The 55,421-nt window shown below is 71.7% G+C and carries 55 protein-coding genes (1 of these 55 running past the window's edge); 31 read left to right on the forward strand and 24 right to left on the reverse strand.

Annotated elements, in window-relative coordinates; translation table 11 throughout:
* Positions 1-977 (reverse strand): alpha-amylase family glycosyl hydrolase (locus ACZ7CD_RS09475; RefSeq protein WP_360391438.1); only part of this gene is annotated, 977 nt, incomplete at its 3' end.
* Between the two features lie 48 nt (positions 978-1,025).
* On the reverse strand, positions 1,026-3,002 hold the full coding sequence (locus ACZ7CD_RS09480) for an alpha-1,4-glucan--maltose-1-phosphate maltosyltransferase (RefSeq protein ID WP_360391435.1): 1,977 nt from the start codon (positions 3,000-3,002) through the stop codon (positions 1,026-1,028).
* Between the two features lie 239 nt (positions 3,003-3,241).
* Here ACZ7CD_RS09480 and ACZ7CD_RS09485 point away from each other — a divergent pair, with 239 nt between their 5' ends.
* The 3 genes from ACZ7CD_RS09485 (at position 3,242) to ACZ7CD_RS09495 (ending at position 8,389) form a co-directional block, all read left to right on the forward strand.
* Positions 3,242-4,882: a serine/threonine-protein kinase gene (locus ACZ7CD_RS09485; RefSeq protein ID WP_470378729.1), complete on the forward strand. Its 1,641-nt coding sequence runs from the start codon at positions 3,242-3,244 to the stop codon at positions 4,880-4,882.
* A gap of 64 nt (positions 4,883-4,946) precedes the next feature.
* Positions 4,947-7,544: an alpha-glucan family phosphorylase gene (glgP, locus tag ACZ7CD_RS09490; protein WP_360391430.1), complete on the forward strand. Its 2,598-nt coding sequence runs from the start codon at positions 4,947-4,949 to the stop codon at positions 7,542-7,544.
* Positions 7,545-7,843: 299 nt separating this feature from the next.
* The gene (locus ACZ7CD_RS09495; protein WP_470378730.1) at positions 7,844-8,389 is read left to right on the forward strand and encodes a hypothetical protein; all 546 of its coding nucleotides are present in this window, start codon (positions 7,844-7,846) and stop codon (positions 8,387-8,389) included.
* A gap of 61 nt (positions 8,390-8,450) precedes the next feature.
* Here the strand turns inward: ACZ7CD_RS09495 and ACZ7CD_RS09500 are convergent, their stop codons facing one another.
* The 4 genes from ACZ7CD_RS09500 to glgX form a co-directional block, all read right to left on the reverse strand.
* The gene (locus tag ACZ7CD_RS09500) at positions 8,451-9,572 is read right to left on the reverse strand and encodes a hypothetical protein (RefSeq protein WP_360391425.1); all 1,122 of its coding nucleotides are present in this window, start codon (positions 9,570-9,572) and stop codon (positions 8,451-8,453) included.
* A 134-nt stretch (positions 9,573-9,706) separates the two neighbouring features.
* Entirely contained in the window at positions 9,707-10,096 is a 390-nt protein-coding gene (locus ACZ7CD_RS09505) for a rhodanese-like domain-containing protein (protein WP_458430531.1), read from the reverse strand.
* Positions 10,093-10,671, reverse strand: coding sequence for a cysteine dioxygenase (locus tag ACZ7CD_RS09510; RefSeq protein WP_360391420.1), 579 nt, complete (start codon positions 10,669-10,671; stop codon positions 10,093-10,095). Before ACZ7CD_RS09510 ends, ACZ7CD_RS09505 begins: the two co-directional genes overlap by 4 nt.
* 231 nt (positions 10,672-10,902) lie before the next feature.
* Positions 10,903-13,017, reverse strand: coding sequence for a glycogen debranching protein GlgX (gene glgX / locus ACZ7CD_RS09515; protein ID WP_470378731.1), 2,115 nt, complete (start codon positions 13,015-13,017; stop codon positions 10,903-10,905).
* Between the two features lie 89 nt (positions 13,018-13,106).
* On the opposite strand from glgX, the gene ACZ7CD_RS09520 reads away from it, so the two are divergent.
* From ACZ7CD_RS09520 to ACZ7CD_RS09535, 4 genes are all read left to right on the forward strand, one after another.
* A complete protein-coding gene (locus tag ACZ7CD_RS09520) occupies positions 13,107-13,949 on the forward strand; it encodes an ABC transporter ATP-binding protein (RefSeq protein ID WP_470378732.1) in 843 nt (280 codons plus the stop codon).
* A gap of 197 nt (positions 13,950-14,146) precedes the next feature.
* The gene (locus tag ACZ7CD_RS09525) at positions 14,147-14,926 is read left to right on the forward strand and encodes an enoyl-CoA hydratase/isomerase family protein (protein WP_360391414.1); all 780 of its coding nucleotides are present in this window, start codon (positions 14,147-14,149) and stop codon (positions 14,924-14,926) included.
* Positions 14,916-15,872, forward strand: a complete 957-nt coding sequence (locus tag ACZ7CD_RS09530) for a class I SAM-dependent methyltransferase (RefSeq protein WP_360391411.1) — start codon at positions 14,916-14,918, stop codon at positions 15,870-15,872. Before ACZ7CD_RS09525 ends, ACZ7CD_RS09530 begins: the two co-directional genes overlap by 11 nt.
* A 4-nt stretch (positions 15,873-15,876) precedes the next feature.
* A complete protein-coding gene (locus tag ACZ7CD_RS09535; RefSeq protein WP_470378733.1) occupies positions 15,877-17,037 on the forward strand; it encodes a THUMP-like domain-containing protein in 1,161 nt (386 codons plus the stop codon).
* A 7-nt stretch (positions 17,038-17,044) separates the two neighbouring features.
* On the opposite strand, the gene ACZ7CD_RS09540 is transcribed toward ACZ7CD_RS09535, so the two are convergent.
* On the reverse strand, positions 17,045-17,623 hold the full coding sequence (locus ACZ7CD_RS09540; RefSeq protein WP_470378734.1) for a TetR/AcrR family transcriptional regulator: 579 nt from the start codon (positions 17,621-17,623) through the stop codon (positions 17,045-17,047).
* 88 nt (positions 17,624-17,711) lie between these two features.
* Here ACZ7CD_RS09540 and ACZ7CD_RS09545 point away from each other — a divergent pair, with 88 nt between their 5' ends.
* Entirely contained in the window at positions 17,712-18,125 is a 414-nt protein-coding gene (locus ACZ7CD_RS09545) for a DUF4267 domain-containing protein (RefSeq protein ID WP_458430537.1), read from the forward strand.
* Here the strand turns inward: ACZ7CD_RS09545 and ACZ7CD_RS09550 are convergent.
* From ACZ7CD_RS09550 to ACZ7CD_RS09560, 3 genes are read right to left on the reverse strand one after another with little or no spacing between them, the layout of a single operon-like run.
* The gene (locus tag ACZ7CD_RS09550; protein WP_360391399.1) at positions 18,037-18,762 is read right to left on the reverse strand and encodes a nucleotidyltransferase domain-containing protein; all 726 of its coding nucleotides are present in this window, start codon (positions 18,760-18,762) and stop codon (positions 18,037-18,039) included. The genes ACZ7CD_RS09545 and ACZ7CD_RS09550 overlap by 89 nt on opposite strands.
* A 40-nt stretch (positions 18,763-18,802) precedes the next feature.
* Positions 18,803-22,060, reverse strand: a complete 3,258-nt coding sequence (locus tag ACZ7CD_RS09555; protein ID WP_470378735.1) for a GH92 family glycosyl hydrolase — start codon at positions 22,058-22,060, stop codon at positions 18,803-18,805.
* A gap of 58 nt (positions 22,061-22,118) precedes the next feature.
* The gene (locus tag ACZ7CD_RS09560) at positions 22,119-22,955 is read right to left on the reverse strand and encodes a nucleoside hydrolase (RefSeq protein ID WP_470378736.1); all 837 of its coding nucleotides are present in this window, start codon (positions 22,953-22,955) and stop codon (positions 22,119-22,121) included.
* A 63-nt stretch (positions 22,956-23,018) separates the two neighbouring features.
* Here ACZ7CD_RS09560 and ACZ7CD_RS09565 point away from each other — a divergent pair, with 63 nt between their 5' ends.
* Complete coding sequence (locus ACZ7CD_RS09565) at positions 23,019-23,774, forward strand: acyltransferase (protein WP_360391385.1); 756 nt, start codon at positions 23,019-23,021, stop codon at positions 23,772-23,774.
* On the opposite strand, the gene ACZ7CD_RS09570 is transcribed toward ACZ7CD_RS09565, so the two are convergent.
* The 5 genes from ACZ7CD_RS09570 to ACZ7CD_RS09590 all read right to left on the reverse strand — a co-directional run bounded on the left by ACZ7CD_RS09570 (position 23,743) and on the right by ACZ7CD_RS09590 (position 28,932).
* Complete coding sequence (locus tag ACZ7CD_RS09570) at positions 23,743-24,498, reverse strand: SGNH/GDSL hydrolase family protein (RefSeq protein ID WP_470378737.1); 756 nt, start codon at positions 24,496-24,498, stop codon at positions 23,743-23,745. The genes ACZ7CD_RS09565 and ACZ7CD_RS09570 overlap by 32 nt on opposite strands.
* 48 nt (positions 24,499-24,546) lie before the next feature.
* Positions 24,547-25,794, reverse strand: a complete 1,248-nt coding sequence (locus tag ACZ7CD_RS09575) for a glycosyltransferase family 4 protein (RefSeq protein ID WP_470370832.1) — start codon at positions 25,792-25,794, stop codon at positions 24,547-24,549.
* A gap of 4 nt (positions 25,795-25,798) precedes the next feature.
* On the reverse strand, positions 25,799-27,259 hold the full coding sequence (locus ACZ7CD_RS09580) for a 1,4-alpha-glucan branching protein domain-containing protein (protein ID WP_470378738.1): 1,461 nt from the start codon (positions 27,257-27,259) through the stop codon (positions 25,799-25,801).
* Complete coding sequence (locus ACZ7CD_RS09585) at positions 27,256-27,984, reverse strand: class I SAM-dependent methyltransferase (RefSeq protein ID WP_360391375.1); 729 nt, start codon at positions 27,982-27,984, stop codon at positions 27,256-27,258. The genes ACZ7CD_RS09580 and ACZ7CD_RS09585 overlap by 4 nt, the downstream gene beginning before the upstream one ends.
* A gap of 105 nt (positions 27,985-28,089) precedes the next feature.
* Complete coding sequence (locus ACZ7CD_RS09590) at positions 28,090-28,932, reverse strand: DegV family protein (protein ID WP_360391372.1); 843 nt, start codon at positions 28,930-28,932, stop codon at positions 28,090-28,092.
* A gap of 314 nt (positions 28,933-29,246) precedes the next feature.
* Between ACZ7CD_RS09590 and ACZ7CD_RS09595 the strand changes: the two genes are divergently transcribed.
* The 4 genes from ACZ7CD_RS09595 (at position 29,247) to ACZ7CD_RS09610 (ending at position 31,856) form a co-directional block, all read left to right on the forward strand.
* On the forward strand, positions 29,247-30,197 hold the full coding sequence (locus tag ACZ7CD_RS09595) for a coiled-coil domain-containing protein (protein ID WP_360391370.1): 951 nt from the start codon (positions 29,247-29,249) through the stop codon (positions 30,195-30,197).
* Positions 30,194-30,499 carry a hypothetical protein gene (locus ACZ7CD_RS09600; RefSeq protein ID WP_470370829.1) on the forward strand — a complete coding sequence of 102 codons (306 nt, stop codon included), beginning with the start codon at positions 30,194-30,196 and terminating at the stop codon, positions 30,497-30,499. The genes ACZ7CD_RS09595 and ACZ7CD_RS09600 overlap by 4 nt, the downstream gene beginning before the upstream one ends.
* Before the next feature lies 1 nt (position 30,500).
* Positions 30,501-30,959, forward strand: a complete 459-nt coding sequence (locus ACZ7CD_RS09605; RefSeq protein WP_470378739.1) for a hypothetical protein — start codon at positions 30,501-30,503, stop codon at positions 30,957-30,959.
* 96 nt (positions 30,960-31,055) lie between these two features.
* The gene (locus ACZ7CD_RS09610; RefSeq protein WP_458430545.1) at positions 31,056-31,856 is read left to right on the forward strand and encodes an isocitrate lyase/PEP mutase family protein; all 801 of its coding nucleotides are present in this window, start codon (positions 31,056-31,058) and stop codon (positions 31,854-31,856) included.
* Positions 31,857-31,871: 15 nt separating this feature from the next.
* Here ACZ7CD_RS09610 and ACZ7CD_RS09615 read toward each other — a convergent pair whose 3' ends face one another.
* Entirely contained in the window at positions 31,872-32,027 is a 156-nt protein-coding gene (locus ACZ7CD_RS09615; protein ID WP_360391359.1) for a hypothetical protein, read from the reverse strand.
* 65 nt (positions 32,028-32,092) lie between these two features.
* Positions 32,093-32,935, reverse strand: a complete 843-nt coding sequence (locus tag ACZ7CD_RS09620; protein WP_360391356.1) for a DegV family protein — start codon at positions 32,933-32,935, stop codon at positions 32,093-32,095.
* A 211-nt stretch (positions 32,936-33,146) separates the two neighbouring features.
* Between ACZ7CD_RS09620 and ACZ7CD_RS09625 the strand changes: the two genes are divergently transcribed.
* The 7 genes from ACZ7CD_RS09625 (at position 33,147) to mnmA (ending at position 40,237) form a co-directional block, all read left to right on the forward strand.
* Entirely contained in the window at positions 33,147-33,929 is a 783-nt protein-coding gene (locus ACZ7CD_RS09625) for an electron transfer flavoprotein subunit beta/FixA family protein (protein ID WP_360391353.1), read from the forward strand.
* Between the two features lie 13 nt (positions 33,930-33,942).
* The gene (locus ACZ7CD_RS09630) at positions 33,943-34,896 is read left to right on the forward strand and encodes an electron transfer flavoprotein subunit alpha/FixB family protein (RefSeq protein WP_458430546.1); all 954 of its coding nucleotides are present in this window, start codon (positions 33,943-33,945) and stop codon (positions 34,894-34,896) included.
* A 147-nt stretch (positions 34,897-35,043) separates the two neighbouring features.
* On the forward strand, positions 35,044-35,817 hold the full coding sequence (locus ACZ7CD_RS09635) for a GNAT family N-acetyltransferase (RefSeq protein ID WP_360391346.1): 774 nt from the start codon (positions 35,044-35,046) through the stop codon (positions 35,815-35,817).
* Positions 35,814-36,686 (forward strand): lysophospholipid acyltransferase family protein, encoded by an 873-nt coding sequence (locus ACZ7CD_RS09640; protein ID WP_470370827.1) that lies wholly within the window; start codon positions 35,814-35,816, stop codon positions 36,684-36,686. Before ACZ7CD_RS09635 ends, ACZ7CD_RS09640 begins: the two co-directional genes overlap by 4 nt.
* The gene (locus ACZ7CD_RS09645) at positions 36,643-37,986 is read left to right on the forward strand and encodes an MFS transporter (protein ID WP_458430548.1); all 1,344 of its coding nucleotides are present in this window, start codon (positions 36,643-36,645) and stop codon (positions 37,984-37,986) included. The genes ACZ7CD_RS09640 and ACZ7CD_RS09645 overlap by 44 nt, the downstream gene beginning before the upstream one ends.
* Positions 37,986-39,158 (forward strand): cysteine desulfurase family protein, encoded by a 1,173-nt coding sequence (locus ACZ7CD_RS09650; protein WP_470370826.1) that lies wholly within the window; start codon positions 37,986-37,988, stop codon positions 39,156-39,158. The genes ACZ7CD_RS09645 and ACZ7CD_RS09650 overlap by 1 nt, the downstream gene beginning before the upstream one ends.
* On the forward strand, positions 39,155-40,237 hold the full coding sequence (gene mnmA, locus ACZ7CD_RS09655; RefSeq protein WP_458430549.1) for a tRNA 2-thiouridine(34) synthase MnmA: 1,083 nt from the start codon (positions 39,155-39,157) through the stop codon (positions 40,235-40,237). The genes ACZ7CD_RS09650 and mnmA overlap by 4 nt, the downstream gene beginning before the upstream one ends.
* A 366-nt stretch (positions 40,238-40,603) precedes the next feature.
* Here mnmA and ACZ7CD_RS09660 read toward each other — a convergent pair whose 3' ends face one another.
* The gene (locus tag ACZ7CD_RS09660) at positions 40,604-41,458 is read right to left on the reverse strand and encodes a serine/threonine dehydratase (RefSeq protein WP_470370825.1); all 855 of its coding nucleotides are present in this window, start codon (positions 41,456-41,458) and stop codon (positions 40,604-40,606) included.
* Positions 41,455-41,958, reverse strand: a complete 504-nt coding sequence (locus tag ACZ7CD_RS09665) for a DUF6584 family protein (protein ID WP_360391330.1) — start codon at positions 41,956-41,958, stop codon at positions 41,455-41,457. The genes ACZ7CD_RS09660 and ACZ7CD_RS09665 overlap by 4 nt, the downstream gene beginning before the upstream one ends.
* A 36-nt stretch (positions 41,959-41,994) precedes the next feature.
* Here ACZ7CD_RS09665 and ACZ7CD_RS09670 point away from each other — a divergent pair, with 36 nt between their 5' ends.
* Positions 41,995-43,137: a hypothetical protein gene (locus ACZ7CD_RS09670; RefSeq protein ID WP_470375383.1), complete on the forward strand. Its 1,143-nt coding sequence runs from the start codon at positions 41,995-41,997 to the stop codon at positions 43,135-43,137.
* A gap of 38 nt (positions 43,138-43,175) precedes the next feature.
* On the forward strand, positions 43,176-43,574 hold the full coding sequence (locus ACZ7CD_RS09675) for a hypothetical protein (RefSeq protein WP_470378740.1): 399 nt from the start codon (positions 43,176-43,178) through the stop codon (positions 43,572-43,574).
* On the opposite strand, the gene paaI is transcribed toward ACZ7CD_RS09675, so the two are convergent.
* The gene (gene paaI / locus ACZ7CD_RS09680; RefSeq protein WP_470378741.1) at positions 43,504-43,899 is read right to left on the reverse strand and encodes a hydroxyphenylacetyl-CoA thioesterase PaaI; all 396 of its coding nucleotides are present in this window, start codon (positions 43,897-43,899) and stop codon (positions 43,504-43,506) included. The genes ACZ7CD_RS09675 and paaI overlap by 71 nt on opposite strands.
* 381 nt (positions 43,900-44,280) lie before the next feature.
* Here paaI and ACZ7CD_RS09685 point away from each other — a divergent pair, with 381 nt between their 5' ends.
* From ACZ7CD_RS09685 to ACZ7CD_RS09695, 3 genes are all read left to right on the forward strand, one after another.
* Entirely contained in the window at positions 44,281-45,288 is a 1,008-nt protein-coding gene (locus tag ACZ7CD_RS09685) for a methionine synthase (protein WP_458434322.1), read from the forward strand.
* Positions 45,289-45,378: 90 nt separating this feature from the next.
* On the forward strand, positions 45,379-47,232 hold the full coding sequence (locus ACZ7CD_RS09690; RefSeq protein WP_470378742.1) for a glycoside hydrolase family 9 protein: 1,854 nt from the start codon (positions 45,379-45,381) through the stop codon (positions 47,230-47,232).
* A gap of 51 nt (positions 47,233-47,283) precedes the next feature.
* A complete protein-coding gene (locus ACZ7CD_RS09695) occupies positions 47,284-48,417 on the forward strand; it encodes a PLL family lectin (protein ID WP_470378743.1) in 1,134 nt (377 codons plus the stop codon).
* Here ACZ7CD_RS09695 and ACZ7CD_RS09700 read toward each other — a convergent pair.
* Positions 48,404-48,883, reverse strand: a complete 480-nt coding sequence (locus tag ACZ7CD_RS09700; protein ID WP_360391309.1) for a GNAT family N-acetyltransferase — start codon at positions 48,881-48,883, stop codon at positions 48,404-48,406. The two genes, ACZ7CD_RS09695 and ACZ7CD_RS09700, sit on opposite strands and share 14 nt — an antisense overlap.
* A 78-nt stretch (positions 48,884-48,961) precedes the next feature.
* Between ACZ7CD_RS09700 and ACZ7CD_RS09705 the strand changes: the two genes are divergently transcribed.
* The 5 genes from ACZ7CD_RS09705 (at position 48,962) to ACZ7CD_RS09725 (ending at position 53,410) form a co-directional block, all read left to right on the forward strand.
* Positions 48,962-49,519, forward strand: coding sequence for a YdeI/OmpD-associated family protein (locus ACZ7CD_RS09705; RefSeq protein WP_360391306.1), 558 nt, complete (start codon positions 48,962-48,964; stop codon positions 49,517-49,519).
* A gap of 5 nt (positions 49,520-49,524) precedes the next feature.
* Entirely contained in the window at positions 49,525-50,178 is a 654-nt protein-coding gene (locus ACZ7CD_RS09710; RefSeq protein WP_360391303.1) for a hypothetical protein, read from the forward strand.
* 41 nt (positions 50,179-50,219) lie between these two features.
* Positions 50,220-52,322, forward strand: a complete 2,103-nt coding sequence (ligA, locus tag ACZ7CD_RS09715) for an NAD-dependent DNA ligase LigA (protein ID WP_470378744.1) — start codon at positions 50,220-50,222, stop codon at positions 52,320-52,322.
* Positions 52,322-52,819 carry a GNAT family N-acetyltransferase gene (locus ACZ7CD_RS09720; protein ID WP_470378745.1) on the forward strand — a complete coding sequence of 166 codons (498 nt, stop codon included), beginning with the start codon at positions 52,322-52,324 and terminating at the stop codon, positions 52,817-52,819. Before ligA ends, ACZ7CD_RS09720 begins: the two co-directional genes overlap by 1 nt.
* A 63-nt stretch (positions 52,820-52,882) precedes the next feature.
* Positions 52,883-53,410, forward strand: a complete 528-nt coding sequence (locus tag ACZ7CD_RS09725) for a hypothetical protein (protein ID WP_470378746.1) — start codon at positions 52,883-52,885, stop codon at positions 53,408-53,410.
* A gap of 16 nt (positions 53,411-53,426) precedes the next feature.
* Here ACZ7CD_RS09725 and ACZ7CD_RS09730 read toward each other — a convergent pair whose 3' ends face one another.
* A complete protein-coding gene (locus ACZ7CD_RS09730; RefSeq protein WP_360391294.1) occupies positions 53,427-53,879 on the reverse strand; it encodes an SWIM zinc finger family protein in 453 nt (150 codons plus the stop codon).
* A 155-nt stretch (positions 53,880-54,034) separates the two neighbouring features.
* On the reverse strand, positions 54,035-54,259 hold the full coding sequence (locus ACZ7CD_RS09735; protein WP_470378747.1) for a hypothetical protein: 225 nt from the start codon (positions 54,257-54,259) through the stop codon (positions 54,035-54,037).
* A gap of 142 nt (positions 54,260-54,401) precedes the next feature.
* Here ACZ7CD_RS09735 and ACZ7CD_RS09740 point away from each other — a divergent pair, with 142 nt between their 5' ends.
* Positions 54,402-55,091: a 3-keto-5-aminohexanoate cleavage protein gene (locus tag ACZ7CD_RS09740; protein WP_470378748.1), complete on the forward strand. Its 690-nt coding sequence runs from the start codon at positions 54,402-54,404 to the stop codon at positions 55,089-55,091.
* A gap of 4 nt (positions 55,092-55,095) precedes the next feature.
* On the opposite strand, the gene ACZ7CD_RS09745 is transcribed toward ACZ7CD_RS09740, so the two are convergent.
* A protein-coding gene (locus ACZ7CD_RS09745; protein ID WP_360391517.1) for an ACT domain-containing protein crosses the window boundary here: on the reverse strand, positions 55,096-55,421 show its end. It continues 328 nt past the right edge of the window; only the last 326 of its 654 coding nucleotides appear in the window; its start codon lies beyond the right edge, outside the window — the gene reads right to left on this strand; it ends in the stop codon at positions 55,096-55,098.

Below are 55,421 nucleotides of genomic sequence, written 5' to 3' on the forward strand. Positions count from 1 at the left end.
CGCCGCACCGCCATGAAGATCCGCGGCATCAACGGGAAGTGGAACGCCATGTGGCACTCGTCCCCGCCCACCGCCGGGTCACCGAAGTACTCCACCACGTCCGACGGCCACTGGTTCGCCTCCGCCAGCAGCACCCGGCCGGGGAACTCGTCGTCGACGACCTTGCGGCACTTCTTCAGGAACTCGTGCGTGCGCGGCAGGTTCTCGCAGATCGTGCCCTCCTCCTCGAAGAGGTAGGGCACGGCGTCGAGGCGGAACCCGTCGATGCCGAGGTCGAGCCAGAACCGCAGGATGTCGAGCATCGCCTCCTGCACTTCCGGGTTCTCGTAGTTGAGGTCCGGCTGGTGGCTGAAGAAGCGGTGCCAGAAGAACTGCCCGCGCACCGGGTCGTACGTCCAGTTGGACGACTCCGTGTCGACGAAGATGATCCGCGCGTCGGAGTAGCGCGAGTCGTCGTCGCTCCACACGTAGTAGTCGCCGTACGGGCCGTCCGGGTTCTGCCGCGACTCCTGGAACCACGGGTGCGCGTCACTGGTGTGGTTGAGCACCAGGTCCGTGATCACCCGGATGCCCCGCCGGTGCGCCTCCTCCAGCAGGTAGACGAAGTCCTCCACCGTGCCGAACTCCGGCAGCACCGCACGGAAGTCGCTGATGTCGTACCCGCCGTCACGCAACGGCGAGGCGTAGAACGGCGGCAACCACAGGCAGTCGACGCCCAGCCACTCCAGGTAGTCGAGCCGCGACGCGAGCCCGCGGAGGTCACCGGTCCCGTCGCCGTTGGAGTCGCTGAACGCCCGGACCAGGACCTCGTAGAAGACGGCGCCCTTGTACCAGTCCGGGTTCGGCTTCGCCTGCCGCGCGGACTTGAAGTCCTCGGCCTGCGGCTCGACCAGGAAACCGGCGTCGTCGATGGCTTCTCCGGTGTGCGGTGTTCCTTCCAGCCCGAGTGCAGCGTCGGGACGCGGGTCGTCGACCATGATGCCCACCTCGTCGGGGGTTGTGCGGTGGAGCGGCTTGCGCGCGCTCTAGGAAAAACGTCGTTGGAGGCTCACGACGTGCGCGGTCGCACGCCACGGCTCGAGGCGGACGTAGTTCGCCTGTCCCCAGTCCCAGGTCTCGCCCGTGACCTCGTCGTGCGCGATCACCCGCTCGTGCCAGTCGAACCCGAGGTCGGGCAGGTCGAGGTACAGCGTCCCCTCCTGCGCGTTGTTCGGGTCGAGGCTCACGACCACCACGACGGTGTCACCGGTCCCGGGGTCGCGCTTGCTGAACGCGACCAGGGCGTCGTTGTCCAGCTCTTGGAACTTCAACGTGCGCATCTGCTGCAGCGCGGGGTGCGCCTTGCGGATGTGGTTCAGCTTGCGCAACCACGGTTCGAGAGAACGCCCGTCCGCCAGTGCACGGGCGTAGTCGCGTGGCCGCAGCTGGTACTTCTCGGAGTTGAGGTACTCCTCGCTGCCGGGCTTGACCGCCTCGTGCTCGAACAGCTCGTAGCCGCTGTACACGCCCCACGTGGGGGAGAGCGTCGCCGCCAGTGCCGCACGCAGGCCGAACATGCCGGGGCCGCCGTGCTGCAGCGACTCGTGCAGGATGTCCGGCGTGTTGACGAAGAGGTTCGGCCGCGCCTCGTCCCAGTGGTCGCGGAGGTCCTCGCCGAACTCGATCAGCTCCTGCTTGCTCGTCCGCCACGTGAAGTAGGTGTAGGACTGCGTGAAGCCGAGCTTGGCCAGCCCGTAGAGGCGGGCGGGCCGGGTGAAGGCCTCGGACAGGAACAGCGTGTCCGGGTAGACCTCCTTGACCTTCCAGATCAGCCACTGCCAGAAGTCCGGCGGCTTGGTGTGCGGGTTGTCGACCCGGAAGATCCGCACCCCGTGCTCTGCCCAGTACAGGACCACGCGCAGCACCTCGTGGTAGAGGCCCTGCGGGTCGAGGTCGAAGTTGATCGGGTAGATGTCCTGGTACTTCTTCGGCGGGTTCTCCGCGTACGCGATCGTGCCGTCGGGCCTGGTCGTGAACCACTCCGGGTGCTTGAGCACCCACGGGTGGTCCGGCGCGCACTGCAGCGCGAAGTCCAGCGCCACCTCCAAGCCGAGCTCGTGCGCGCGTGCGACCAGCGCGTCGAAGTCCTCGATGGTGCCCAGCTGCGGGTGGATCGCGTCGTGACCGCCCTCGTCGGCACCGATCGCCCAGGGCGAGCCGGTGTCCTCGGGACCCGCGACGAGCGTGTTGTTGGGGCCCTTCCGGTTCACCCGGCCGATCGGGTGGATCGGCGGGAAGTAGACGACGTCGAAGCCCATGGCCGCGACCCGGTCGAGCTCCTTGGTCGCCGTGGCGAACGTGCCGTGCACCGCCTGGCCGGTCTCGTCGATCCCGCCGGTGCTGCGCGGGAAGAACTCGTACCAGGAGCCGTACGCGGCCTTCTTCCGGTCGCACCAGACCTTGTGCGGCTTGCCCTTGGTGATCAGCTCGCGCACCGGGTGCTCGAACATCACCTTCTGCACGTCACCGGCCAGCGCCGGGGCCACCCGTTCGGCCAGCGGCCGTTCGTCGTCGCGCAGCGCCGCGGCCGCGTTCATGAGGAGTGCTCGGTCCTGCCTCCGATCGGGGCGCCTTGCCACCCGATCGAGCAGGAGAGCGCCGATTTCAAGGTCGTTCGCGAGTTCGCCGGCCCCCTGGCCGGCGGCGATCTTCACCTCGACGGTGTGGTTCCAGGTGCCCCAGGGATCACTCCACGCATCGACCCGGAAGGTCCACGCGCCCTCGGCGTCGGGAACGATGGTCGCTCCCCACCGGTCGAGCCCGGTTCCCACCTCGTGCATGCGGGTCTGACGAGCGACTCGGTCGTTCGGTCCCCTCCACGTCACTGTGGCCGCGAGCTTGTCGTGCCCCTCGCGCCAGACTGTCGCCTGGACCGGAATGTGTTCTCCCACAACGGCTTTGGCTGGATACCTACCAGCCGACACCACCGGGGATACGTCGTCGATACCGAGCCGTCCACTCATCGGCAGCGCCCTTCCGCCGTGGATCTCCGCGATGCCTGCGAATCTTGCCTTGTTCGGTCAAACGCCCTGTCAGCGGGTTGCCCCAAGTAGATCCGTACCCCGCTGCCGCCGATCGCACACCTCGAACACGGACCGTGTCCGAGGTCTCCCGGCCGGGCCTCCGGCGCCTCGAACCTCTCCAGTGGACCGTTCTCGTGATACCCACCGGGTCACCGGGGTGTTACGGGTACCGTGCCCGCGTGAACAAGGTTGGCGACCGGTACGTCCTGCTCGACCAGCTCGGTGCGGGTGCGATGGGCGTCGTGTGGCGTGCCCGCGACGAGCTGCTGCACCGCGACGTGGCCGTCAAGCAGCTGCTCCTCACCGAGGTGCAGCCGGACGAGTTCCACGAGGCCGTCCAGCGGGCCATGCGCGAGGGCCGCATCGCCGCCCGCCTGCAGCACCCGAACGCGATCGCCGTGTACGACGTCGTGGTCGAGGACGGCAAGCCCTGCCTGGTCATGGAGTACCTGCCGTCGCGCAACCTGTCGGCGCTGCTGAGCGAGCGCGGCACCATGCCCGTGCAGGAGGCGGCCAGGATCGGCTCGCTGGCCGCCGGGGCGCTGGCCGCCGCGCACGAGGCCGGCATCGTGCACCGCGACATCAAGCCCGGCAACGTCCTCATTGGACGCGACGGCGCCGTCAAGATCACCGACTTCGGCATCTCCCGCGCCCTGGGCGACGTGGCCGTGACGAAGACCGGGATGCTCGCGGGCACGCCCGCCTACCTCGCGCCGGAGCTCGCCCGCGGCTCCGAGCCCGCGCCGCCGTCGGACGTGTTCTCGCTCGGCGCGACGATCTACGCGATGACCGAGGGCGAACCGCCGTTCGGCAAGAGCACGAACGACCTCGGCCTGCTCTACAAGGTCGCCCGCGGCGAGACCCGGCCGCCGATGCGCTCCGGCCCGCTCACGCCGCTGCTCACCCGCCTGCTCGCCAACGAGCCGCACCAGCGCCCGACCGCCGCGCAGGCCGCCGAGGCGCTCAGGGCCGTCGCCGCGGGCCAGCAGGTGCCGGCCACGACGTTCATCCCGCCCGGTGCGGGCACGCCGCCCGGTGGCACCGCCGTCCTGCCGCCCGGCACGCCTCCCGGCGGCACGCTGCGCCAGTCCGGCCCGCCGTCGCTGCCGCCGCGCCAGGGACCGGGCACCGGCACGTACGGGGCCGCGTCCCGGCCCCCCACGGCCCGCCAGGCCGTGCCCGCGGGCCCGCCCGGCCCGCCCACCCGGCCGCCCCGCGAGCCCGACCAGGAACCGGAGCCGAAGCGCAACCGCGGCCTCGCGGTGGCCGCCTCGGTGCTCGCCGTCCTGCTGGTCGCGGGCGTCGCCTACGCGATCATCCAGGGCACGGGCGACGACCAGCGGACAGCCGACCCCGGCCCCTCGACGTCGCAGGAGGTCGAGCCGACCAGGCCGACCGCCGGCGACGAGCCGACCACCACCCAGCCGCAGCCGACCCAGAAGCCGCCGGCGCCGACCTACACCACCGCGCCGACCACCACCGCGTCCAAACCGAGCGGCCCGAAGTTCAGCAAGGCGCAGGTCACGCAGTTCGTGCAGCAGCACTACGGCAAGCTGCCCGGCAACACCGACGCCGCGATCAAGGACTTCACGAAGGAGAGCGCGCCGAGGGCAGCGGACTACCAGGACTACTGGAAGGCGTTCAGCAAGGTCGCGCTGCAGGGCACGCCGCTGGTCGAGGCGAACGACGACGGCTTCTCGGTGACGGTGGCGCTCAAGCTCACCGAGGCCGAGGGGGACAAGACCAAGACCGAGGAGCACACCCTGACCGTCGCCGGTGACGGGGACAGGCCGCTGATCGCGAGCCGCGACCACCCGTAGTCCGCCGGGCGTGTGACCGGGAACGTTGTCAGTGCCGCGGGGGTGCCGGGTAAGTTGCCTCGTCATGCGAGCACTTCGCCGGTTCACCGTCCGCGCCAGTCTGCCGGAGCCCCTGTCCGCGCTGAGCACGCTCGCCACCAACCTGCGCTGGACGTGGCACCCGCCGACGCAGGAACTCTTCTCCTCGATCGACTCCCGGGTCTGGTCCGAGGTCGGTGGCGACCCGTTGCGCCTGCTGTCCGCTGTCGGCGCCGCCGACGCGGGACGGCTGGAGACACTTGCGAGAGATGAGCAGTTCCTCCTGAAGGTGCACGCGCTGGCGTCCGACCTCGACCGCTACGTCAACGGTCCGCGCTGGTACCAGCGCCGCCAGGACGAGATCGCCGGGCGCAGGGAGCACGGCGGCGGCACCGACACCCCGTTGCCCACCTCGGTCGCGTACTTCTCGATGGAGTTCGGCGTGCACGAGGCGCTGCCGAACTACTCGGGCGGTCTCGGCATCCTCGCCGGCGACCACCTGAAGGCGGCCTCCGACCTGGGCGTCCCGCTGATCGCGGTCGGACTGCTGTACCGCTCCGGCTACTTCCGCCAGTCGCTGTCGCTCGACGGCTGGCAGCAGGAGCACTACCCGTCGCTCGACCCGCGCGGCCTGCCGCTGGAGCTGCTCACCGAGCCGTCCGGCCTGCCGCTGCTCGTGCACGTCGCCATGCCCGGTGACCGGGTGCTGCGCGCGAAGATCTGGAAGGCCCAGGTCGGCCGGGTGCCGCTGCTGCTGCTCGACTCCGACGTGGAGCAGAACGACGAGGACCTGCGCGGCGTCACCGACCGGCTCTACGGCGGCGACCAGAACCACCGCATCCGCCAGGAGATCCTGGCCGGCATCGGCGGGGTCCGCGCGGTCCGCACGTTCTGCGAGCTCACCGGGCACGCGCAGCCCGAGGTGTTCCACACGAACGAGGGCCACGCGGGCTTCCTCGGCCTGGAGCGGATCCGCGAGTACATCACCAACGACGGCCTCGACTTCGACCAGGCGCTGACCGCGGCGCGCGCCGGTGCCGTGTTCACCACGCACACCCCCGTGCCCGCGGGCATCGACCGCTTCCCGGTCGACCTGGTCCAGCACTACTTCGGGTCCGAGCAGCTCGTGCCCGGCGTGAACACCCAGCGCATCCTCGCGCTCGGCGCCGAGGACAACCCCGGCATGTTCAACATGGCGCACATGGGCCTGCGCCTGGCCCAGCGCGCCAACGGCGTGTCGAAACTGCACGGCGAGGTCAGCCGGGACATGTTCCGCGGCCTCTGGCCGAGCTTCGACGCCACCGAGGTGCCGATCGGTTCGGTCACGAACGGCGTGCACGGCCCGACCTGGGCGGCGGCGGAGATGAGTCGCCTGCTCGGCGCCTCCGAGGCGGACACGCAGACCAGCGGCATCGGTCTCGGCGCGTTCGAGCCGGTCACCGACGCGGGCCTGTGGGAGCTGCGCTCGACGCTGCGCGGCCGGCTCGTCGACGAGGTGCGCAGGCGGCTGCGCGAGTCGTGGCTGCAGCGCGGCGCCTCCGCCCTGGAGCTGGGCTGGACCGACGGCGTGTTCGACCCCGGCGTGCTCACCGTCGGGTTCGCCCGCCGCGTGCCGACCTACAAGCGCCTCACGCTGATGCTGCGCGACCCGGAGCGGCTGCGGTCGCTGCTGCTGCACCCCGAACGGCCCGTGCAGCTCGTGGTGGCCGGCAAGTCGCACCCGGCCGACGACGGCGGCAAGGCCCTGATCCAGCAGATCGTGCGCTACGCCGACGACGCGGGCGTGCGCCACCGGATCGTGTTCCTGCCCGACTACGACATGTCGATGGCCCGCTACCTGTACTGGGGCTGCGACGTGTGGCTGAACAACCCGATGCGCCCGCTGGAGGCGTGCGGCACGTCCGGCATGAAGGCCGCGCTGAACGGCGGGCTCAACCTGTCCATCCGCGACGGCTGGTGGGACGAGCTCTACGACGGCTCCAACGGCTGGGCCATCCCGACCGCGGACGGCGTCAACGACCCGATCCGGCGCGACGACCTGGAGGCCAACGCGCTCTACGAGCTGCTCGGCTCGCAGGTCGCGCCGCTGTTCTACGACCGCAACGAGGACGGCGTCCCGCTGCGGTGGATGTCCATGGTCCGGCACACGCTGGCCTCGCTCGGCCCGGTCGTGCAGGCCTCGCGCATGGTCCGCGAGTACGTGGAGACGTACTACGCGCCGGCCGCCGCGTCCGCCCAGAACGTCGTCGGTGAGGGCTTCCGCGGCGCGAAGGAGCTGTCGGCGTACCGGCACCGGCTGCGCGCCTCGTGGACGCGGGTGCGGGTGCTCGACAGCGACCTGGTGATCGCCGGGTCGTCGGTGCCGGTGCTCGGGTCGCCGGTCGTGGTGCGCGCCCGCGTCGAGCTGGCCGGCCTGGAACCGTCCGAAGTGGACGTCCAGGTGGTGCTCGGCAAGCTCACCCACGACTCGGACGAGCTGAAGGACGTCGTCACCGCGCCGATGAACTACGCGGGCAACGGCAACTACGAGGCCGAGGTGCCGCTGCCGCACGCCGGTGCGCTGGGCTACACCGTCCGCGTGCTGCCCCGGCACGGCCTGCTGGCCTCGCCCGCGGAGCTGGGACGCGTGGTCCTGGCCGGCTGACCGCTCAGCCCGATCGACGCAGGGCATCCAGCTCGCCTTCTTCCGGCGGGCTGGATGCCCTGATTTGTTCATTTTCACCGTGTCCGGTCACTGCTCGTGACCTGGTTCAGGCGCATCTCGCCCAGGCACGTCTCCCTCATCCGGATGACGCCCTTTTCCGGCGGGTGATTTCACGATCCCCGCTGGTAGGGGTCGGTGGACCGACTTACGCTCGATCGCATCGGACGAACCGCAGCCGAATTCCGACGGAACTTTCCGGCGCGGCCCCACCTGATTGCGCATTGAGGAAGAAGGTAGCCGTGAAGAAGACGATTACCGCGCTCTCGCTCGCCGCAGCTCTGTTCGCCGCCTCCACGGTTCCGGCTGCCTCCGTCACGACCGCCGCGCCGGAACCGCCCGCCGCCTGCGCCGACCTCGTCTCCGACCTGGCGGCGAAGCTCAAGAAGGCCGTCGCCAGCCTCGTCCCGGCCCCCGACGTGGCCGCGCTGACACCGCTGGTCGGTGACGTGCTCGCCATCCTGACGGCGATGCAGGACGCGGGATGTCTGCCGGCACCACCGGTCAGCGCGCCGAGCGTGCCCGCGCCGGTCACCGCGAAGACCTACGAGGGACCCGCCGACCAGTGCGTGGCGGCCGTGCTGAACCTGATCTCGTCCGTCGCCGGTCTCGGCGGCACGGTGCTGGGTGCGGCCGCCGGAGCCCAGCCCGACGCCGCCAAGCTGACCGAGCTGCTGAAGGGCGTGCTGAAGGACGCCGAGGACCTGCTCGCGAAGTGCGGCCTGCCGAAGCCGTCCGGTGGCATGCCCGCGATGTCGGGCGCGCCGCTGCCGGTCGGGCAGGGCTGATCCGGCGCGGGGTGGGAAGGGCCCGTCACGGTGTCGGTGGCGGGCCCTTCCCACCGGTGGGTCAGCTGATCTCCAGCCGGGCGCGGGTCGCCGCGACCCGCGGGTACCAGCCGGCGAGCTCGTGCGCCTCGGCCACGAACGCACGCGCCTTCGCGTTGTCGCCGTCCGCCATCCACGCCCGCGCGACCGTGACCAGGTCGTCCGCCCGCCCCAGCGCCTGCTCGCTGTTCTCCGCGGCCCACGTCGCGAGCTTGCGCGCCTCCGCGTTCTGCCCCTCGATCAACGCGATCAGCGCCAGCGTCCCGTGCGCCCGGTGCTTCGGGTATCCCGCCTCGTAGGCGTTGACCAGCATGTTCTTCGCCGTCTCCAGCCCGATCTCGCGCGGGAACTGCCCGGACTCCACGGCCTGCGCCGCCACCCCCGCGGCCGTGGCCATGACGAACGCGAGCTCCCGCTGGGAGAGGTCCGAGCGCGAGCTCAACCCGACCACCGTCTGCAACGCGTCGAGGTACTTCTCCCGCGCGCACGCCGTGACGACCTTGAGCCCGACCACGGTCAGCAGGTGCGGGTACCGCGCGACCGCCTCCTCGTAGATCCGCTCCGCCGCCTCGACGTCACCGCGGTGGTAGGCGTCCATCCCCGCCCCCACCAGCGGGCGTGCCTCCATCTCGTCGAGCGGCCGCCCGCTGACCTTCGGCAACCGGAACACGAACCACCCCAGGCTCGTGTGCCCCGGCTTCTCGAGCGGCCACAGCTGCACCGCGAGCAGCGCCGTCGAGGCGAGCGCCATGCCCTTGCCGAACGCCCAGCCGGTGAGCAGCCACGTCACCGCCACGAACAGCGCGGTCACCACGATCGCGGTGACCCCTGCCAGCACGGTCCGGCGCCGCACCCCCGGCTTCACCCCGGTGAAGCTCAACGACGCGAGCAGCGGCACCGACCGCAGCACGACCCGGCGGTCGTTGCTCGTCCACGACCTCACCTCGCTGCCCACGCCGATCGTCACGTGGGTGAGCCGCAGTCCGAAGAGGACGGCGCCGAGCGCCAGCCCCGCCTGCACCACGCTCAGCTCCAGCAGCAACCCGGTCACCGCCCCCGCGAGCCCCAGGTACCAGGCCGACGGGTCCCACGCGATCGTGCCCGCCACGACCAGGGCCGCGAGGGCCCAGCGCACAACTGTCACGGTTCGCAGACGCTACTCGGCGGGCTCGCGGTTCCCGGCTCGGGCCGATGTGGGGGACCGGCCGGCCGTCGGCGCGCCTCGGAGTGCCGTTCCCGGACCACCGGCTTCGGCGCACCAGCCCCGGTTCCCCGGCCTCACGCCACCGCCTGCGTCCCGCCCTCCCGCACCGGCAGTCCCGCCGCCCGCCACGCCCGGTACCCGCCCACGAGGTCCGTCGCGTTCGGCAGCCCGATCCGTTGCAGGTCCCGCGCCGCCAGCGACGACGAGTAGCCCTCGTTGCAGACCACGACGACCGTGGTGTCGGCGGTGAACCCGGGCAGCCGCCAGTCGCCGGTCGGGTCGAGCCGCCACTCCAGCACGATCCGCTCGACCACCACGGAGTTCTCGATCTCGCCCTCGGCGAGCCGGTTGGGCAGCGGCCGGATGTCGACGACCAGCGCGTCCGGCAGGGCGTGCACCTCCTGCGGGGTGAGGCGGGTGAGGTGGGCGCGGGCGGCTTCGAGGTAGGCGTCGACGTTGCTCACGGGCCCTCCAGGTCGGCCAGCCGGCGCAGCTCGGACAGCGGCAGCCGTTGTGCGGGCAGGGGTGGGATCTGGTCGGGGATGTCGAGCAGCGACGCGTACTCGCGCGTGGGCACGAGGGGCGGTGAGTAAGCGTGCACGGTGGCTGCGGGGGTGTCGAAGGGGTTCGTCACCTGGTGGGCGCGGCCGGAGCCGAAGCCCAGCGCGTCGCCGGTCGTGCGGACGGCGGAGCGGACCGGGCCGGCCGGGTAGCGGTAGTCCTCGTGCAGCCGGCCGGTCAGCACGGTGAACGAGCCCGCGGACCCGCCGTGGTCGTGCGGTTCGGTGCCCTGGCCGGGCAGCCACGACAGCAGCCACAGCTCGACGCCCTCGGTCAGGCCCAGGCGCGCCCACCAGCGGCGCTCTGCCGAGTACTCCAGGACCTGGAGCAGGCCCGTGGTCAGCTCGCTCGCCACGAACGAGGTCAGGTCGCGCAACTCGCGCGGGGTCCACAGCGACCGCGACGGGTGGATCACGTCACGCAGCAGCTGGGTGTCCAGGACGGGGTGCAGGTCGTACTCGGAAAGGGTGGAAGTCACCGGCTCGCTCCTGAAGGCCACGTCGGTACGGGGTAGCGATCAAGACGCGACGGCGGCCGTCGTTCAGCGCGCGCGTCGCGTCGAGCTACACCCGCACGACGCCACCAGGACGAGGTCGATCGTGCGGTCAGACCAGTAGTGGACCAGCACGACCGTGATGGTGCCACGATTGCCTCGAAGGCCGCCACAGCGTCCACGGGCTGGTCACCGGAACTGCCTCCGAGCTGCCGGTCAGCGCGGCAGCCGCAGCAACAGCAACGACCGCGCCTCCATCGTCAGCTTCGTGCGCGGCAGCAGCGCCGAGGTGTCCGCCGGCGAGCCGTCCGGGGTCGTCGTGTCCAGGAACGGCTCGTACGACGGCCCGTACCGCTCGTGCGGCAGCGTCACCGTGATCGCCTCCGCGCCCGAGTGCATCAGCAGCAGCCACGAGTCGTCCGACACCAGCTCGCCGTCGCGGGTGCGGGACAGGCAGTTCGAGCCGTCGACGAACATGCCGAGGGTGCGGCGGCTCTCGTCGAACCAGTCGGTCTCGGCCATCTCCTGGCCGTCCGGCCGGAACCACACCAGGTCCGGGTTGCCGCTCGGGGTCGTGCGGCCCTCGAAGAACTCCGGCTGCCGCAGCGCGGGCGAGGACGAGCGCAGGTCGATCAGCCGCTGCGTGAACCCCAGCAGCGCCTCGCCCGCGTCCGTCCTGGTCCAGTCGACCCACGAGACGCGGTTGTCCAGGCAGTACGCGTTGTTGTTGCCGCCCTGGGTGCGCCACATCTCGTCGCCCGCGACCATCATCGGCGTGCCGGTGGACAGCAGCAGCGTGGCGAGCAGGTTGCGGGCCTGCTTCGCCCGGAGCGCGAGGACGTCCCGGTCGGTCGTCCCGCCCTCGGCGCCGCAGTTCCACGACCGGTTGTCGTTCGTGCCGTCCCGGTTCTCCTCGCCGTTCTCCTCGTTGTGCTTGTCGTTGTAGGACACCAGGTCCCGCAGCGTGAAACCGTCGTGGGCGGTGATGAAGTTGATCGACTGCCACGGGCGGCGCAGGTCGTCGGCGTAGAGGTCGGACGAGCCGGACAGGCGGTAGGCGAGGTCGCGCACCGACGTGTGCCCGCGCCAGAAGTCGCGCACGGTGTCGCGGTAGCGGCCGTTCCACTCCGCCCACTGCATGCCGAAGTCGCCCACCCGGTAGCCGTCGCCGGTCGCGTCCCACGGCTCGGCGATCAGCTTCGCGCGGCACAGCACCGGGTCCGTGGTGATCGCGGTCAGCAGGGCCGAGTCGCGGTCGAAGAACCCGCCGCCGGGACGGCCCATCGTCGAGGCGAGGTCGAACCGGAACCCGTCCACGCCCATCTCCTCCGCCCAGTACCGCAGCGAGTCGGTGACGAGGCGGACGACCTGCGGCGAACCGGCGTCGAGCGTGTTGCCGCAGCCGGTGATGTCGACCGTGCTGCCGCCGCCGGCGTGCAGGTAGTAGCCGGGCGCGTCGAACCCGCGGAACGACAGCGTCGGGCCGTCCGGGCCGCCCTCGCAGGTGTGGTTGTAGACGACGTCGATCAGCACCTCGATGTTCGCCGCGTGCAGCGCCGCGACCATCGTGCGGAACTCCTGCACCTCGTTGCCCGGCTCGCTCGCGTACGCCGGGTGCGGCGCGCAGTACGCCAGCGGCGAGTAGCCCCAGTAGTTGCGGGCCCCGCGGCTGATCAGCGAGGGCTCGTCCTGGAACGCCTGCACCGGCAGCAGTTCGACGGTCGTGACGCCCAGCCTGGTCAGGTGCTCGACCGCGGCCGGGTGCGCGAGGCCGAGGTAGGTGCCGCGCAGCCGCTCCGGGATGTCCGGGTGGCTCTTCGTGAAGCCCTTGACGTGCAGCTCGTAGATCACCGCCTCCTCGAACGGCACCTCGGGCTTGGTCCCGGTGTTCGCGCCGCCCGGCGAGCTGACGACGCTCAGCGGGACGCTGCCCAGCGAGTCCTCCGCCGACGGCGGGCCGTGCATGGGGTCGCCGACGTAGCCCAGCGCCCTGCCCAGGTCGGTGACCGCGCCGGTGATCTGCCGGGCGTACGGGTCGACCAGCAGCTTCGCCGGGTTGCAGCGCAGCCCCCTGCCGGTGTCGTAGGGGCCGTGCACCCGGTAGCCGTAGCGCTGGCCGGGTGTGACGCCGGGCACCAGGCCGTGCCAGACGCCGAACGTCCGCTCGGTCAGCTCGACCCGTTTCTCCGCGCCGTCCTCACCGACCAGGCAGACCTCCACCGCGTCGGCGACGTGCGAGGTCACCGCGAACCGGACACCGCCCGCCTCGGCGTGTGCCCCCAGCGGGAACGGTCGGCCTGCCAGCACCTCGGACTCCGGTCGCGTAGCCATGCCTCCGATCTTGGCATCCGCCACCGACAAAAAACTTGAGACTTCACACAGGCGGCGCAGCGGTCGTGCCCGGTGTGAGGTGCACCCCGATGAGTGGTCGGTCGGAGGCCGTTCGGAACAATGGGGGCGTGGCGGACGTCGACGTGACAGATCTGGTCGTGCACATGGCGGGCGTGTCGGTCCGCCGAGGCAAGAACACGCTGGTCGGCAACATCGACTGGAGCGTGGAGCTGGACGAGCGCTGGGTGGTGCTGGGCCCGAACGGCGCCGGCAAGACCACCCTGCTGAGGCTCTCCAGCGCCGACCTGCACCCGACCAAGGGCAAGGTCCACCTCCTGGGTGAACGCCTCGGCAAGACCGACGTGCAGGAGCTCAAGCCCAGGATCGGGCTGTGCTCGGCGGCGCTCGGCGGCCGCATCCCGCCGGACGAGTCGGTCGTCGACCTCGTCGTCTCCGCCGGCTACGCGGTCCTCGGCCGCTGGCGCGAGGAGTACGGCAAGCAGGACACCGACCGCGCCCGCGAGCTGCTCGGCACGCTCGGCATGGCACACCTCGCCGACCGCCTCTACGGCACGCTGAGCGAGGGCGAGCGCAAGCGCACGCTGATCGCCCGCGCGCTGATGACCGACCCCGAGATGCTGCTGCTCGACGAGCCCGCCGCGGGCCTCGACCTGGGCGGCCGCGAGGACCTCGTGGCGAAGCTCTCCGAGCTCGCGCTCGACCCGGACGCGCCCGCGATGGTGCTGGTCACGCACCACGTCGAGGAGATCCCGCCGGGCTTCACCCACGCCCTGCTGCTGCGCGAGGGCTCGATCGTGGCGCAGGGGCTGCTGGAGGACACCCTCACCGAGGAGAACCTCTCGAAGACGTTCGGCCAGGACCTGGAGCTGCAGAAGTCCGGGGACCGCTTCTTCGCCCGCAGGAAGATCTGACGGCTACTGTGCTTGTCGGCCGCTGCTCCGCAGACGGCGGCGAGTTCGCCGGGAAGCCGGTCATCCGGCCGATCACCGGCACCGAATTGGGCTCCGCCGAATCCGGCACCGGCGGTCAGCCGGACGACCGGCGCGAACTCGCGACTACTGCCGGGTAACGTGACACCGCTGTCGCGACAACTGATGGAGGCGCCGTAGTGGCTGAGTTCGTGAGGCTCGAGGTCGAGGACGGGATCGGCACGATCCGCCTGGAGCGGCCGCCGATGAACGCCCTGAACCGGCAGGTGCAGACCGAGCTCCAGGCCGCCGCGAAGGAGGCCTCCGAGCGGTCAGACGTCTACGCGGTGATCGTCTACGGCGGCGAGAAGGTCTTCGCGGCCGGCGCGGACGTCAAGGAGTTCGCGAAGATCTCCCACGCCGAGATGACGCTGCGGGCCAAGGGCCTGTCCGACGCACTCGGCGCGCTGGCCACGGTGCCCAAGCCGACGGTCGCGGCCATCACCGGCTACGCGCTCGGCGGCGGGTTCGAGGTCGCGCTCGGCTGCGACCGGCGCATCGCGGGTGACAACGCCAAGCTCGGCCAGCCCGAGATCCTGCTCGGCCTGATCCCCGGCGGTGGCGGCACGCAGCGCCTCGCCCGGCTGATCGGCCCCGCGAAGACCAAGGACCTGCTCTACACCGGCCGGTTCGTCGGCGCCCAGGAGGCGCTGGAGATCGGCATGGTCGACGAGGTCGTCGCGCCCGACGACGTGTACGCGGCCGCCGTGCGGTGGGCCAAGCAGTTCGTCGGTGGACCGGTGCTCGCGCTGGCCGCCACCAAGGCCGCCGTCGACGGCGGCCTCGACACGGACCTCGAGTCCGGTCTCAAGCTGGAGAGCCACCTCTTCGCGGCGCTGTTCGCGACCGAGGACAAGAAGGCCGGTGTGGAGTCGTTCATCGAGAACGGCCCCGGGAAGGCGAAGTTCAGTGGCAACTGACCCGGCACCCAACCCGCACGCGACCGAGGAACAGGTCGAGGCGGCCTACCAGGACACCAAGCTCGCCCAGGTGCTCTACCACGACTGGGAGGCGGGCACGTACGACGAGAAGTGGTCGATCTCCTACGACGAGCGCTGCATCACCTACGCGACCGAGCGCTTCCGCGCCGCCGCCGGTGACGCCGGACCGTACGAGCACGCGCTGGAGCTGGGCTGCGGCACCGGCTTCTTCCTGCTGAACCTCATGCAGGGCGGGGTGGTCGAGAAGGGTTCGGTCACCGACCTGTCGCCCGGCATGGTCGAGGTCGCGCTGCGCAACGCCGAGCACCTGGGCCTCGACGTCGACGGCCGGGTCGCCGACGCCGAGCGCATCCCGTACGACGACGACACGTTCGACCTCGTCGTCGGCCACGCGGTGCTGCACCACATCCCCGATGTGGAGGCGGCCATGCGCGAGGTGCTGCGGGTGCTCAAGCCCGGCGGCAAGTTCGTGTTCGCGGGCGACCCGACGAACATCGGCAACTTCTACGCCCGCAGGCTCGGCCAGGCGACGTGGTGGCTCACCACCACCATCACCAAGGCCGTGCCGGTGCTGAACGACTGGCGCCGCCCGCAGGAGGAGCTCGACGAGTCCTCCCGCGCCGCCGCGCTGGAAGCGGTCGTCGACCTGCACACGTTCGACCCCGACCAGTTGGAGGCCACGGCCCGGCGTGCCGGTGCCGTGGGTGTCCGCGCCGTCACCGACGAGCTGTCGGCGGCGTTGTTCGGCTGGCCGGTGCGCACGTTCGAGGCCGCGGTGCCGCGCGAGAAGCTCGGGTTCGGCTGGGCGATGTTCGCCTACCGCACCTGGCAGAACCTCTCCTGGCTCGACCAGAACGTGCTTTCGAAGGTGCTGCCGCGCGAGGTGTTCTACAACGTGTCGATCACCGGCAGGAAGTCGCAGTAGGGCGTTGGGGTACGCGTTCACCTCGGCCGACGTGGCGTTCCTGCGCTCTGCCGCCGGAACCGCCGCTCTCGCCGAGGTGGACGCGCTGCCGTTCACCGACGCCACCCGGCTGCACGACGTCGGTGCCGCCCGCAGGCTGCTCGGCGACGGCTTCGCGCCCGTGGTCGAGACGGTGCTGCTGCGCCGCCGCGCCCGGTCCAAACTGGACGGTGCGCCCGACTGGCTGTTCACCGACGACGCGCTCCAGCAGGCGACCGCCTCCCCGGTCGCGCGGCACCGGGCGGAACGCTTCCGCGGCCGGGACGTCCACGACGTGACGTGCTCGGTCGGCGCTGACCTGGGGGCGCTGCACGAGGTCGCCGCCCGTTGCCTCGGCTCCGACCTCGACCCGGTCCGGCTCGCCATGGCCCGCCACAACGTCCCCGGTGCGCTCGTGGTCAGGGCCGACGCGCTGCGGCCGGTCTCCAGGGCCACCGCGGTCACCGCCGACCCGGCCCGCCGCGACTCCGCCGGCCGCCGCCGCTGGCACCCGCAGGACTTCCTGCCGCCGCTGGACGAGCTGGCCGAGGTGTACGCGCACGCCGACCTGGCGGTGAAGTGCGCGCCCGGCATCGACTTCGCGGTCGCGCCGTGGGCCGACGAGGTCGAGCTGGTGTCGCTGGACGGGTCCGTCCGCGAGGCCTGCCTGTGGACCAGGGGCCTGGCCACACCGGGGGTGTCCCGCCGCGCCACGGTCCTGCACGGCACGGAGGTGTGGACGCTCACCGACGCCGAACCCGACGACTGCCCGGTCGCCCCGCCCGGCGAGTGGCTCGTCGACCCGGACGGCGCCGTCGTGCGCGCGGGCCTGGTGCGGCACTACGCGGCCCGGCACGGCCTGCACCAGCTCGACGAGCGCATCGCCTACCTCAGCGGGCCGGAACCGCCGCCGGGCATCAGGGCGTTCCGCGTGCTCGACCACGCGCACTACACCGAGAAGGCGCTGAAGACGCTGCTGAAGGCGCGCGGGATCGGCCGGGTGGAGATCCTGGTGCGCGGCCTCGACGTCGACCCGAACACGCTGCGCAAGCGCCTCAAGCCCAGCGGTCCCGACGAGGCGTCGGTCGTGCTGACCAGGATCGGGTCCAGGCCGGTCATGCTGCTGTGCCGGGCAGAGCGGACCTGAGCCGGGATCAGGCCGGGGCGAACGCGGCGAGCACGAGGTCGAGCCGGTCCCCGTCGAGCTCCGGGCGCAACCGCTGCCCGTGGCGCAGCGTGGCGATGCCGTGCAGGGCGCTCCAGAACGCCTCGGCGAGCGCGTCGAGGTCGCGGTCGCCTGCGACGGGTTCGAGTGCGGCGACGATCTCGCCGAACGACGTGCGCAGCTCGGCCGGCGTCTCCTCGCTGCCGAACGCGATGTCGATCCGCTGCACGAACATGGCGTCGTAGAGCGCGGGCCGTTCCCCGGCGAACCGCAGGTAGGCCTCGGCGAGCGCGCGCAGCGGGGCGGTGCTGGTGGCAGCGGCGGTGGTGCGCGCGGCGCGCATCCGGCGGCCGAGCTCGGCGAAGCCCTCGACCGCGACCGAGCGCACGATCGCGTCCTTGCCCTTGAAGTGGCTGTAGAGCACCGGCTGGCTGTACTCGACCTTCTCGGCGAGCCGGCGCGTCGTCACCGCGTCCCAGCCGTCCGACTCGGCCAGCTCGCGGGCCGCGTCGATGATCAGCTGGTGCCGCTCTGCTCGTTCGCGCTCCCGGCGCTGCTGGACGGACACGACCCAGAATCTAGCACTGCTAGACAACCGAGCGGCGTTAATTTAGCGTTGCTCGTGTCGCTAGCAGTGCTAGATCCTGGAGGGTGTCATGCGGTTGACCACGACCATGGCGTGGCTCGTCGTCGCGGCGGGTTTCGTGTTCGGGCTGAACTTCCTGTTCAACGGGCACGGCGCCGCCGCGGGGTTCGGCATCGCCGACCCGAGCGGCTACTACGTCGTGAAGGGCGTGCGCGACCTGGCGTACGCGTTGACGGCGCTGATCCTGCTGGTGCTGCGGCAGCGGCGGGCGCTCGGCTGGGTGGTGCTCGCGGACGCGGTCATCCCGATCGGCGACTTCTTCTCGGTGGTCACGTCGGGCGGCAGTGCCGCCTACGCGGCCGCGGTGCACGGCTCGGCGGCCGTGCTCGTGCTGATCACGGCCGCACTGCTGCTGCGCGAGTCAGCTCACGCACCGTCCGCACCAGCTGCGGGTCCTCGATCTCCAGCATCAGCAGCCCGCTGAGCACGCGGAACGCCCGCAGCAGCTCCTCCGGCTCGGTGGATCGCGCGAGGGTGGCGCCGAACTCGCCGGCGTCGGACAGGTCGTCGAGGCCGCGGCCCTGCACGGCGGGAAGGCCCCGGCGCAGGCACCGCAACGACATCACGTTGTCGCGCATGGTGTTGACGAGGTGCAGCGCCTGCCACACCCGGCCCCGCGCGAGGCTCGCGCGAACGTGCAGCGCGTGCAGCCACGCCAGGCCGATGAGCTGGCCGCGGTCGGGTGGCCGCACCTTCGGGATGTCGTTGACCTCGCCGAACAGCAACCGGAACGCGGGCCCGGACGCACCGAACTCCGCCGAGGGCCAGAACGCGAGGTCCACCTGCAGCGTCGTGGCCATCAGGAAGACCCGGAAGAGGGTGGCGCCGTGCTGCACGTCGAGGTGGCTGACCGCGCCGCACGCGTAGAGCAGGTCGGTCCAGTCCTCCACCACGGCGTCCATGTCGCGGTCGACGGACACGGCGAAGTCGAGGTCGGACCAGCGGTCTTCCCGTCCCAGCGCGGACGACCCCGTCAGCGCCGCCCCGACCACCCGCGGGTCGGAGTCGGCGGCGCTGACGAGGTCGTCGCGCAACCGGTCACGTTCGGAAACTGTGAACACGGACCAACACTATTGGTGGTGACTTGAGCCCCGGCTCAGATCACCCCGTGGCCACGGCGAAGACGTGCAGGTCCCCGTCCTCGGGCAGCACGATGCCCTGCAGCACCTTGCCTTCCGGGGCCGTGTACGTCTTCGTCGCGAAGATGTGCGTGGCGACCTTCTCGTTGCCGCCGCCGAGCTGGTTGCGGTACGGGGTGGCGGCGACGACCACGTTGCCGTAGCTCGGGGTGGCCCCGCCGCCGCCCAGCGTCCAGTCGCTGAACCCGATCTCGACCGGTGCCGTGGTGCCGTCGGTGAACGTCACCGTGGCGGTGCGGGTGCGGGCGCCGTTGGCGGCCGAGCCGAGGAACGCGAGCCTCGTGCCGGACAGCGTGAGCTTCTGCTTGTTCGCGGTCACGTTGTCCGGGCGGCCGGCGGGGGAGCCGGGCCAGGTGAACGTGAGCCCGTCGACCGTGCCGGTCTGGCCGGGCACGAGCCCCGCCGTGGCCAGCGCCTGCCGCGAGTAGCTGTAGCCGCCGCCGTCGAAGTCGCCGTCGCCGGTGGCGTCGTCGGAGGCACCGACGTTGTTCACCGCGGCGAGCATGCTGCCCTCCTGCGCGACCTTCGCCGTCATCGGCAGCACGACCGGCTTGGCGGCGCCCTCCACGGTCACCGTGACGGTGAAGTCGTAGAAGCCCTCCGCCGTACCGGCCGCGGCGCTCACCTGGAACGACGACGGCACCGCGCCGGTGGCCGGGGTGAACGTCAGCGACTCGGGGCCGGTGATCGCGTAGGTCGCCTTCGGGTCGCCGTCGTAGAGCTTGACCGCGTTGACCTTCGCCGTGACGGTTCCGCCCGGCGTGACGACGACCTGCTGCGGTTCGACGCTCAGGTAGTAGGGCTGGTCGTGCTTGATCGGTTCTTCGCCGTCGCGGAACGACGGCGGCGCGTCGGCCGCGCCGGTGCCCCAGGACGACGGCTTGGCGCCGAGCACGAAGTCGAGCTTGCCGCCGCGTTCGACGAACGACTCCGGCAGCCAGGTCTTGGTCGCTGTGCGGCCGTTGACCTTCATCGACTGCACGTACTTGTTCGCGGTGCTCGCGCCGGGTGCGGTGATGGTGATGTCCCTGCCGCCACCGCGGTTGATCTTCACCGACGTGAACAGCGGGCTGCTCAGCACCAGCTCGGCGCGCGAGGGCACCTGCGGGTACACGCCCATGGCGGTGAACACGAACCACGACGACATGGCGCCGAGGTCGTCGTTGCCGGGAATGCCGCCGGGGGTGTTCTTCCACAGCGTGTTCACGGTCTCCCGCAACGTCTCCTGCGTCTTCGCGGGCTGACCGGTGTAGTTGTAGAGCCACGGCACGTTCACCGACGGCTCGTTGTCCAGCTCGGACTTCGCGCCGCCCTTGCCGGTGAGCGCCCAGCTGCCGTCGGCGTTGTGGAAGAAGTCGTCGAGCCGCTTGTTCGCGCGGTCCTTGCCGCCCAGCGACTCCACGAGCCCGGCCACGTTGTGCGTGACCATCCAGGTGTACTGGGCGCTGCTGCCCTCGACGAACCCGTTGCCGGTGTCGGGCGTGAAGTCCTTGACCCACGTGCCGTCGGCGTTGCGGTTGCGGACGTAGCCGCCGGTGCTGTGCGCGACCGGGTCGAAGTTGTGCTGCCACCACTGGGACCGCTCGGCGAACGTCTTCGCGGTCCTGCGGTCACCCGTGCGCTCGGCGAGCTGGCTGATCGCGAAGTCGGCCGCGGAGATCTCCAGGGTCTCCGCCGCGCCACCCCAGGCGTTCGACACGGACGGCATGTACCCGTGCTCCAGGTACTTGTCGAGCGACGGCCGCTGACCGACCGACATCACGGCCCAGCCGTCCTTGCTCAGGTCGAGCGGCGTCGGCACGGTGGCCGCCTTGACCAGCGACTTGAGCGAGGCCCGCAGGTCGTAGCCCCGGCCGCCGAACGCGGAGATCGCGGCGAGCGCGATCGGCGCGGGGTCGCCGTTCATCACGTGCGTCCCACCGCTGGCGTGCGTCCAGCGGTCCCAGACGCCACCGTTCTGCTCGGCCTGGTTCAGCAGCGACTGCGCGATGTCCGAGCCGATCTGCGGTTCCAGCAGGGTCAGCAGCTGCAGCTGCGAGCGGTAGACGTCCCAGCCGGAGAACGTGCCGTACTGGGCCTTCTGCCGCTGCCGGTCGACCTTGTGCACCTTGCCGTCGAAGCCGGCGTACTCGCCGTTGACGTCGCTGAAGAGGTTGGGGTGCAACAACGAGTGGTAGAGCGCGGTGTAGAACTTCGTGCGGTCGTCATCGGAGCCGCCGCCGACCTCGATGCGCTTGAGCTGCTGCTGCCACGCGATGTAGGCGTTGTCCCGCATGTCCTCGATGGACTGGCCCTTGTTCTCGGCCCGCAGGTTCGCCCTGGCGTTGTCGAGGCTGACGTAGGAGATGCCGACCTTGACGTTCACCTGCGCGCCCGGCTCGAAGCCGAGGTACGCGCCGGACCCCTTGCCCAGCACCGGCCAGCCGTTCGTGCCGTACGTCGTGCCGCCCTTCGAGGTGGTGCTCCCGGGCGTGACAACGTTGTCCTGGTACGTGCCGACCTCCTTGAACGGCTGGTCGAACTCCGCCACGAAGTGCAGCGTGTAGTAGCTGCGGCGGCCGGCCTGGTTGATGTAGCCGCAGAAGTTGCCGGACGTGACGCTGCCGGTGATCGTGCGCTTCTCCTGGTCCACCGCGGTCTGCGCGTCGGAGGAGCCGACCTGCGACTTGGAGGTGTTGACCAGCACCGTGGCCGGCTTGCCGGCGGGGAAGGTGAACCGCGCGGCACCGGTGCGTTCGGTGGCGGACAGCTCGGCCTTCGCGCCGGACTTGAGCGTCACGTCGTAGCGGCCGGGCTTGGCCACCTCGTCGGCGTGCGCGAACTTGCTGGCGTAGACCGCGTCCGTGGCGTCGGTCGTCGGCGATGTCGTGACGGTGCCGACGTGCGGGAAGATCGGGACGTCCCCGCTGCCGCCCGCGCAGCCCGTGCCGGACATGTGGGTGAGGCTGAACCCGCGGATCTTCGTGGCGTCGTACCGGTACCCGCCGGGGGCCGCGGCGCGCAGGGTGTTGCCGCGGGAGGCCTCCGGGCTGAACGAGAACATGCCGAACGGCACGACCGCGCCGGGGAAGGTGTTCCCGAGGTTGGTCGTGCCGATGAACGGGTTGACGTGTGCTGCCGGGTCCGGCACCACCTGAACCTGGGGCTGAGCGGAGGCAGGGACCACTCCGAACGTCATGGCCACCGCCACCGCAGCTGCCGTGAGGACTCTTCGCTGCATGGTCGCGGACCCTACTTTCCGTGCCCGCTCAACCCCAGAGAGCGACACGAACCTGTCGTCAAACGGACAACCGCTGCTCCATGAACGTCCTCAGCGCGGGCCAGTCGGTGTCCTCCGCGACCGCCACCTGGTGCTTTCCGCTGATCAGCGCGCCTTCGTCGTCGACGTCGAGCAGATGCGTCTTGAGCGTGAGCGTGCCGGGGATGATCGCCTCGGCGACCGCGACGGCGTCGTGCACGAGGATGCCCTCGTAGTCCGACCGCCCGGCGAGGTAGGCGCGGTAGGTCTCGGTCAGCCCGCTGAGCACCGGGTCGACGGCGTCGAGGAACGCCGGGTCCGCGATGCACCGCTGGGTGAGGTTGAGCGGCACCACGACCGGGTTGCCCCTGCGGACCACCGTGCGCGCCGCCGCCGGGTCGGCCCAGAAGTTGAACTCGGCCCGTTCCGTGGTGTTGCCCAGCCCCAGCCCGCCACCCATGACGACCAGCCGCGGGAACTCCACCCCGGCCTCAACAGCCCTGGCGATGTTGGTCTGCGGCCCGATCGCCGCCACCACGGTCTCGGCCGTGACGTGCTCGCGGAAGAACTCGACGACGTCACCCTCGTGCAGCGCCCTGTCGTTCTCCGGCAAGGTGTGCGCCCGCCCGCCGAGCCCGTCCGCGCCGTGCACGTCCGCGGCCCCGCCCGGCCCTTCCGCACCCCGGACCACGGGCACGTCCGTCCGTCCCAGGTGCGCCAGCAACCGCTGGGCGTTGCGCGTGGTGTGCTCCAGCGACACGTTGCCGAACACGGTGGTGAGGGCGACCAGCTCGACCTCGGGACTGCGAGCGGCGAGCGCGATCGCGAACGCGTCGTCCACGCCGGGGTCGGTGTCGATGATGAGAGGAATCGCCATGCCCCCAGCCTGCCCGACGGCTCGGCTCCACCGCTCAGGCCGGCCGAAGTTACAGTGCCGTGCATGACGAGCATGTGGGGCGCACCCGTGTGGACCAGGTGGGCCAGGTCGCGCCGGGATCCGCAGCAGGCGCGCTTCCTCACGATGGCGTCGTTGCGCTGGGTCCTGCGCCACCGCGCCTACACGCCCTGGTACCTGGTGCGGTACTGGCGGCTGCTCCGGTTCCGGCTGCTCAACCCGCACGTGGTGCTGCGGGGCATGGTGTTCTTCGGCAAGCGCGTCGACGTGATGGCGCGGCCGGGGTACGGGCGGCTGGAGATCGGGCGGTGGGTGCACATCGGGGACGGCAACGCCATCCGGTGCCACGAGGGGTCGTTGCGGATCGGCGACAAGGTCGTGTTCGGCAAGGACAACACGGTCAACTGCTACCTCGACGTCGAGATCGGGGCGTCCAGCCTGGTCGCGGACTGGGTCTACATCTGCGACTTCGACCACAAGACCGAGGACATCACCTTGCCGATCAAGGACCAGGGCATCGTGAAGTCGCCGGTGCGGATCGGGCCGGACTGCTGGCTCGGCGCCAAGGTCACGGTGCTGCGCGGCACGCGGGTCGGGCGCGGGTGCGTGCTCGGTGCGCACGCGGTGGTGCGCGGGGACGTGCCGGACTTCAAGATCGCGGTCGGCGCGCCCGCCCGCGTGGTGCGGGACCGGCGCGCCGACTACGAGGCGGACGCGCAGCGTCGGGCGGACGTCGCCGACATGGCGCGCAAGGCCCAGGAGGCGCTGGCTAGGCGAGCGGAAGAAGCTGCGGACGCTTAGGCGTGAAGCCGTCGCCGGGCTGGCGGCCGATCAGCCTGTTGCGCGAGCGCGAGTAGGCGACCGGGAGGACCTGGTCGCGCAGCCACCGCCAGTGGTCCCACAGCGACGTGCCGGCCGCGGCGCCGGGCAGGGGTGCCGTCCAGGCCGGGTCGAACGGCACGTCCAGCGCGGACAGCAGGTGCCCGGCCAGCCGCCGGTGGCCCAGCGACGACAGGTGCAGGCGGTCGGGGCCGAAGTAGCGCGAGTCGTTGACGCACTCGTCGGCCCACACGTCCACCAGCAGCACGCCGTACCGGGCCGCCGCCGCGCGCACCGCGGCGTTCAGGGCCTCGATGCGCGGGCGCATGCGCCGGCCGAACGGCATCCGGTGCGAGATGTCGCTCAACGTGAACACGGCGACGGTCGGCGCCAGCGACGACACGGCGGACACCACCGCGTCGACCCGGTCGGCGATCTGGGCGCAGGTCGCGCCGGACATCACGTCGTTGCCGCCGCCGAAGAGCACGAGCAGGTCCGGTGACAGCTCGGCGGCGAGCGGCACCTGTTCGGCGAGCATCTGGTCGAGCCGGCGTCCGCGCACGCCGAGGTTGGCGTAGCGGAAGCCGGGCGCGTCCAGCACGGACGCCACCCGGTCAGCCCAGCCGCGGTACGCGCCGTCGGGCAGCAGGTCGTCCAGGCCCTCGGTGCAGCTGTCCCCGAGTGCCACGAAGCGTTGGTATCTCATTCAGTCCCCGGTCACCTCTCGTTCACGTGGCCGCGGACTGTACTGGAGCTAGGTGAACAGATTTCCCGTCGCGATCTTGGGACGGCCCAGCACCCGCGGCTCGCGCACGACGGCCGACGCGTAGACCTCCGCCGTGCCCGCCGCGATCGTGGCCCAGTTGAAGTCCGTTGCGAGCCGTGCCTTGGCGGCGCGCGCACGGGTGGCGGCAGCCGCCGGGTCCGACAGCACCGCGCGCACCGCACGGGCCAGCCCGTCCACGTCACCGGGCGCGAACGACAGCCCGGTCACCCCGTCCAGCACGACCTCGCCCAGGCCTCCCGCCGTCGAGGCCACCAGCGGTGTCCCGGCGGCGGCCGCCTCCAGGGCCACGATGCCGAACGGCTCGTACCGCGACGGCAGCACGACCGCGTTCGCGGCGGTGAGCAGCGCGGCGAGCGACCGGTCGGACAGGTGCCCCACGAACTCCACCGCCCGCAGCACCCGGTGCTTGCGCGCCTGCTCCCGCAACCACTCCGTCTGCGAACCACCACCGGCCACCACGACCCGCGTGCCCCGGAACGCCCTGCGGATCCGCGGCAGCGCGGCGATCAGGTCCTGGACGCCCTTCTCCCACTCGATCCGGCCGAAGAACAGCAGCAGCGGGTCACCGTGCGGGGCGTGCCGCCGCCGGGCCGCACCGACGTCCGCCGGGCGCACCCGCCAGCCGCCGGGCTCGATGCCGTTGTGCAGCACGGAGACGTCCGCGGTGTCCACTTCGAACAGGTGCGCCACCTCCCGGCGCATCGCCGACGAGCACGTGATCAGCGCGTCGGCCCGGTTCGCGAGCCACCACTCCACCGAGTGCACCTGCTGGTTCAGCGGGTGCGAGAGCCAGCCGGAGTGCCGGCCCGCCTCGGTCGCGTGCACCGTGGCCACCAGCGGTACGCCGTGGGCCTCCGCGAGCGCGACCGCCGGGTGCGAGACCAGCCAGTCGTGCGCGTGCACCACGTCCGGTCGCCACGGTGCCAGCGCCAGCCCGGCGCGGACCATCGCGTGGCCCATCGCGAGCGTCCACGCCACGAGGTCCTTCTCGAACACCAGGTGCGCGGGGTCCTCGGCGACCCGGACGAGCCGCACGCCCTCGCTCTCCACGTCCGCGGTGGGGTGCGTGACCGCGTCGGTGCCGGACGGTTGCCGGCACAGCACGACGACCTCGTGCCCCTGCGCGGCCAGCTGTGTCGCGAGCGCGTGGACGTGCCTGCCCAGCCCGCCGACGACCACCGGCGGGTACTCCCACGACAACATCAGCACGCGCATGCCGTTACCTCATTCCTCGCGCGTCCAGCTGCCCGAACGGGCCGTCCGCCGCGCGGAGCTCCGCCGCCCTCGCCCGGCCCCGGCCGCTTCTGGCCAGCGCGGCGAGCTCGCTGAACCGGTCGCTGTGAATCTTCGCGCGGTACCGCGCGTAGTCGGCGGCCGAGTCCTTCGTGACCATGAACGCCCAGTCGCTCGACAACGCCAGCAACGCCTCGCGCACCGCCTGGTCCAGCACCGGGTCCCTGGTGGTGCCGGAGAGGTCGAGCTCCAGCAGCTCCCGCTGCACCGCCGCGTTCAGCGACACGACGTCGGCGACCTGCGCGCCGTCCCAGACCCGCCAGTCCTTGCCGCTGCCCCACGAGGAGGCGGGCAGCTCGACCGGCGCGCCCACGTGGCCGGCCTCGACGGCGCCGCGCAGCGTCGTCACGCGCACACCGGCCTCCGGCAACGCGCGCAGCACGCCCTCCAGCCACATCGGACCCTCGTGCCACCAGTGCCCGTACAGCTCGGTGTCGTAGGCCGCCACGACCAGTCCGCCGTCGATCGCGCGCAACCGCCGCACGACCGTGCCGACGAAGTCCTCGACGTGCCGTTCGATCGCCTCGCGGGCGAGCAGCGGGTCGTAGGGCCGCTTGTCCTGCGGCGCCACGTTCTTGCCGGTCACCCGCGCCGGCTTCAGGCCGGTGGGGTGGTCGAAGGTGTGGAAGTCCCGGTAGGCCGCGTCACCCGGATAGCCGACCTTGGGCGACCAGACGCGGTAGGACACCTCCAGGTCGCGGCCGAACGCGAGCACGTCGGACGAGCCGACCGGGTGCGCGGTGGACGTGTCGCCGTGCAACGCGGGCCCGTCGACCAGGAACCGCCGCACGCCCGCCGCCGCGTACCCGGTCTCCATGCCGGGCGAGTAGCCGCACTCGGGCGCCCAGATGCCCTCCGGTGCGCGGCCGACCCGCAGTGCCGTGTCGTCCAGGCCGGTCCGCAGCGCGAACGCCCGCACCCGCGGGTCCAGCAGCGGCTGGAACGGGTGCGTGGCGGGTCCGCCGAGCAGCTCGACGGTCTGGGAGTCCACAAGGGACCGCAGGATCGGCGAGAACCCGTGCCGCCACCGGGTCTCGAACTGCTCCAGCGCCCAGGCCGAGGCGCGGTGCTCGTAGGCCGACAGCTCCGGCAGCCGCCGTCCGGCGTACTGGGAGCGCAGGTGCCAGTTGCCGAGCCAGTCGTGCGCGCCGCGCAGGCAGTACGGGTCGTCCAGCTGTGCGGCCAGCACCGGCGTGACGCCCAGGGTCAGCACGTCGTGGCGGCCCTCGTCGGCGAAGCGCCGCAGCATGTCCACGACGGGCAGGTAAGAGTGCGCCCAGGCCTGGTAGAGCCACTCCTCGCCGACCGGCCACGCGCCGTGGTGGGCGAGCCAGGGCAGGTGGCTGTGCAGCACCAGGCAGAAGGTGCCCTCGTGCCCGCCCGTCACGCGCGCACCGCCACGGCCACCAGGTCGAGGCTGGTGTCCAGGTCCGCGGAGGTGATGTCGAAGTCGTCCACCGTCACCGACTCGACGGCCTCCTTGAGCTCGGCCGGCCAGGGCGCGCCGGACAGGGCGACCTCGACCTGTGCGTCGATGATCCGTCCACCGAGGAGCGAGTCGAGCCTCGGTCCGTGACGCAGCCCGCTCAGTTCGTCAACGGCGAAACCGGCCGCCCGCAACATGTCGTCCAGTTCGGACGGAGCCAGCTCCCTGGTGTGGAACGGGTTCAGCGGCGTGTCCTGGCCGGGGGAGAACGTGAGCCGGTTCGGCGTGGTCACGATCAGCGTGCCGCCGGGCCGCAGCACGCGCCGGCACTCCGCGAGGAACTGCTCCTGGTCCCACAGGTGCTCGATCACCTGCAGGTTCGCCACCACGTCCACGGAGCCGGTGCGCAGCGGCAGCGTCGCCAGGTTGCCGCGCAGCACGTCGAGCCGCGGGTACGTGCGGGCGACGTGCCGCGAGGTCAGCTCGTCGTAGTCGAGCGCGACGACCCGCCGCGCGACCGTGCGGATCAGCTGGGCGCCGTAGCCCTCGCCGCAGCCGGCCTCCAGCACCACGGCGTCCGCGCAGTGGCCGATGAGGTGTAGATATGCGGCCTCGTGCCTGCGGAACCAGTAATTCTCTTCCGCGATGCCGGGTACCGTGCGTTCGCCGGTCAGGGGGAGGGTCACGCCCGCCAGGTTACTTGCCAGTAGTGACAGTCGGTACCGCGGAGCACCCGGTCACCTCCCCGCTGCACGGGCCTCCGCGGTGCCTGGACGAGCATCCCGGCGCGGTCAGAACGGCGAGACGGTGACCGCCAGCGCGCCGGGACCCACGTTCGCGCCGATCGCCGCGCTCACCTGGGTCAGCACGATGTCGCGGGCGTGCGGGATCCGCCTCTGCAGCATCTGCAGCAGCTCCTGACCCTCCTGCTCGGCGGCGAAGTGCTCCACCGCGAGGTCCACGTCGCGGCCGTGGGCCAGTGCCACGGCCTTGTCGGCGAGCTTGGACAGCGCCCGGTCGCGGCCGACGACCTTGCCGAACGGCTCCACCTCGCCGTTGACGACCGTCAGCAGCGGCTTGACCGAGAGCGCGTCGCCGAAGAGCTTCGCCGTCGCGCTCACCCGGCCGGCCTTGCGCAGGTAGTGCAGCGTGTCGACGTAGATCAGCACGTGCGCGTCGCGGCCGCGCTGCTCGGCGACGCTGCGGGCGTGCTGCACGTTGCCGCCGGTCTGAGCGATCCGCGCCGCGGCGAGCGCCGCGAAACCGAGGGTCATGCCCGACGAGTGCGAGTCCACGATGAACACCGGCACGCGCGACTTGGCCGCTGCCGCCTTCGCCGCGTCCGTCGCGGGGGAGAGCTTCGGGCTCACGTGGACCGACACGATCGTCTCCGCGCCCTTGGCCCACGCGTCCTGGTAGGCCCAGAAGAACGCGTCCGGCGCCGGCGGCTGGGTCGTGATCGGGATCTCCGCCTGCAACGCCTGCAGCAGGCGCTCGGTCGGCACGTACGCCTCGTCGATCAACTCCGATCCGATCTTCAGCTGCATCGGCACGGTGATGATGTTGAACCGGTCGGCCAGCCGGGCCGGGAGTGACGCGGTCGAGTCGGTGACGACGGCTACACGTGAGGACACGGGAAGGAAGGTTAACGAAGCGTGATCGCTTGAACCACTGGCGAAGGATGGCAATTCGTGTGACGTATGCCTGCATCGTCGCTTTCCGTACACGACGAACGCACGGAGTGAACACCACAGAAAGGGCGACCCGCTTACACAATCGGGTGACTGACGGCCTGCTGGAGTTGATCTAGGATCTCCGTGTTTGCCCTGCAAGGAACCGTGTTCCCGACCGCCGCCGGAGACCCTCCGGTCCTTTGTCGACACTGGTTGGAGCGTGGTCAACTCGGTACGCTCGCACAATCTTCCGCGGTGTGAGTGAGCAGGTGACCATGGGTGCAAAAGGGCACGAGATAGTTCCGCTGCACGCCGGTTTCGACGTTGTCCACCGAGGTTTTCACCGACGTCAGGTCATCGACCACATCGAGAATCTCGAGGAGCAGCTCCGCTTCACGAGCCTCGACCGGGCCGAAGCGCTCGCGCAGGCCGCCGATCTGCGCCGGCTCCTGGAGACGACGCGCCAGGACCTCGCCGAGGCGCGCGCCAGGATCGAGCGGCTGGAGTCCACCCCCGGGTCGCACGCGAGCGCCACCGAACGGATGCACCGCATGCTCCGCCTCGCCGAGGACGAGGCGGCGGAGATGCACCTGCGGGCCGGCCGCGAGTGCGCCGACCTCCGCCTGCGCACCGAGGCCGAGTGCGCCGCGCTGGTCGCCGAGGCCGAGCGCGAGTCCGCCGCCCTGCGGGCCGAGGCCGAGTCCGAGCTGCGCGAGACCCGCCGCCAGTGCTCCTCCCGTGCCGCCGCCATGGACGAGCGAGAGGTCGAGCTGGAGCGCCGCTGCGCCGACCTGGAGGCCCAGCACCGGCAGCGCGCCGACCAGGTCGAGCGCGAGTGCGCCGAAGCGGTGGAGCAGGCCCAGTCCGACGCCGACCGGCTGCTGCGCGAGACCGCGCTGGCGTGCAGCTCGCTGGAGGCCGACGCCGAGCGCAAGCGCGAGAAGGCCCAGCGGTTCTTCGAGCTGACCACGACCCGGCGCCGCACCGAGGCCGCGCAGCACCTGGAGCAGCAGGAGGCGCTGGCCCGCGCCCGCGCCGGGTTCGTGGTGACGATGGCCTGCCGCGAGTCGAACCGCCGCCTCGCCGAGGTGGCGCGGGAGGTGGACGAGCTGCGCGAGCTGCGCCGAGTCGTGCACTCGCAGCTGTCGGCCGCCCGTGCCGCCCTGACCGCCGCCGCCGACCAGGTCGCGCCCGCGCTGATACCGGAGCAGGTGGCCGCCTCGTGAGGCAGTGGGTGCCGCTCGTGCTGGGGGCGGTGCTGGTGCCCGCCGCGGTCACGGCCGCCGGCTTCTCGGTCGCGGGCGAGGAGCTGACGACCGCGCTGTCGCCGTCCCCCGCCACACCGCCGCCGCCACCCGCGGGGCCGGTGCCGCTCCCGGCCTTCCTGCCACCGCTGCGGATGGAGCGGCCCGCCCCGCTGCTCGTCCCGGCGGCCGTCGCGCAGCAGAACGTGCGGCGGGCATCGCCTGCGGTGCCGCGCACCGTCTCCGGTGGCGCCGTCACCCCCGTCGGACAGGCAGGAGCCTGAGGTGGCCGGTGCCGTCGAGATCGTGTTCGGGTTGTGCTTGCTGTCCTTCACCCTGGGGGCGGCGCTGATGTACGTCGTGACGCGCCGCCGCGAGGACGCCGAGGAGACGCGGCCGGGTCCGGCGGTCGACGCGCTCCCGGTCCCGCGGCGGACCGCGTCCGCTGACGACGCGTGGGTGCCGCAGCCGATGCCCGACGCCGACTACGACACCCCGCCGATCCACCGCAACGCCGTGGTGGGCCTGCCGCGGGCGGAGCCGGAACCCGAGCCGGAGCCGGTGGTGGAAGCGGTGCCCGAACCCGGACCGGAACCCGTTGACGAGGAACCGGCCGAGGCCGTGTTGCCGCCCCCGCCAGGACCCCAGTCCGCCGAGCACACCACGTGGGCCGAGCGGGACGAGTTCCGGGAGCGCTACCTGCGGACGTTCGACGAGGTGCGGCGCAAGGCCGGCAGCAACTGAGCGGACGGGCCGCGACCTCGTGGCAGATGTTGGAAACCCGCGGTAGATGTCGGAAAACTGCCGGACTCGCGCGGTCCCGGCTGCTATCACTTGATCATGACTTCCAGCTCCGACCGCACGCAGCTCTTCCACGCCCTGCACCGGCAGCCGCCCCTGGTGCTCCCCAACGCCTGGGACGTGGCCTCGGCGCTGATCGTCGAGGCCGCCGGCGCGCAGGCCGTCGCCACCACGAGCGCCGGTGTCGCGTGGAGCCTCGGCGCCCCCGACGGCGACCGGCTCGACCGCGACCTGGCGGTGGACCTCGTCGCGAGGATCGCGAAGGCCGTGTCCGTACCGGTGACCGCGGACATCGAGGCCGGGTTCGGCGAGACCGCCGACGAGGTGCGCGCGACCCTCGCGGCGGTCGCCGCCGCCGGTGCGTCCGGTGTGAACGTCGAGGACGGGTACGGCAGCGCGCTCCGGTCCGTCGAGGAGCAGTCCGAACGACTGCGCGCGGCACGGGAGGGCGCACCGGAGCTCTACCTCAACGCCCGCGTCGACGTCTTCCTGCGCGGTGTCGGCGACCCGGCTGACCGGCTCGGCGAGACCCTGCGGCGGGCGGAGGCGTACCTGGCGGCGGGCGCGAGCGGCATCTTCGTGCCGGGGGTGACCGACCTCGCCGACGTGGCGGAGCTGGCGAAGAACATCGCGGCACCGCTCAACGTCCTCGCGGGTCCCGGCGCGCCCGCCACGGCGGAGCTGGCACAGGCGGGCGCGGCCAGGATCAGCGTCGGCACCGCGCTCGCCTCCGCCGCTTACGCCGTGGCGAAGAAGGCGGCGGAGGAGCTGCTGAGCGCCGGCACGTACGACAGCACGAGGGACGGCTTGGGGTACGGGGAGCTGAACGAGCTGTTCTAGTACCTGTCAGCCGGTCTAGTACTTCTTCTTGCCGCCACTGCGGAACTTGCGCAGCAGCTGCTCCGCCTGCGCACGGCGGCGGGGGTCGCGGGAGAGCTCACGTGCCTTGTCCTGCAGTCGACGCCCCGAAGGGCTGTGCAGGAACTTGGTGATCTTGTCCATGAACGCCATCGGGTCCTCCAGGTGTCCGTTACGTCCATTTCAACGCAACACGGGGTACCTGGAGTTCCCGGACGTCACACCGGCGAAACGGTGATGCCCAGCGCACCGGGGCCCACGTGGGCGCCGATGGCCGAGCTGACCTGCGTCAGCATGAACTGGCGGACGTTGGGCACACCGCGCCGCAGCTTGCCCAGCAGCCGCTGCGCCCTCTCCAGCGCGTCGAAGTGCTCGACCGCGATGTCGACCTGGTCGGTGCCCGCGCGCTTGATCGCGATGTCCAGCATCCGGTTCAGCGCGCGGTCGGCGCCGATCACCCGGTCCAGCGGGGTGATCTGGGCGTCGGACATGGTCAGCAGCGGCTTGAGCGACAGCGCGGAGCCCACGAGCGCCGCCGCGGCACCGATCTTGCCGCCGCGCCGCAGGTATTCGAGCGTGTCGACGTAGATGAGCTCGGTGGACCGGTCGTAGCGGCGCTGGGCCGTCTCGATCACGCGCTCGACGGTCCCGCCGGCCTCGGCCACCTTGGCGGCGGCCTGGACCGCGTAGCCGATGCTCATCCCGCAGGTGTGGGTGTCGACGACGTGCACGGGGACGCGCGACTGCGCGGCGGCGGTGCGGGCGGCGTCCACGGTGGCGGAGAGCCGGCCGGAGACGTGCACCGACACGATGGCCTGGACGCCCTGGGCGGCGAGGTCTCCGTAGGTCCAGAAGAAGGCGCCCGGATCCGGCGGGATCGTCTCGACGGGCACGTTCGCGCGCATGGCCGACACGAGGTCGGGAACCGGGACGCGGGCCTCGTCGTCGGTGTGGTCGCCGATCCTGACCTGGATCTGCACGACCTCGATGCCGAGCTGGTCGGTCAGGTGAGCCGGGAGGCAGGCCGTGGAGTCGGTCACTACTACTACTCGCCGGTACATGTCCGCGCAGGTTACTCGCCCGAATGGGGTACGTCTCAATCGGTGGTGCGACCGGGTGAGAACCGTCACGCTAGCGGAGTGCTTGCTCCCGTTTGCACCGCTGCTACTGGCGGGTAACATCCGGGTGATGGCAGGGTCGTGAACACCCGGCGGCGCAGTTCTGAAGTCCTCTGCGCGTCGCCGCCCGTCCGCAGGAGGTCGAAGAGGACCTATGAACATTGTTGTCCTGGTCAAGCAGGTGCCTGACACCTGGTCCGAGCGCAAGCTCACCGACGCCGACCACACCCTTGACCGCGAGTCCGCGGATGCAGTGCTCGACGAGATCAACGAGCGCGCCGTCGAAGAGGCCCTGCAGCTGCAGGAGGCCCACGGCGGTGAGGTGACCGTGATCGCGATGGGTCCCGACCGCGCCACCGACGCCATCCGCAAGGCCCTCTCGATGGGTGCCGACAAGGCCATCCACGTGAACGACGAGGCGCTGCACGGCTCCGACTCGCTGGCCACCGCGAAGGTCCTCGCCAAGGCCATCGGCACCGTCGAGGGCGTGGACCTCGTCATCGCCGGCAACGAGGCGACCGACGGCCGCGCGGGTGCCGTCCCGGCCATCATCGCCGAGCTGCTGGGCCTGCCGCAGGTCACCCAGCTGCGCAAGGTCACCGTCGAGGGCACCACGATCAAGGGCGAGCGCGAGACCGACGAGGGCGTCGCGTTCCTCGAGGCGTCGCTGCCCGCCGTGATCTCGGTGACCGAGAAGATCAACGAGCCGCGCTACCCCTCCTTCAAGGGCATCATGGCCGCGAAGAAGAAGCCCGTCTCCACGGTCTCGATCGCGGACCTGGGCGTCGACGCGGCCGAGGTCGGCCTGTCCGGTGCGTGGACCCAGGTGCTCGAAGCGGCCCCGAAGCCGCCGCGCACCGCCGGTCAGCGCGTCGAGGACGGCGGCGACGGCGGCGCGAAGATCGCCGAGTACCTCGTCGGCCAGAAGCTCATCTGAGGGAGTGGAAACCATGTCTGAAGTACTGGTCCTGGTCGACCACGTCGACGGCGAGGTCAAGAAGGTCAGCTACGAGCTGCTCACGGCCGCCCGTCGCCTCGGCACCCCGTCCGCGGTCGTCGTCGGTGCCCCCGGCACCGCCGCCAAGGTCCGCGAGTCGCTCGGCAGGTACGGCGCGGCCAAGGTCTACGCCGTCGAGTCCGACGACGCCGTCAACTACCTGGTGACGCCGAAGGTCGACGCGCTCGCCGCCCTCGCCCCGAACGCCGCCGCGGTGCTCGTCTCCGCGACCGCAGAGGGCAAGGAGGTCGCGGGCCGCCTGGCCGTGCGCATCGGCTCCGGCTGGCTCGTCGACGTCGTGGACGTCGAGGCCGACGGCACCGGCGTGCAGTCCATCTTCGGTGGCGCGTTCGTCGTCAAGGCGAAGGTCAGCCAGGGCACCCCGGTCATCACGGTCCGCCCCGGCGGCGTCGACGCCGAGGAGTCCGCCGCGGACGCCGCGCTCGACGAGTCGGTCTCCGTGTCCGTGGACACCGCCAAGGCCGCCCGCGTCACCTCCCGCGAGGCCGTGGTCGGCGGCGACCGCCCCGAGCTCACCGAGGCCTCCGTGGTCGTCTCCGGTGGCCGCGGCGTCGGCTCCGCCGAGAAGTTCTCCGTCGTCGAGGAGCTCGCCGACTCGCTCGGTGCCGCCGTCGGTGCCTCGCGCGCCGCGGTCGACTCCGGCTACTACCCGCACCAGTTCCAGGTGGGCCAGACCGGCAAGACGGTCTCGCCGCAGCTGTACGTGGCGCTGGGCATCTCCGGTGCCATCCAGCACCGCGCGGGCATGCAGACCTCGAAGACGATCGTCGCGGTCAACAAGGACCCCGAGGCCCCGATCTTCGAGATCGCCGACTTCGGCGTGGTGGGCGACCTGTTCGCCGTCGCACCGCAGCTGACCGGCGAGGTCCAGAAGCGCAAGGGCTGAGCACGACCAGCTCACCGGAAGGGCCGTCCCGTGCGCGGGGCGGCCCTTCCGCGTGCGCGGGCACCACCGGCTCTTCACCCGACTGCCACTGACCGGTCATCGTTGTGCCCTGCTGTCATTCGCCAACGCGGGATCACCCTGGTGCGCATGACGCAGCCGGAACTGCTTGTCAGCACCCCCGCCCGGCAGGGTGAGGACGTTCCCCGCTACTCCCTCCTCGTCGCCAGGGACGGCGCCGAGGTCGTCGCCGCGCAGAAACTGCGCCACGAGGTGTTCGCCGGTGAGATGGGCGCGACGCTGACCACGAGCGTGCCCGGCCACGACGTCGACGAGTTCGACCGGCACTGCGACCACCTGGTGGTGCGCGACGACCGCACCGGCCAGATCGTCGGCGGCTACCGGATGCTGCCGCCGGAGCGCGCCAGGGAGGCCGGGCGGCTCTACGCCGACACCGAGTTCGACCTCGCCAACCTCGACCACATCCGGCACACCACGGTCGAGACCGGCCGGTCGTGCGTGCACCCCGACCACCGCAACGGCGCCGTCGTGAGCCTCGTGTGGGCCGGCATCGCGCGCTACATGCTGCTGAGCGGCCACAAGTGGCTCGTCGGCTGCGCCAGCATCCCGTTGCAGGACGGCGGTGCTCTCGCGGCCGGGGTGTGGGACACCGTGCACGCCAAGCACTACGCGCCCGAGCAGTACCGCGTGACGCCGCACCGGCCGTGGGACGTCGACGCGGTCGAGCGGCCCGCCAGGACCGTGCTGCCGCCGCTGCTCAAGGGGTACCTGCGGCTCGGCGCCCGGATCTGCGGGCGGCCCGCGCTCGACGCCGACTTCGGGGTGGCCGACCTGTTCATCCTGCTCGGCATGGACCACGTGGACCAGCGGTACCTGAGGTTCTTCCTGGGGGAGACGTCGTGAGCCACGCCTGGATGCCCGCCTCGCCGTGCGGCGACGGGTGCGTCGGGTCGGCCCCGCGGACCGCGGGCGGGGTCAGGCAGCTCTGGCGTGCCGTCACGGCCCTGACGGCACTGCTGTGCGGCGTGGGGATCGTCCTCGCGTTGCTGCTGCCGCGCGCACAGCGGGAAACCGTGGTGCGGCTGTGGTTCCACGCCCTGCTGCGCGCGTTCGGCGTGCGCCTGGAGGTCCACGGCGCCCGCAGGTTCCAGGAGGTGCCGCAACGCGGTGTGCTCGTCGCCAGCAACCACGTGTCGTGGCTGGACGAGCTCGCGATCGACGCGGTGCAGCCCATCCGGATCGTCGCCAAGAAGGACATCAAGGGCTGGCCGGTGCTCGGCCGGATCATCACCGCGGCCGGCACCGTCTACCTCGACCGCGAACGGCTGCGCGAGCTGCCGCGGACCGTCGCCGAGCTGGCGGCGACCCTGCGCGCCGGGTCCGCCGTCGGCATCCACGCCGAGGGCACCACGTGGTGCGGGCTCGCCTCCGGGCGCTACCGGCCGGCGTTGTTCCAGGCCGCCCTGGACGCCGGTGTGCCGGTGCGGCCGATCGTGCTGCGCTACCGGGTCGACGGCCACGTGAGCACGCAGCCCGCGTTCATCGGCAGCGACACCCTGGTCGACTCGATCCGCCGGGTGCTGCGGGTGAGGGGCCTCACCGTCGAGGTGCACGTGCTCGACGAGATCGCCCCCGGCCGCGCGGAGAACCGCAGGCAGCTCGCGAAACTTGCACAAGAGCAATCAAATCGCTTGACCTCGACCGAACTGGAAGTTGCACGATCTACCGGTGACACTCACCGCGCCCCGGCCGTCTCGCCTCTGGTCGCCTGACCGCCGCTGGCCCACGACGGGCATCGTCCTGCTGGTCACGCTCCTCGCCTTCGAGGCGATGGGCGTCGGCACGGCGATGCCCACCATGGTCCGCGAGCTGCACGGCGAGGCGCTGTACGCGTGGCCGTTCCTCGCGAACCTCGCGGCGAGCGTCATGGCCACCGTCTTCTCCGGCCGCCTGTCGGACCGGCGCGGCCCCAAGCCCGCCGTGCTGATCGGCGTGAGCCTGTTCCTCGCCGGCCTGGTCGTCGCGGGCGTCGCGGAGAACATGACCGTGCTGCTGGCGGGCAGGGCCCTGCAGGGCCTCGGCGCCGGCTTCCTGATCGTCGCGATCTACGTCGTCATCGCGCTGGCCTACCCGGAGAGCGACCGGCCCGCGGTGTTCGGCGCGCTGTCGGCGGCCTGGGTGGTGCCGTCGCTCGTCGGACCCGCCGTCGCCGGGTGGGCGACCGAGCACCTGACCTGGCGGCTCGTGTTCCTCGCGATCGTCCCGCTCGTGCTCGTCGGCAGCGTGCTGCTGGTCCCGGTGCTCAGGAAGCTGCCACCGCACACCGCGACCCCGCCGGTGCGCCGGTTCCTGCCCGCCGCCGCGCTGGCCGCCGGTGCCGGGGTGGCGAGCCTGAGCTGGGCGTTGCAGCACCGCACGTGGTGGCTGCTCGCCGTCGCGCTGCTGCTCCTCACACCCGCGGTGCGCATCCTGCTGCCCAAGGGCACGCTGATCGCCCGCCGCGGCCTCCCCGTCACGATCCTCGCCCGCGGCCTGCTCGCCGGCACGTTCTTCGCGGTCGAGAGCTTCATCCCGCTCACGCTGACCGTCGTGCACGGCTACTCGCCGCTGGAGGCCGGCATCCCGCTCACGGTGAGCGCCCTCGGCTGGGCCGGAGCGTCGATGTGGGCGTCGCGGCACCCCGAGATCGAGCGGTACACCCTCGTGCGGACCGGGTTCCTGTTCACCGCGGCCGGCATGGCGGCCGTGACGCTCGTCGCACCCTCGTGGGGCCCTGCCTGGCTGACGTTCCTCCTGTGGGCCGTCGCGGGCGCCGGCATGGGCATGGCGACCTCCAGCGTCGGCGTGCTGATGATGGCCGCCTCACCCGAGCAGGACCGCGGCTTCAACTCGGCTGCCCTGCAGATCTCCGACATGCTGGGCTCCGCGACCATGATCGGACTCGGCGGTGTGCTGGTGCTGGCGACCGCCCCCACGGCGGGCGTGGTGGTGCTGAACCTGTCGATGGCGGCGTTGGCCGTGGTGGGAGCGGTTCTGACCGGGCCCCGCATGCGGGCTACGCTGGAGCCCTGATGGCTTATCTCGACCACGCTGCCACCACCCCGATGCACCCCGAGGCGGTCGCGGCCATGACCGAGGCGTTGTCCACCACGGGCAACGCCTCGTCGCTGCACACCTCCGGCCGGCGGGCGCGGCGTGCGGTCGAGGAGGCGCGGGAGAACATCGCCGACGCCCTCGGCGCCCGGCCGTCCGAGGTGCTGTTCACCGGCGGCGGCACCGAAAGCGACAACCTCGCGGTCAAGGGCGTCTACTGGGCCCGCGAGGGCAAGCGCCGCGTGCTCGCCTCGGCCGTGGAGCACCACGCGGTCCTCGACGCCGTCGAGTGGCTGGAGCAGCAGGGCGCCGAGGTCACCTGGCTACCGGCCGACCGGTTCGGCCGGGTGTCCGCCGAGTCGGTGCGCGAGGCGCTGGACGACGACGTGGCGCTCGTCACGACCATGTGGGCGAACAACGAGGTCGGCACCATCAACCCGGTGCACGACATCGCGGCGTTGTGCGCCGAGCGCGGTGTGCCGTTCCACACGGACGCCGTGCAGGCGGTGGGCGCGGTGCCGGTGCACTTCGCCGCGTCCGGCGCGTCCGCGCTGACCATGACCGGCCACAAGGTCGGCGGCCCCTACGGCGTCGGCGTGCTGCTGCTCGCGCGTGACGTGAAGTGCACGCCCCTGCTGCACGGCGGCGGCCAGGAACGCGACGTCCGCTCCGGCACCCTGGACGTGCCGTCGATCGTCGGCCTCGCCCGCGCCGTCCGCATCGCCGTGGAGGAGCAGGAACAGCGCGCCGCCGAGCTGGTCGCGTTGCGCGAGGAGCTGATCGCCTCGGTGCGCGCGGTGGTGCCGGACGTGGTCGTCAACGGCGACCCGGTCGACCGGCTGCCCGGCAACGCACACCTGACGTTCCCCGGCTGCGAGGGCGACAGCCTGCTGATGCTGCTCGACGCACGCGGCGTCGAGTGCTCCACGGGCTCCGCCTGCACCGCGGGCGTCGCGCAACCGTCGCACGTGCTGCTGGCGATGGGCGTCGAACCCGCGCCGGCACGCGGATCTTTGAGGTTCTCCCTCGGGCACACCTCGACGCGTGCCGACGTCGAGGAGTTGGCGGGCGTGATCGGTCCCGTGGTCGAACGCGCGCGCACGGCAGGTCTGGCAGGCATGAGGCGTTCCCGGAAGGTGGTCAAGCAGTGAAGGTCCTCGCGGCGATGAGCGGCGGTGTCGACTCCGCGGTGGCGGCGGCCCGCGCCGTTGAAGCGGGACACGACGTGACGGGCGTGCACCTGGCCCTGTCCGCCAAGCCCGGCACCCTCCGCACCGGCGCCCGCGGCTGCTGCACCGTCGAGGACGCCCACGACGCCCGCCGCGCCGCCGACCTGATGGGCATCCCGTTCTACGTCTGGGACTTCGCCGAGCGCTTCACCGAGGACGTCGTCGAGGACTTCGTCGCCGAGTACGCCGCCGGCCGCACCCCGAACCCGTGCCTGCGCTGCAACGAGCGCATCAAGTTCGAGGCGTTGCTGGACAAGGCCATCGCCCTCGGCTTCGACGCGGTCTGCACCGGCCACTACGCCCGCCTGCAGGTGGTCGGCGGCCGCCCCGAGCTCCGCCGCGCGGCCGACCTCGGCAAGGACCAGTCGTACGTGCTGGCCTCCCTGACCGCCGACCAGCTCGCCCACGCCATGTTCCCCCTGGGCGACACGACGAAGGACGACGTGCGCACCGAAGCCGCAGCGCGCGGCCTGTCGGTCGCGAAGAAGCCCGACTCGCACGACATCTGCTTCATCCCGGACGGCGACACCCAGAAGTTCCTCGCCTCCCGCATGGAGACCAAGCCCGGCCTGCTGATCGACGACGCGACCGGCGCCGTGCTCGGCCGGCACGCGGGCGTGCACGAGTTCACCATCGGCCAGCGCAAGGGCCTGGGCATCGACGGTCCCGCCCCCGACGGCCGGCCCCGCTACGTGCTGGCCCTGGAGCCCGTCTCCGGCAACGTCCGGGTCGGCTCGGTGGAGAAGCTGGCGGTCACGGGCATCTCGGCTTCCTCGCCGATCACGCACGTCGACCTGGACGGTCCCGTGGAGTGCGTCGCCCAGGTGCGCGCGCACGGCGGTACCTCGTCCGCCGTGGCCGAGGTGGTCGGCGGTGTGTTGCGGGTGCAGCTGCGGGAGCCGTTGAAGGGTGTGGCGCCGGGGCAGGCGGTGGCGATCTACCGGCCCGATGCCGGCGGTGACGTGGTGCTGGCCAGTGCGACGATCGACGCGACCAGCTGATTCGCTGGCCTGTCGGTGTTGGGGTGTCGCCCGGTCGGGTGATGTGTGTCCGGAAACGCTCGCTCGCTCGCCCCGTGGGGGAAGAGGAACGCGGGGTGGCACGGCGGTCGCGGTGGTTCCGGGGTGTGCGGGCTCGTGGGGTCAGGACTGGCGGTGGGCCGCGTCAGTCCCTGGCGCTCAGCCCGTCCGCGCTCAGCCCGTCCGCGCTCAGCCCGTCCGCGCTCAGCCAGCCGCGACCAGCTCACCTGCGCTCGCCTAGTTGCGTTCGCCCGCCCGCGCTCAGCCACCCGCATTCAGCCCAGCCGCGCGCTCGGCCAATCCACGCCCAGCCCACCTGCGCTCAGCCCGCCCGCGACCAGCCCGCCCTCACCCCGGCAGCCACTCCGAGTTCGCTCCACACAGGAGCACACACGGAAGCTCCCCGGGAACCTCCCCCTTGAGGAACCCCGCAAACGCCACCGCCCCAGCTGGCTCCACCGCCAACCGGAACTCCTCCCACAGCCGATCCCGCGCAGCCAGCAGCTCCGCGTCGGACACGAGCACCGACGTGACGTTGTGGCGCTGCAACACCTCCAGCGGCACCGTGCCCACCTGCGTCGCCCCGAGTGCCGACGCCGCAACGGAGTCCACCGGGCCGTCCACGGGCTCACCGGCTTCGAGGCCGCGGCGCACGGCGCAGCAGCCGGACGGCTCGACGTTCACGATCAAGCGACCACCAGAGGCCAGTGCGGCGCCGGCGATCAGGCCGCCGCCGCCCGAGGCGATCGCGATCGTGTCCACCTCGGGCACGTCCTCGACGATCTCGCGGGTCACCGTGGACTGTCCCTCGATGACGACCGGGTCGTTGTAGGCCTCGACGTAGAGCGGGCCGAGGTCGCGGGCTGCGGCTGCGGCCTCGGCGTAGGTGGTGCCGTGGCGGATCAGCTTGGCGCCCAACGCCTCGATGCGGCGGGTCTTCGCCTCGGGGGCGGTCATCGGCACGAAGACGGTGGCGTGCATGCCGAGCAGGTGCGCGGCCTGGGCGACGGCGATGCCGTGGTTGCCGCCGGAGGCGGTGACGACCTCGTCCACGCCGGACAGGGTGAGGAGCTTGTTGACCGCGCCGCGGACCTTGAACGAACCGGTGAGCTGGAGGTGCTCCAGCTTGAACACCACCGGGCGACCGTCCACAGCGGTGCGCAGGACCGGGGTGCGGCGCACGTGGTCAGAAAGCGTTCTCATGTGACCAGCTTCCACAAGAACTGCGCCAGAGTCACGATTCCCAGCAGGAAACACACGATGACGAACGTCCCACCGGCCATCACGAGCAGGCAGGCGCCCCAGGACGTCTCCTCCCGCGGGGTCGCGTCGAGCTCGTGCTGCAGCTCGACGCGCGCCTCCAGGTACAGCGACGCGAGGCGGGTGCGAGCGGCCTCGGTCGGGGCCTCCTCCACACGGCCGGCCCAGTTCAGCGCGACGAGGCGGACCTGCGCGCGGCGGTAGGCGCGTTCGAACGCCAGGGTTTCCTCGGGGTCGCGGTCGTCGGAGAGGTACGTCCAGCGACCGGCCTGCGCGGGCTGGCCGAGCACGCGGTACGCCTCGGCAAGGCGGTCGCGCAGGTCGAGCCGGTGGGGGTAGGTGCCGACGAGTCCCGCGAGGCGTTGACGTGCGCGGAGCACGTTCGCGAGGTCGCCGCGCCGCAGCTCCTCGGCCGCTTTGTTGAGCGTCAGCTCTACCGGCATGCCGAGTAGTTTCGCAGGCGCGGCTAGCTTTGACCCGTGTTCGTCCTGTCGCTTGTGGTGTCCGGCCTCGCGTGGTGGCTCGGCCTCTACCTGCTCGCCCGCGATCCCGCCAAGCCCGTGCTGTGGTGGTCCGGCGCCGGTCTCGTCGGATGTGCGGCACTCGTCGTCATGCCTCATCCTGTGCTGTTGGGCGTGCCCGCACTCGCGTGGACTGGGGCGATCCTGGTGCTGGCACGGCCGGAGCTCGTCCGCTGGTGGATCTTCGCGGTGGTGCCGGTCTTCGCCGCGGCGCTGTGGCTGCCGTGGGTCGTGCTGCTCCCGCTGGCCGCGGCGACTGCGCTGGCGGCGGGGAAGCGTGCCTATTTTTCACTCGTTGGGGTGATGTTCGCGCTCTCAGCGGCGGCGTTCCTGCTCGATTGGGTACCCACCGCGGTCGCGTTGCCGGCGATCGGACTCGACGTGCTGCTGTTCGGCGTGCTCGTCGCCGTCACGGACGCGGTCGAGGAAGGGCAGGCGATCCGCGCCGACATGCTGCGCTCGCTGGTGATCTCCGGTTTCACCGCCGTCCTGTTCGGTTCGCAGGTGCTGCTCTTCGACGGCCCGCAGCTCCTCGCCTGCACGACGGTCGCCGCCGCCATCGCGGTCCAGGTGCTGGCGAACCCGCTCGCCGCCGCCGTCGACCGCCTCGCCGTGCCCGCCGTCGCCGCCGAACGCGCCGAGCTCCGCGACGCGGCCGAGGCGCTGCCCAGGCAACGCCCGCTGGTGACCGAGGACGAGGCCGAGTTCGCGCGGCTGACCCGCAGGGCGCTCAGCCATTACGGCGACCTCGGAAAGCTCGTCGCGAGCCCGTTGATCGCGCTGACCGAGGAAGCACCGCCGCTCGACCGCGCGGCACAGCTGAAATCCATGTTGCTGACGAGCATCCAACGGCTCAAGCCCGCGGACGGCGATTTCGGCACGAGCGACGAATGGCGTTATTACAACGCCCTGTACTTCTACTACGTCAAGGGAATCCGGCCGTACTCGGTCCGCACCAAGCGCGAGGACCTCGACGCCGAGGACCGCCGCGCGCTGCAGTGGTTCGTGACACAGGTGCCCGAACGCACCCTCCACAACTGGCAGAACGCGGCCGCCCGGCTGGTCGCGGCGGACCTGGTGGCAGGAGTCGGCAGCGCTTGACGTGGTCCTGGCAGTGATCACCGGGTCACGGTCGGGCCATGTTGAAATTCGCCTTGAAACTCGACGGTGTCGCTTCGTTCGGCCTGGGCCTGCTGACCCTCCTGATCCGCCCGGAGGTGGGAATGCCGGTGGGCTGGCAGATCGGGCTCGGTGCTTTCTGCGTCGTTTACGGCGCGGGCGTGTTCTTCCTCGGAACGCGCGCCGTCCCGGACCGCCGGATCGTGCTGCTGGTCATCATCGGAAACGCGGTGTGGGCGCTCGACAGCATTCTCACCGCGGAGCTGGAGTGGTTCCCGCTGACCGGTCTCGGCGTCGCGCTGGTGCTCGTCCAGGGCCTCGCGGTGCTCGGGTTCGCGGTGCTGCAGCTCATCGGTCTGCGGCGCGCAACGTCCGGGACCGGCCCCGGAACTCAGCCACGACCTCGGACCCTCGCCTGACCGTGATGTCGTAGATCCCGCTGCGGCCGAACCGGGTCCGTTCCACCGCCTCCGCCACGAGCTCGTCGCCCGCGTGCACCGGCCGGATGAAGTCGATCTCGGCCGTGGCGGCGACGGTGACGGACCCGGCCCTGTTGCAGGCGCACGCGAACGCCGAGTCGGCCAGCAGGAAGACGTAACCGCCGTGCGCGATGCCGTGCCCGTTCAGCATCAGCTCGGTCGCCGTCATCCGCAGCACCGCGTACCCGTCGCGCAGCTCGACCGGCGTGATGCCCAGGGCGGTGGAGGCCTTGTCCGCGGCCAGCATCTCAGCAGGACCATTCATTCGTGGCAGCGTAATCACCCTGGCGGTGGTGTCACCCCGCGTCGACCCGGCCTTACTGTCCGAATGCTTGATCGCTCAAAACGGAGGTGGTCATCATGGGTGGATGCTCTTGCTGCGGCGGGTGCACGGGTCCGGGCTGCGGGTGCTGCAGCAGCTGTTAGGAGGCTCGGACAGGACGAACGAGGGCCGGCGCGGTGAACTCCGCGCCGGCCCTCGCCGTCGCCGGGTGGGGAGTGGTGCGGGAACGCGGGGCGCGTCGCGCTCCCACACCACGTGCGGGGAGGTGCTCGCACGCTCGGCACCTGCTCAATCACGGTAAGTGGCCTAGACCATGGCGTCAATGGGTCTAGACCTCTTCTGTCCGCAGGACAGTGGAACAATCTGCCGGTGCGCGGAGCAACTGGAATCGGATCGCTGCCCGGAACCGACATCGACGAGGCGGCGCGGGTGGTCGTCGGCGAGCTGCCGGAACTGCCGCACGTGCCGGAGCTGCCTGCGCGGGGGGTGGGCGCGGACATGATCGGCCGCACCGCCGGCCTGCTCGTCGACCTCGCGATCGAGGTGATCACATCCGGCTACCGGGTGACGCCGCGGCCCGGCCGTGACCACCGCCGTGCCGTCGACCTGCTGCGCGGTGACCTGGACGCGTTCGACGAGGCGCTGGAACGCGCGGGTGCGAGCCCGGACACGGTCAAGGTGCAGGCGGCGGGGCCGTGGACGCTGATGTCGAACATCGAGCTGATGCGCGGGCATCGGGTGCTCACGGACCGCGGCGCCGTGAAGGAGTTCGCCGAGTCGCTGGCGGAAGGCCTGCGCCGGCACGCGGCCGAGGTCGCCAGGCGCACCGGCGCGAAGGTCGTGGTGCAGCTCGACGAACCCGGCCTGCCCGCCGTGCTGGAGGGGCTGCTGCCGACCCCGTCGAAGCTCGGGACGGTGCCCGCGGTGCCCGGTCCGGACGCGCGCGCGGTGCTCGCCACCGTCATCGAGGCGCTCGACGGCCACGAGGTGCTCGTCCACTGCTGTGCGCCGCAGCCGCCGCTGACGCTGCTGCGGGAGGCGGGCGCGGCGGCCATCGCGTTCGACCTGACCCTGGTCAAGGGTGCCGCGGCGCTCGACGAGATCGGCGAGACCTGGGAGGCGGGCACGACGCTCGCGCTCGGGCTGGTGCCGAGCACCGACCCCGGCACGCCGGTGACGTTGAAGGACGTCGGGCAGCGGGCGTTCACGCTGGCCGACCGGCTGGGCTTCCCGCGGTCGGTCCTCGCGGAGAAGGCGCTGCCGACGCCGACGTGCGGCCTGGCCGGTGCCACGTCCGGGTGGGTCAAGCGCTCGCTCGCCCTGACGCGGGACCTCTCCTCGGCGTTCGTGGAGCCACCTGAGGGCTGGTGATGTCCGGTTTGTGGAGCTAGTCTGCTGCGAACTATTAGGAAACTTTCTTAACCGTAGGCCACCGCCGGGCCTGGATCGGGAGTTCCGAACATGCGCATCAGACGTGCGGCGCTCGTCGCCGCAGTGCTCACCGGTGTGGTCGTGGCACCTGCCGAGGCGGCCCCCGCCTCCCACATCAGGCTCGACCAGGTCGGGTTCGGCACCGCCGAGGCGAAACACGCCTACGTGCTCGGTGGTGCCGCGAACGCGCGGTTCTCCGTGGTCGACAGCCGCGGCCGGACCGTGCTGACCGGGCGGACGGGTGCCTCGACCGGGGCGTGGAGCGCGAAGTTCCCGGCAGTGCACCCGATCGACCTCTCCGGCGTGCGAAAAGCGGGGACGTACCGGGTCAAGGTCGGCTCGGCGACCTCCGCGGCGTTCCGGGTCGACTCGCTGAACCGGCTGTTCGCGCCGGTCGCCCGCAACACCGTCGAGTTCTTCCAGGCCCAGCGCGACGGTGCCGACGTCATCCCCGGCCGGCTGAACCGCAAGCCCGCGCACCTCACCGACCGCGAGGCGCTCGTCTACGAGGAGCCGGTGTTCGCGGGCGAGGGCGGTGACCAGATCGCGGCGCCGTTGCAGCCCACCGGCGCCAAGGTCGACCTCGAAGGCGGCTGGTTCGACGCGGGCGACTTCGTGAAGTTCACCCACGCCTCGTCGTACTCCACGGCGTCGATGCTGCTCGCGTTGCGCAACAAGCACGACGACGCGCTGTACGAAGAGGCCGAGTTCGGGCTCAGGTGGCTCGACAAGGCCTGGGACGAGCAGACCGGCACCCTCTACGCCCAGGTGGGCATCGGCACCGGCTCCGCGGAGTTCGGCTTCGTCGGCGACCACGACGTGTGGCGGCTCCCCGAGGCCGACGACAGGCTCGACGTGAAGCCCGGCGACAGCGAGTACTTCATCAAGTACCGCCCCGTCTTCCGCGCGAACGCCGCCGGCGAGAAGATCAGCCCCAACCTGGTCGGCCGGGTGGCCGGCTCGTTCGCGCTGGCCGCGCAGGTCGAGGCCCGCAAGAACCCGCGCCTGGCCCGCGCGCACCTGGACAAGGCCGCGCGGCTGTTCTCGCTCGCCAAGACCGAGGACGTCGGGCAGCTCGTCACGGCGTTCCCGCACGCCTACTACCCGGAACCGTCGTGGACCGACGACCTGGAGTTCGGCGCCACCCAGCTCGCGCTGGCCGCGAAGGCGTTGAACGACAAGCGGTACCAGCAGTTCGCGAAGGCCGCCACGCACTGGGCCAAGGAGTTCCTCGCGACGAACGACCCGGACACGTTGAACGTCTACAACATCTCCGCGCTCGCCCACGCCGACCTCGCGAAGCTGCTGAAGGCGGGCGTCCACGGTGCCGAGGTGACCGAGGCCCAGGTCGTGGGGGACCTGCGGCGCCAGCTGCAGCAGGGCGCCGACGCGGCCAAGAACTCACCGTTCCGCACCGCCGCGAACGTCGAGACCTGGGACGTCGGCTCGCGCACGTTCGGCTTCATCACCACGGCCGCGCTCTACCGGAAGCTGACCGGTGACACGAGGTACCAGACGTTCGGCACGCAGCAGCGCGGGTTCGCGCTCGGCACCAACGCCTGGGGCACCTCGCTGATCGTCGGTGTCGGCGCGAAGTTCCCCGAGTGCCCGCACCACCAGGCGGCCAACCTCTCCGGCTCGCCGAACGGCGGCGCGAAGGTGCTGGTCGGCGCCGTGATCAACGGACCGAACGACGCCTCCCTGTTCGGCGACCTCGGCGAGATGCCGCCGGGCTCCGTGGACTGCACCAAGCCGTACACCCGGGAGTTCGACTCCGCGAAGTCCGTGTTCGCCGATGACCTGCGGTCGTGGCCGAGCTCCGAGCCGGCCATCGACTTCACGGCGACGGGCGTGCTGGGCTTCTCGCTGATCGCGCACGGGTGATCGGGCACGGCTGAGTGGCGGCGGCGCGGGCCTGGGTGTCCAATTCGGACTGTGCTCAGGCTCGCGCTGGTCGTCGTGCTGCTCCTCGTGGGCGTTCCCGCTCACGCACTGCCGTTGAACACCGAGTGCAGGGTGCCCGCGGTGCACGACCCGGAGGTCGTCCGCGAGGTGCACGCGGCCGGTCTCGCGCTGCGGGTCAGCGACAAGGTGATGCTCGCGGGCTTCGAGGCCGGCTGGGTCGAGTCGCACATGCACAACCTCGACTGCGGTGACGCCGACTCACTGGGCGTGTTCCAGCAGCGCCCCTCGATGGGCTGGGGCACGCCCGAGCAGATCATGGACGTCACCTACGCGGCGACGCGGTTCTTCGAGGCCGCCGTGCGGCTGGACCGGCCGGACCTCACGCCGGGGTTGCTGGCCGACGCGGTGCAGCGGTCGTGCTGCCCGGAGCGCTACGACCTGGCGGTGGACCGGGCCACCTCGATGCTGCGGCAGGCGTGGCAGGGCGGGCCCGAGGTGACCGACGTCGTGTACGTGGTCGACGACGGCGACGTCTGGGCGGGGCCGCAGCAGCTGAGCACGACCGCGGACTTCGTCGGGCGCCCTTCGGTGGCCGGGAAGCTGGTCTACGCGCGCACGGTCCGCGGCGAGGTCATGGTGCTGAACGGCACCTGGCGCCCGCTCGCGTCCGGTGTGGCGGGCGACCCCGAAGCCGTGCTGCTCCCCGACGGTTCGGTGGCGGTGTTCGCGGTCCTGGCCGACGGCAGCGTCGCGAAACTGTCAGACCTCCCTGCGACGATGGGAGTGGGGGCTTCGGACCCCCCGGAGGGGGGCCAGGCGGGATCGATTCCGTTGAGCGCGGCCGGGTTCGCGGCGGGCAAGCCGTCGGCGGTCGTGCACCCGGACGGGTCCGTCACGGTGTACGTGCGGTCCGGCAGCGCGTTGATGGCGCACACGGCCGGCGTGTGGCGGGAGATCGCCGGCGGGCTCACCGGCAGCCCCGAGGTCGTGCTCCGTCCGGACGGGACGATCGCCGCCCACACGCTGCTCGACGGCCGCGTGCACCGCCTCGGACCCACGTGGGAACCGTTGGGCGACGGCCGTTTCATCGACACCGTGGCCGCGCTGCCCGACGGTGCGGTCTACGCGCGCAAGGCCGACGGGACCGTGGTCAAAGTCGGTTGAACGGCTCCGCGTACCGGAACGGACCCGGCTCCACCGGCGCGAACAACCGGGCCTGGAAGTGCGGCGCCCACTCGGCGACCGGCGGCGTGATGCCGAACTCCGCGGCCGGCCGGAAGCCGAACCGCGAGTAGTAGCGCGGATCGCCGAGCAAGATCACGGCCTTCTCACCGCGGGCCTCCGCAGCCCCGAGCACCGCGTGCACCAACGCCTTCCCGATGCCGGAACGCTGGTGGTCCGGGTGCACCGCGATCGGCCCCAGCCCGAGCGCGGGCGTGTCGCCGACGTACCCGCGGGTGCACACGACGTGACCGAGCACGCCGTCCGCGACCAGCGACAGCTCCGGTATCCAGCCGGGGTCGGCGCGCAACCAGTCGATCAGCGGTGCCTCGGGGCCGTTCTTGAACGCGAGGTTCGTGACGTCGCGGATGGCGTCGATGTCTGCGGGCGTTTCCCGGCGGATCAGCATGACGCGCACTTTGTCCGGACAACGCGCGCGACGCCACTCATAATTCGGGGACGCGGGGAGTGCCGAGGGGAGGGTGCGTTGATCATCTTCGGAGGTCCGGACGAGTTCGACCGGTGGCTGCACGACAACGGCGCCACCGAGACCGAGTTGTGGATCAAGTACGCCAAGAAGGGGTCCGGGCTGCGGACGATCACCTACGACGAGGCGCTGGACGTCGCGCTGTGCCACGGGTGGATCGACGGGCTGGTGCGGTCGGTCGACGACACGTACTACTCGCAGCGCTGGACACCGCGCAAGCCGCGCAGCAAGTGGTCCAAGCGCAACTGCGGCAAGGTCGAGGAGCTCGTCGCAGCAGGGCGGATGCTGCCGGCCGGGCTGGCCGAGGTCGAGAAGGCCAAGGCGGACGGCCGCTGGGAGGCCGCCTACGCGGGACCCGCGACGATCGAGGTGCCGGCCGACCTCAGGGCGGCGCTCGACGCCAACCCGGAGGCCGCCGCGTTCTTCGAGACCCTCAACAGCCAGAACCGGTACGCGATCCTGCTGCGCGTGCACGACGCCAAGCGGCAGGAGACCCGGCAGCGCCGCATCGCGCAGTTCGTCGGCATGCTGGCCGAGGGGCGCAAGCTCTACGCTTGAGAATCATGAAGTGGTTCCGCCGTCGCAAGGCCGAAGAGGTCGCGCCAGCCCACCTGCCGAACGCCGGGGAGGCCGCCCAGCGGTTCTGGGAGCAGTGGTTCGAGCTGGTGCCGGTGGTGAGCGCGGCGCTGGGCGACGGCGAACCGCACCGCGTCGAGGACGACCTGCGCGCGCTGGTCGAGGGGCTGCACCCGGACCTCGTGTTCAGCCTCGAACAGGGCCACCTGGCGATGTACGCGCTGGTGGTCACCGGCCAGGAGGACCCGCGGCTGCGCCCGTACACCGACGCGTGGATCGCCGCCGCGCCGCCCTCGGACATGGTGTGGGAGTTCCACGACTCGGTGCCGCCGGTGCCCGACCCGACCGAGGTCGTGGTCAACCTCGGTGAGGTGCGGATGCGGCTCGGCGACTTCCGGATCGTGGCGCAGGTCGACGGCGAGGTCGTCGACGTCGCCGTGTACCACCCGGCGCTGAAGGACCTCTCCGACCACCAGCGGCAGACGATGACGTTCCTGCCGCTGGACGTCACTCTCGGCGAGCGGCTGGCGGGGGAGCGGCTGCGCCGCGTCGAGACGGCCCAGCTGGAACCGGAGGGCACGATCAGCCTGCTGGAGCTGCGTTCACTCGTCCGGACACTCGCCGGTGCGTCCGGCGGCTGAGCCCTCCGGAATTGTCGGACCTGGTCACTAAGCTTGCGGACGTGACCAGCGAGAGCCTTGAAGACGTTCCGGCCGAGATCCGCGAACGGCACGCCGTGCTCGCGGAAGAGGTGCGCTCGCACCAGTTCCGCTACTACGTGCTGGACGACCCGATCGTCACCGACGGTGAGTTCGACGCGCTGCTGAAGGAGCTGGAGGCGCTCGAAGCCGAGCACCCCGGTCTGGCCACTCCGGACTCGCCCACGCAGCGGGTCGGCGGCACGTTCTCCACGGAGTTCCGCGCGGTCGACCACCTGGAGCGGATGCTCAGCCTGGACAACGTGTTCGCGCAGGACGAGCTGGCCGAGTGGTTCAAGCGCGTCGAGCGGGAGACGGGCGCGGGCACGCACTTCCTGTGCGAGCTGAAGATCGACGGTCTCGCGATCAACCTGCTCTACGAGAAGGGCAGGCTCACCCGCGCGCTGACGAGGGGCGACGGCCGCACCGGTGAAGACGTCACGCTGAACGTCCGCACCATCGCGGACGTGCCGCAGACCCTGCGGGGCACGGACGAGTACCCGGTGCCGGACCTGGTGGAGGTCCGCGGCGAGGTGTTCTTCGCGGTCGAGGACTTCCTGGCGCTCAACGCCGCGCTGGTCGAGCAGGGCAAGCCGCCGTTCGCGAACCCGCGCAACACCGCGGCGGGGTCGTTGCGGCAGAAGGACCCCAAGGTCACCGCGTCGCGCCGGCTGCGGATGATCTGCCACGGCATCGGCAAGACCGAGGGCTTCTCGGCCGACCGGCAGTCGCTCGCCTACGAGGCGTTGGGGGCGTGGGGCCTGCCGGTCTCCCCGCACACCAGGGTCCTGACCGACCCGGCGCAGGTGGCGGAGCACGTCGAGCACTGGGGCGAGCACCGGCACGACGCGGTCCACGAGATCGACGGCGTGGTGGTGAAGGTCGACGAGGTCGCGCTGCAACGCCGCCTGGGCACCACGTCACGGGCCCCGCGGTGGGCGATCGCGTACAAGTACCCGCCGGAGGAGGCCACGACGACGCTGCTGGACATCCAGGTCCAGGTCGGGCGCACCGGCCGCGTCACGCCGTTCGCGGTGATGGAACCGGTGAAGGTGGCCGGCTCGACGGTCGCGCGCGCCACGCTGCACAACGCGTCGGAGGTCAAGCGCAAGGGCGTGCTGATCGGCGACCGGATCGTCATCCGCAAGGCCGGCGACGTGATCCCGGAGGTGCTCGGCCCGGTGCTGGCCGCGCGCCCCGCCGACGCGCGCGAGTTCGTGATGCCGGCCCGCTGCCCCGAGTGCAACGCCGAGCTGCGCCCGATGAAGGAGGGCGACGTCGACATCCGCTGTCCCAACGCCCGGACGTGCCCCGGCCAGCTGCGCGAACGGCTCGCCCACCTCGCCTCCCGCGCGGCGCTCGACGTCGAGGTGCTCGGGTACGAGGCCGCCGCGGCGATCACCGAGTCGACCGCCTACACCAACGAGGCCGACCTGTTCGACCTCGACGCCGAGTCGCTGCGGCAGGTCGAGCGGTTCGTCACGGTCAAGGGCGAGCTGTCCGCGAACGCGGTGAAGCTGCTCGACAACCTGGAGGCGGCGAAGTCGCGTCCGCTGTGGAGGGTGCTGGTCGCGCTGTCGATCCGCCACGTCGGCCCGACCGCGGCCCGCGCGCTGGCACAGGAGTTCGGGTCGATGGCCGCGATCGTCGCCGCGGACGAGGAGGTGCTGGCCGGCGCCGAGGGCGTGGGCCCGACCATCGCCGCCGCCGTCGTGGAGTGGCGGGAGACCGGGTGGCGCCAGGAGGTCGTGCGCCGCTGGGCGGCCGCGGGCGTGCGGATGGAGGACGAGCGCGACGAGTCCATCGCCCGCAACCTGGAGGGGCTGTCCATCGTGGTCACCGGGTCGCTGGCGGAGTTCTCCCGCGACTCGGCGAAGGAGGCGATCCTCGCCCGCGGCGGCAAGGCGGCCGGGTCGGTGTCGAAGAAGACCTCTTTCGTCGTGGTCGGCGACTCGCCAGGATCGAAGTACGACAAGGCCGTCTCCCTGAAGGTGCCGGTGCTCGACGAGTCCGGTTTCCGGGTGCTGCTCGACTCCGGACCCGACGCCGCGCGGGAGGTCGCCGTCAACCCCGAAGAGGAGGCTTGATGACCCAGCTGCTCATCCGCCCGGCCACCGCGGCCGACCTGCCCGTCGTGGGCGCGCTCACCGTCGAGGCCTACCAGGCCGACGGCTTCGTCGACGAGGGCGACGACTACGTCGCGCACCTCGCCGACGCGGCGGCCCGGTCCCGCGACGCCGAGCTGCTGGTCGCGGTGGACCCCTCCGGCGGCGAGGTGCTGGGCTCGGTCACCGTGGTGCTGCCCGGCAGCCCGTTCGCGGAGATCTCCGAACCGGGCGAGACCGAGTTCCGCATGCTGTCCGTGGCCACCGCGGCGCGCGGCCGCGGTGTGGGCGAGGCCCTGGTGCGGGCGGTGCTGGACCGCGCCCGCACCCTGGGCGCCGAGCGGGTGGTGCTGTCGTCGTCGGAGAAGATGCGGGCGGCGCACCGCCTGTACGAGCGGCTCGGGTTCACCCGGCTGCCGGACCGCGACTGGTCCCCGTTGCCGGGCCTGAAGCTCCTCGCCTACGTCCTGCCGCTCTGAGCACAACCCGGTGCCCCGGGCACGCGTCCACCGGTGCCGACCGCGAATGGGGGTTCGCGAACGATGAGAGCCGCACCGCTGCTCGCACTGGCCGCGCTGACGACCCTGGCCACCGCCGCCTCGGCCACCCCGCTGGAGCTGCCCGGCCACGACCGGGACGGGATCGCCGCGCTGGCCCAGCGCTACCTGGAGAACCGCGCCCAGAAGGTGACCACCGGCCCGCAGACACCCGGCTTCGGCGTCCCGCTCACCCCGGCGCTGGCCGCCGAGCTGCGCACGCACGAGGAGGAACTGGCGGCCGCGCGCACCTCGTGGTCGCATCGGCGCACCCGCTACCGGTCCGCGGTGGTGCGGACCGAGGTGACCCGCTTCGACGTGCAGCACCGCGACCTGGTGGTGGCGCACGTGCGGGAGGCCGGCGAGCTGCACTTCGACCGCCCTGGCACCGTGCCGGCCACCGGCTACGGCCTGCTCCACCACCTGACCGTGCGGCGCGAGAACAGTGACTGGGTGCTCGCCGGCGTGGCGGTCGAGCACTCCGAGGCCTGCGGCCTGCTGCCCGAACCCCAGGCGGTGACCTGCACGGGGTAGACGTGCCCGGCAAGCGCTACGCCACCGGCTGACCCGGCGCCCGCTCCACGTCCTTCTTCGCCTTCATGATCCGCGACCGCAACGCCAGGTCCGCGGCCGCCTGCTCGTACAACAGCTCCCGCAACGCGTCCGGCGACAGCGATCTCAGCCGGTCGCGCAGCTCCACGTCCTCCGCGTCCGGCGGCGGCACGGTCTCCCCGCGCTCCAGCAGCACCAGCCCCACGGCCACGCAGTGCTTGCAGAAGAACCCCTCGGACCCGTGCGGGCAGGTGCACGTGCCCGCCAGGTGCGTCTGCGCCCACGACAGCTCCACCGAGTACAGCGCGTCCTCGCTGCCCCGCACGAGCGCCGTCACGTGCCTGCTGTGCACCCGCAACGCGCGCACGGCATCGCGGTAGGTCAGACCACGCCAGTACGACTTGGTGCCCGCGCGGTGCAACAGCAGCTCGGTGGTGAGGGTCGTCGACACGGGGGTCATCCAACCGGGTGACCGCAGCGAGGATCAACATGATCGCGATCAGTCCACCCCACCCCGCCGAGAGCGGCCGGTGAGCGAGCGCACGGCCGCCGAAGCGACCGCCCGCACGCTCGCCGAGGCGGCCAGGACGCCCACCACCCGCAGCCCTACCGGGCCGTCGTCTCCAGGTCGAGCAACGTGACGGCGGCGCGGAAGTACTTGTTCGTGCCCAGGTCGCGCACGGTCTTGATGTTGAAGGCGGCCTTCAGCTTCTCCGCGTCCCCCGCACTCACGCCCTGCAACGCGTCGACGGGCGCGTCGAGGATCTCGGACAGCGGCAGGTTCTCGCAGGCCTTGTCGAGGAGCACGTCGAGGTTGACCGTGATTGCCATGATCCGTCACCTCCGTCTGCGGAAAGGGTTCGACCACGGCAGATTCTGGGGCGCCTCCGGCATTTCCGCCGGGCGAGCACCACCCCGGGACGGCACCCATCGGCGCAACGCGGTGACCGGCGTTGTGTGGGACCGTTGACCTGTGCTGCAAGCCTGTCTGAACGGCTCCCGCACCGCGCAGGAGCACCCGGCCCTGCCGTTGACCCCCGAGCGCCTGGCCGAGGACGCCGCCGACGTCGCCGCGCTCGGTGTCACGTCCGTGCACATCCACCCGAGGGACGTCATCGGCGCGCTCACGCTCGTCGGGCCCGAGGTGGCCACCACCATCGCCACGGTCAGGGCGGCGGTGCCCGGCATCGAGATCGGGGTGTCGACCGACGTGGACGGGCCGCGGGCCGCGGTGATCGGCAGCTGGGCGCCGCTCGCGACCGGGCGGCCGGACATCGCCTCGGTGCGGGTCGGCTGCCTGGGCTGGCAGGAGGTCGTGGAGGCGTTGCACAACGTCAACGTCGCCGTCGAGCTGGTCGTCGACGGCGTGGGCGCCGCGCGGCTGCTCACGACCGTCGACCGGGTCGCCCGGCTGCGCGTCACCGCGACCCGTGCGAACGCCGGGGAGCTGCTGGCCCTGCTCGAACCGCTCCAGCGGCCGATCCTGCTGCACGGCGTGGACGACGAGGCGTGGCCGGTGCTCGACCGCGCGGGCAGGCTGGAGCACAGCACCCGCATGGGTCTCGCGGACACGCTCGCGCTGCCCGACGGGCGCCCGGCCAGGAACAACGTCGAGCTGGTCGCCCTGGCCAGGAGGACGCTGCGGACCAAGGCGCCGCAGTAGCGGCTCAGTCCGGCAGCACGACCGCGACGATGCCGGCCAGGTGCGCGAGGCGCGCCACCTCGGCCGCGCGGAACATGGGACCACCGGGACGGCCGACGACCAGCACCCGGTCCGGCTTGCCCAGCGGCGTGGCGGCCAGCTCCGTGCCCAGCTCGCGCCAGGTCTCCGGCACCCACTCCTCCTCGCCGTCGAGCACGGTCGCGCGCTCCAGCGGGAACCACGGCACGTTCGCCATCCGGGTCTCCGGCGCCGCCGACGACGACGTCAGCCGGTTGATGCCGGTGCCCTCCGGGCCGACCACGACGGCCCAGCCGGCGCGGATGATCTTCG

The organism is Lentzea sp. NPDC036949 (assembly GCF_055608075.1).

Bases quoted from the DNA above. Each gene is read 5' to 3' on its own strand.
- ACZ7CD_RS09480 (WP_360391435.1), bottom strand. From the start codon at position 3,002: ATGAGTGGACGGCTCGGTATCGACGACGTATCCCCGGTGGTGTCGGCT.
- glgP (WP_360391430.1), top strand. From the start codon at position 4,947: ATGCGAGCACTTCGCCGGTTCACCGTCCGCGCCAGTCTGCCGGAGCCC.
- glgX (WP_470378731.1), bottom strand. From the start codon at position 13,017: ATGGCTACGCGACCGGAGTCCGAGGTGCTGGCAGGCCGACCGTTCCCG.
- ACZ7CD_RS09520 (WP_470378732.1), top strand. From the start codon at position 13,107: ATGAGTGGTCGGTCGGAGGCCGTTCGGAACAATGGGGGCGTGGCGGAC.
- ACZ7CD_RS09545 (WP_458430537.1), top strand. From the start codon at position 17,712: ATGCGGTTGACCACGACCATGGCGTGGCTCGTCGTCGCGGCGGGTTTC.
- ACZ7CD_RS09555 (WP_470378735.1), bottom strand. From the start codon at position 22,060: ATGCAGCGAAGAGTCCTCACGGCAGCTGCGGTGGCGGTGGCCATGACG.
- ACZ7CD_RS09560 (WP_470378736.1), bottom strand. From the start codon at position 22,955: ATGGCGATTCCTCTCATCATCGACACCGACCCCGGCGTGGACGACGCG.
- ACZ7CD_RS09565 (WP_360391385.1), top strand. From the start codon at position 23,019: ATGACGAGCATGTGGGGCGCACCCGTGTGGACCAGGTGGGCCAGGTCG.
- ACZ7CD_RS09570 (WP_470378737.1), bottom strand. From the start codon at position 24,498: ATGAGATACCAACGCTTCGTGGCACTCGGGGACAGCTGCACCGAGGGC.
- ACZ7CD_RS09575 (WP_470370832.1), bottom strand. From the start codon at position 25,794: ATGCGCGTGCTGATGTTGTCGTGGGAGTACCCGCCGGTGGTCGTCGGC.
- ACZ7CD_RS09595 (WP_360391370.1), top strand. From the start codon at position 29,247: ATGGGTGCAAAAGGGCACGAGATAGTTCCGCTGCACGCCGGTTTCGAC.
- ACZ7CD_RS09610 (WP_458430545.1), top strand. From the start codon at position 31,056: ATGACTTCCAGCTCCGACCGCACGCAGCTCTTCCACGCCCTGCACCGG.
- ACZ7CD_RS09615 (WP_360391359.1), bottom strand. From the start codon at position 32,027: ATGGCGTTCATGGACAAGATCACCAAGTTCCTGCACAGCCCTTCGGGG.
- ACZ7CD_RS09620 (WP_360391356.1), bottom strand. From the start codon at position 32,935: ATGTACCGGCGAGTAGTAGTAGTGACCGACTCCACGGCCTGCCTCCCG.
- ACZ7CD_RS09625 (WP_360391353.1), top strand. From the start codon at position 33,147: ATGAACATTGTTGTCCTGGTCAAGCAGGTGCCTGACACCTGGTCCGAG.
- ACZ7CD_RS09630 (WP_458430546.1), top strand. From the start codon at position 33,943: ATGTCTGAAGTACTGGTCCTGGTCGACCACGTCGACGGCGAGGTCAAG.
- ACZ7CD_RS09635 (WP_360391346.1), top strand. From the start codon at position 35,044: ATGACGCAGCCGGAACTGCTTGTCAGCACCCCCGCCCGGCAGGGTGAG.
- ACZ7CD_RS09650 (WP_470370826.1), top strand. From the start codon at position 37,986: ATGGCTTATCTCGACCACGCTGCCACCACCCCGATGCACCCCGAGGCG.
- ACZ7CD_RS09660 (WP_470370825.1), bottom strand. From the start codon at position 41,458: ATGAGAACGCTTTCTGACCACGTGCGCCGCACCCCGGTCCTGCGCACC.
- ACZ7CD_RS09665 (WP_360391330.1), bottom strand. From the start codon at position 41,958: ATGCCGGTAGAGCTGACGCTCAACAAAGCGGCCGAGGAGCTGCGGCGC.
- ACZ7CD_RS09675 (WP_470378740.1), top strand. From the start codon at position 43,176: ATGTTGAAATTCGCCTTGAAACTCGACGGTGTCGCTTCGTTCGGCCTG.
- paaI (WP_470378741.1), bottom strand. From the start codon at position 43,899: ATGAATGGTCCTGCTGAGATGCTGGCCGCGGACAAGGCCTCCACCGCC.
- ACZ7CD_RS09690 (WP_470378742.1), top strand. From the start codon at position 45,379: ATGCGCATCAGACGTGCGGCGCTCGTCGCCGCAGTGCTCACCGGTGTG.
- ACZ7CD_RS09700 (WP_360391309.1), bottom strand. From the start codon at position 48,883: ATGCTGATCCGCCGGGAAACGCCCGCAGACATCGACGCCATCCGCGAC.
- ACZ7CD_RS09710 (WP_360391303.1), top strand. From the start codon at position 49,525: ATGAAGTGGTTCCGCCGTCGCAAGGCCGAAGAGGTCGCGCCAGCCCAC.
- ACZ7CD_RS09720 (WP_470378745.1), top strand. From the start codon at position 52,322: ATGACCCAGCTGCTCATCCGCCCGGCCACCGCGGCCGACCTGCCCGTC.
- ACZ7CD_RS09725 (WP_470378746.1), top strand. From the start codon at position 52,883: ATGAGAGCCGCACCGCTGCTCGCACTGGCCGCGCTGACGACCCTGGCC.
- ACZ7CD_RS09735 (WP_470378747.1), bottom strand. From the start codon at position 54,259: ATGGCAATCACGGTCAACCTCGACGTGCTCCTCGACAAGGCCTGCGAG.